Source organism: Caldanaerobacter sp. (assembly GCF_049701115.1).
GTDB lineage: Bacteria > Bacillota > Thermoanaerobacteria > Thermoanaerobacterales > Thermoanaerobacteraceae > Thermoanaerobacter.
The window spans coordinates 1-54,727 of record NZ_JBNATX010000010.1 but is presented as its reverse complement, the minus strand read 5'-3'; the positions used below and the strand labels follow the sequence as shown (position 1 = coordinate 54,727).

Here is a 54,727-nt window from a genome sequence, read left to right as displayed (position 1 = left end):
AGCATTAACACAAAATGCCACTTAAATAAGAAGCACTTTGTCAACAAACTGAAGCCTGACAAAAGTCAGGCCTCTTACAGTTTGTTCATTTTTTTCGCCTCTTCGGCTACACCCAGAACTTTTTCAAAATTACTTCCTATAGAAGCTTCTACTGCAGCCGCTACTGCCCCTTCTACCAGGGGAGCGTCTGCAATTTTTACTTTACTTTCATATTCTTCTCCTAAAAGCTCCAGGGCCGTTTGAGCACTCATGATTGCACTTCCAATGTCAACTAATACTACTACTCCTTCTCCTTTGTCTACCTTCTTTATTTCTTCTGCTATTTCCGTAGCGTCAGTACCTAACCTCCCATCTGGCGTTCCTCCCGCCAGTCCTATGGGAACTTCTCCTCTGGTCATTTGATTTACAAGCTCGAAAATCCCCTCTACAATTTTTCTTGAGTGGGACACTAAAACTATTCCAACCATCTTATTCCTCCATTATTACAGTAAATTAATCACTTCTGAAAAAGCATTTATCATAAGGTAAGAGGAGGTAGCCCCAGGATCTATATGTCCTATGCTTCTCTCACCTAAGTAGCTAGCTCTGCCCTTCCTGGCAGATATATTCTTTGTGTATTCCATTCCCTCTTTAGCCGCATTAGCCGCTCTCTTTAAAGCTTCGGGAAGGGCTATGTTATTTTCTAAGCTTTCTTTAAGAGCCTTGTAAGCAGGTTCAATAGCATCTATCATTGTTTTATCTCCCGCTTGAGCTTTACCTCTATCCTTTATTCCCTGAAGAGCCGCATCAAAAATTTTTACTATATCCTCTTCTGTAAGCTCAGTTTTGCCCTGTACTACCTGTCCTGCTCTCATAAAGGCAGTTCCATAAAGGGGTCCTGAAGCCCCTCCTACAGTAGAAACAAGGGTCATCCCCACAGTTTTCAATATCGTCCCTATATCAGAATTTTCTGGAATTGTATCTAGTTTTTGTTTCACTGCTTCAAAGCCTCTATCCATGTTTATTCCATGGTCAGCATCTCCTATAGCGGAATCCAGTTCTGTGAGATACTCCCTGTTCTCTCTTATTACTTCCACTATCCTATTTATGACTTTAAGCACATCTTCCTTTGTGACAACCATTTATATTCACTACCCCCTGAAATTATAATTGTTTAAACGCTGGAGTATCAGCTTTTGCGTCCAACAAAGCTTTCAACTCATCGTCCAGTTTCAATAAGGTTATAGAAAAACCGCTCATCTCAAGAGAAGTCATGAATTCCCCAACATAGGTCTTATAAACTTTTATGTTCTTTTCTTTGAGAATCTCTGAAACCTTCCTGTTAGCTATATAAAGCTCCATCAGCGGAGTTCCACCCATTCCGTTTATCATCACAGCTACTTCGTCACCTGGTTTATAGGGAAGGTCATTTATTATTTTGTCCATTAAATGCTCAACTACTTCATCGACAGGTTTTATTTTTTCCCTGTGAGTACCGGGCTCTCCATGAATCCCTATTCCGATCTCTATTTCATCTTCTTGAAGAGTAAAGCTTGGCTTACCTGCTGCAGGAACAGTACAAGGTGTCAATGCCATTCCCATTGAACGCACATTTGCTATAACTTTTTCAGCCACTCTTTTTACTTCCTGAAGACTAGCACCCTCCTGTGCCTTTGCTCCGGCAATCTTATGGACAAAAACAGTTCCTGCTATGCCTCTTCTGCCCTGTGTCCAGGTACTGTTTTCTACGGCTACATCGTCATTTACTATAACCTCATCTACTTCTATGCCCTCCATTTGCGCCATGTCCCTAGCCATTTCAAAATTCATTACGTCTCCCGTATAATTCTTTATGATGAGAAGAACTCCCTTGCCACCATTTACTGCTTTAATCGCTTCATAAATTTGGTCTGGAGTAGGAGAAGTGAATACTTCACCAGGACAAGCAGCATCTAACATGCCATAACCAACATAACCAGCGTGGGCGGGTTCATGACCACTTCCACCACCGCTCACAAGCCCTACTTTTCCTTCTACTGGCGCATCTTTTCTTACAATTACATTTATGTTTTCCAGTTTTTTAAGATAGTTAGGATGCGCCTCCAAAAGCCCCTCAATCATTTCTTTTACAACGGCTTCCGGATTATTAATCAGTTTTTTCATAAAAAGAACCTCCTTACAATTAATTACTTTACAATTACCTCATTTTAATTAATATGCAAAAACTGTGCCAGCATGTCCTTTGCATTTTCCTCAAAAACAAAAAAGTCCCAAAGACCTTATTGGGAAAAAGTATCAACCAAAAAACGCCGTTGGGATTATCTATCAACTAGGCCAAATTTCCTCGCTTTAGAAGCAACTGTTTTATGGGTAAGTCCTAAAACTTTCGCCGCCTTATTAAAACTTTTGTACCTCTCTAGAGCTGCTTTTATTATCTTGTATTCATATTCTTCCATTGTAAGCAATTCACTATGTTCGTCTAAATAAATTACATTATTTTCTGACGTAATAGTCTCCTCATTTCGTATATACTGGGGGAGATCTTCGTAGTCTATATATTCGCCTTCACTTAAAGTGATACATCTTTCTATTATATTCTCCAATTCTCTTACATTTCCAGGCCAATCATAGTGGATAAGAGCCTGCATGGCTTTTTTTGTTATGCCTTTTATTTGCTTGTTTAATTTTTTGCTTAACTTTTCTATAAAGTGCTCAACAAGGAGGGGAATATCTCCTCGCCGCTCTCTGAGGGGCGGTAACATTATCGGGATAACATTCAAGCGGTAATATAAATCTTCTCTAAAAGTGCCTTCTTTTATAGCTTTTTCTAAGTCCTTATTTGTAGCGGCAATTATCCTCACATCTACTTTTATAGTCCTTATTCCTCCGACTCTCTCAAACTCCTTCTCCTGTATGACTCTCAAAAGTTTTACTTGAATTTCTGGCGGTATTTCTCCTATCTCATCTAAAAACACCGTACCCCCGTCTGCCAGCTCGAATTTCCCTATTTTTTGGGTTACAGCTCCCGTAAAAGCTCCCCTCTCATGGCCAAAAAGCTCACTTTCCAGTAATGCAACAGGTATAGCAGCACAGTTAACTCTTATAAAAGGCTTATCTCTTCTTTTGCTAGCATAGTGAATTGCCTGAGCTACCAATTCCTTTCCTGTACCACTTTCTCCCCGTATCAAGACAGTAGAATCTGTATCTGCAGCTTTTGATGCAATGGTTAGCGCATCTTTCAACTTGCCACTATTGCCTATTATTATGTCAAATGCTTTATCCAACTTTCTATTTCTCTTTAATTCATTCTCTAAATACTCTATCTGGGGAAATTCATAAAAAACTATCACTGCCCCTTCTATTCTGCTGCCCGTGTATATTGGAGTAATATTAGTGAACACAACATTATTGCCAACTTTAACCTTTCTATTCATTTCCTCTTTTCCCATTTTTAGCACACTTTCAATTCTTACGTCCGGTATAATCTCTTGAACTTTTTTCCCTATAGCTTCATCCATACTTATCCCAGTAATATTTTCTGCTAATTTATTAAATATGGTTATATTACCATCTTCATCCGTCACTATAAGTCCAGAACCGATAGAGTTAAAGATTTTTTCATAAGCAATAGAGGTATTTTTTAAAAGTTCATAGGTAGCTTTTTCCTCTTTCTCTTTCCCTAATTCCGAATTAAAAAACTCCATAAACTCGTAAAAGGCCCTATCAGCCCTTTCTCCTTCTATTATGACCTCTATTTCCTCACCGCGAGAAGCAAAAAAAGTTACCATAGAAAGCATGCTCCCAGCTGGGACCATTCGATTTTCATTCACCTTTCTAAAAAATATGCTGACACCGTGTTTTTTGCTTATATGGCTCACCTCTTGAACTATGTGGGCAGCAATCTGAGAATGTATACTGACAGGCAGTCTTAACCTTTCCCTCTTTTCCACCATTCTATCACCACACATCAACTCACTTCTTTTTTATAAAGATTCCTTGTGGCAATAACGTCAACCCCCGTCCCCAGAATGTTTTTGACTATCACATCACCAATTTTAACAGGAGCTTTTACTTCTATTTTCGCTAGTTCGACCATTATTTCATGAATCTTTTCCTTCGGAACCGGTTCTTTTGTCCTTACAGAAAGAAGGGGTAAGTGCCCATCTTTTGCTCTAACACTGGTTGTCACTATTCTTTTGGGCATCGTAACTTCATTCTTTGCATATTCAAGTCCTTTAGGACAAGAATAACCTTTTATATTTTTTATCTCCCCCCCCTCCATTTCAACTGTTATCCTACAACCCAAAGGACAAACTATGCAGGTAAGCTCTCTTACTTCCATTTTATCCCTCCTCCACTAAAAAGACAATACCCTCTTTTTCATCTGCGTTTTTTAATATATCTTTGTTTATATTGACTTCTATCATCTCTCCGGGAGTAAGTCTTAACTTCCTCTGTTTTAAAAGATATTTATCACCTGACTTTACTGCAAGTACAGCATTGCTATAAACAGTCGTAGGCCTCATCCTGAATTTTATTCTTTTTTCCACATTATCCACATTTATTCTCTGAGGGACAACATAACGAATACCGTTTCCTGCTTTAACAAAGACATTGCTTTTTTTGAATTCCCCTTCTTTTATGAATCTTATAGCAGAATTAGCTGCTAATCTGGCTTCTGCCGTAACATTATCGACTAGGTCATGAACCTGAAGGACATTTCCACAAGCAAAAATTCCTGGCACACTGGTCTCCAGCATCTCATTCACAACTGGTCCTCCTGTTACTGGGTCAAGTTCTATCCCCGCCTGCTTTGACAGTTCATTTTCTGGTATCAATCCTACAGAAAGTATTAAAGTGTCGCAGCTTATATACTGGGCGGTTTCCATTATAGGTTCTCTATTTTCATCTACCTTTGCAATGGTTACTCCTTCCACCCTATCTTTCCCATGTATCTCTACAACAGTATGGCTAAGGAGAAGAGGTATATCAAAATCCTCAAGGCATTGTACTATATTTCTTGTGAGACCGCTTGAATAAGGCATTATTTCTACCACTGCCTTGACCTTTGCACCTTCTAAAGTAAGCCTCCTTGCCATGATAAGACCTACATCTCCCGAACCTAAAATCACTATTTCTTTTCCTGGCATGTAACCTTCCATATTTACATACCTTTGGGCTGTTCCAGCCGTCATTATGCCGGCAGGTCTGGTACCTGGAATCATTATTGCACCCCTGGGCCTTTCTCTGCAACCCATTGCTAAAATTATTGCCTTCGCTTTTATCTGAAATACGCCTTTTTGCGGATTAACAGCTTTTACTATCTTGTCAGGAGTAATTTCTAAAACCATTGTCTCCAGCATGACTTCTATCCCATATTCCTCTACTTTGTCTATAAACCTTTGTGCATATTCAGGACCGGTCAATTCTTCTTTGAATTCTTGAAGTCCAAAACCGTTGTGTATACATTGGGGTAAAATGCCTCCCAAATATTTATCCCTTTCTAATATAACTACACTTCTTGCTCCTTTTTCATATGCTTCTACAGCAGCTCCCAGACCAGCAGGTCCTCCTCCAACTATGACTATATCATAGTTAAGCATTCCCATACACCTCTTTCTTCAAAAGCTGTGACGCCTTTTCTAAGAGAAATTTTTTGGTCTCACCGGCAAGAATATAGGAATTTCTGCCATGTTTTGTAACCTCAAGAGGAGAGATATTTAGTTCTCTTGCCAGTATTTCTACTACTCTAGGACCACAGAAGCTCCCCTGACACCTGCCCATACCAGCTCTTACACGCCTTTTTACCCCGTCTACCGACCGAGCTCCTACTGGTCTTCTTATCGCATCTATGACTTCTCCTTCCGTAACTGTTTCACACCTGCATACAATTCTTCCATAAGCCGGATTTTCTTTTATAAGCTTGTTTCTCTCCTCGTCAGAGAGTTCTGCAAATCGGATCATAGGCTTTCTTTTAGGGTTAAAATCTTCTTTTTCTATAAGGTCAAGACCTGCATCTTTTAGTATATCCCTTACCATCTCAGCAATTGCAGGTGCTGCTGTAAAACCAGGAGATTCAATGCCAGCCACATTTATAAATCCTTTTACATCCGATTCTCCTATTATAAAATCCTTTTCCTCGGTGTCGGGAGTTGCTCTCAAACCTGTAAACTGAGTTATTGTCTTTCTAACATCGAACTTATCCACACTTCTTTTGGCAACAGTAATAGCCTTATTAAGACCTTCTCTGGTGGTAGCCTTAAATTCCTTATCCTGTATGTCCTCTGATGTAGGTCCTATTAACAGGTTACCATCAATAGTAGGAGATACTAGAATCCCTTTGCCCATTTTTGTAGGAACCTGGAATATAACTGTCCTGGCAAGATACCCTTGATCCTTATCCAGTATAAGGTATTCTCCCTTTCTAGGATGTACAGAAAAAGGTTTTGCCCCTACCATGTTGTTTATCACATCAGAATAAACTCCTGCAGCATTGATAACATACCTCGCATAGAATTCTTTAAGCGGTGTTTTTACAATGAACACATCCTCTTTTTTCTTAATATCAATTACTTCGGAGTCAAAAGAAAACTCCACTCCGTTTTGGGCAGCATTTTCCGCAAGGGCAATTGTAAACAGATAAGGCGAAATAATACCTGCTTTTTTCGCATAAAGAGCAGCTATCACAGTATCGTTTATATAAGGCTCTATTTCTTTCACCATGTCCTTTGTAATTATAGAAAGTTCTTTGACTCCATTTTTTATACCCCTATCAAACAACTTATAAAGCTCTTTAATTTCTTCTTCTGAAAAAGCCACCACTAAAGAACCTGTCCTTTTCATGGGAACATCCAAGTCTTTGCACAATTCTTCAAACATTTCATTCCCTCGTACATTGAGCTTTGCTTTTAAAGTACCTGGAACAGGGTCATATCCAGCGTGAAGTATTGCGCTGTTAGCCTTTGATGCGCCTTCTGAAGCGGCATCTTCACCCTTTTCTACTACAATCACCTTTAATTTGTATTTAGATAATTCCCTTGCAATAGAACATCCTACTACACCAGCTCCTATTATCAAAACATCGTACATCATTTATAAAACCTCCTTATGAAGATAAAAAACCATATATAACCGAGGCCCCTCGGCTATATATGGTTCTCCCAATCTCCACCATACCTATTATTCATTTTGTCCCGATTTATTATAATATATTCTACAAAAATTCTCAAATTCCTGCTACTTTTTATCAATTTTTTTATTCTTCAGCCCACTTCATAGCTCTTTCAACCGCTTTTTTCCAGCCTTTGTACAGCTTTTCTCTCTTTTCTTCCTCCATCTTAGGCTCAAAGCGCCTATCTATATTCCAGTTTTTCTCTATTTCTTCTTTGCTATTCCAGAAACCTACTGCAAGTCCTGCAAGATAAGCAGCTCCTAAAGCAGTCGTCTCTATCACCTGAGGTCTGTCTACCGGAACACCTAAGATATCTGCCTGGAACTGCATTAAGAAGTTATTTGCGCTGGCTCCTCCATCGACCTTTAAAGCTTGAAGTTTTATACCAGAGTCTTCTTGCATTGCTTCAAGGACATCTCTTGTTTGATAAGCAATAGATTCTAACGTAGCTCTTATTATATGCTCTCTTTTTGCTCCTCTGGTAAGTCCAACTATCACACCTCTAGCATACATATCCCAATAAGGAGCTCCAAGACCTACAAAGGCAGGAACAACATATACCCCGTTTGTATCTTCGACTTTAAGGGCGTATTCTTCGCTTTGAGGAGCACTATCAATGATCCTCAGTTCATCTCTCAACCACTGAATTGCTGCACCTGTTATGAAAATACTGCCTTCCAGAGCATATTCAACTTTTCCATCAATGCCCCACGCAATCGTGGTTAAAAGTCCTGTCTTGGAAGGAACAGCTTTCTCTCCGGTATTCATCAGCATAAAGCAGCCGGTACCATAGGTGTTCTTTGCCATTCCTGGTTTAAAGCATACTTGTCCAAACAAAGCAGCTTGCTGGTCCCCAGCGTCTCCTGCAATAGGTATCTCAACTCCAAAGAGGGACTTGTCAGTGTAACCGTAAACATGACTTGAAGGCTTCACTTCTGGAAGCATATTCTCCGGGATATTCAGTTCTTCTAATATTTCTTTGTCCCATTTAAGGTCGTGTATGTTAAAAAGCATAGTTCGCGATGCATTTGAATAATCGGTGACATGCACCTTACCCTTTGTCAGATTCCATATAAGCCAGGTATCTATGTTTCCAAAGAGAAGTTCCCCTTTTTCTGCCTTTTCACGTGCTCCTTCAACATTATCTAAAATCCACTTAACTTTGGTACCAGAAAAATACGCGTCTACTACAAGCCCTGTTTTTTCTCTTATCTTCGTGTCAAACCCTTTATTCTTGAGGTCATCGCAAATGGGGGCAGTTCTTCTGCATTGCCACACTATAGCATTGTAAATAGGTTTTCCCGTATTTTTGTCCCATACTACAGTCGTCTCTCTTTGATTTGTTATGCCTATTGCTACAATGTCCTCTGGTTTGATTCCGGCTTTTTCTATCACTCCCTTTGCAACCTCTATCTGAGACTCCCATATTTCCATAGGGTCATGTTCAACCCAGCCAGGTTTCGGATAAATCTGTCTAAATTCCTTGTTTAAAGAAGCCACCATTTTACCGCTGTGATCAAAAATTATGGCGCGGGAACTTGTAGTTCCCTGATCTAAAGCCATTACATACTTAGCCATCTTTCTTCCTCCTCACTCTGCTTTTTTATTATAACACCATATCGGCGAGAAATATCTCGCCGATATAATTTACTTTAATGAATACTCATTACAAGCTGGTAAATCCATGCTCCAATTATTCCTCCAACTATCGGGCCAAATATTGGTACTACTAAACCATATCCCCAATCCGAATCTCTCTTCCCAGGAATAGGCAAAATAGCATGAGCAAGCCTTGGTCCAAAGTCTCTGGCTGGATTAATAGCATATCCTGTAGGACCTCCTAAGCTTAAACCTATTGCCCAAATGAGAAGTCCAATGAGAAGTGGACCTATACCACTTCCTAATTGATTGTTTGCATTTGTGATGCCCAATATTCCTATCAAAAGCATTGCTGTTCCAAAAGCCTCTGTCATGAAGTTTTTGGGAAGATCTCTTATTGCCGGAATAGTTGAGAATGTAGCCAGTTTTAGTGTTGGATCTTCAGTTTCAGCATAATGGTCCATATACATCAGATAAACTATTATAGCTCCTACAAAAGCTCCCAAAACTTGCGATATAATGTAACCTGGCACTAAACTCCACGGAAAAGACCCTATAGCCGCCAAAGCCAACGTAACAGCTGGATTTATATGGGCCCCACTTATCCATCCAACTACATAGACTGCTACCATAACTGCAAATCCCCATCCTGCAGTTATTACAATCCAGCCACTGTTTTGACCTTTAGACTTATTTAAAACAACGTTTGCAACAACACCATCACCTAACCAGATAAGTATCATGGTACCAAAGAACTCCGCTAAGTATTTTGCGAAATCACTCATAAAATATCCCCTCCATAATTCCAAAATTTAACTTTTAAATAAAAATTTTTTGTTTCTCATATATCCCCCCTTTCACTCTATAAACCAGAGGCTCTTTTCGCTAGTTGAAACAGCAATCGCCCCTGCTTTTATCGCATTTATAACCTCCTCCTTTGTCCTCACAAGGCCTCCCGCAATAATAGGCATAAAAACCTCTTGTGTCACTTCTTTTATTATATTTGGCATTATCCCAGGAAGAATCTCAACAGCATCAGGTCTTATCTGCTTAGCAGAAAAAAGACCTGTCTTTAAAGCTTGAGAATCTAGAATGAAAAGCCTCTGTATAGAAAAGAGCCCAAAATCTTTAGCATGGTCCAAAATATTATTACGGGTAGAGATTATACCATCAGGCTTTATCTTCTCGGCTATGTATTCCACAGCTTTTGTATCTTTCCCCAGGCCTTCTATGAGGTCAAAGTGGACAAAAACAACCTTGTTACTCTTTTTAATAGAATCCACTAACTCGCATATATTCATTATGTCTCCTGTGAGCAAAAATATAACCTGCGCATTTGATGAAATGGCCTCTTTTACATCCTTTATCTCCCGAACAGCTGCAATTATTGGAAAATCTGCTATTGCATCTATAATTTTTTTCTTCATCCTATATACCTCCGCTCGTGTATTTTACATTGCAAAAAACGTGCCAAAAAGAAATCAAGAAAAAACATTATAAAAAAAGAGAACCCTTGATAAAAAATACCAAGAGTTCTCTTTGTTATGATAATTAATATCAAGTTGTTATTTGATTAACAATCCTTTTCTTCACATCTTTTACTATCATAAAAAACCCTACAGCAGATAGCCCCAAATATACATAGTAAGTAAAAAATCTCCAGATACCTATAAAAATTCCTATATAAGAAGCTGGCAATACATTTGAAAAAATAGCGGCAAAGCCTAGTTCCACAGTGCCAGATCCGCTAGGAATGAAACTATAAGCAAGTATATCGTAAAAAATGATCTGACGCCCTACAATTGCAATAAAACTAAAAGGGACCTTCATAGCCATAAGCAAAAGAGGAGCAATGCTATAAAAGAGCATCCAATACAAAAAAGCATATAAAAACTGCCATGCAAATACCCTATATCCCTTTAAAGAAGAAAACAGCAGTCGAAAATTCTTGTTATAGAGAAGAACCTCTTTTTTAGCCCTCTCAAAATGTTCTTTTCCTACATATCTTCTCAAAAGAGAAATTCTCTCCAATTTTTCAATAACACCAATAAGAAAATGCGGTTTTAAGATAATATAAAAAAGTAAAATTAAAAGCCCTATTAAAAATAATGTTACAAAAATAGCTAATCTTGTTAAGACATCCCCTAATTCTAAATACTCTCCAAAAAAAATTATAAGAAAAGGAGGGATAGTAATGAAAAATATTCCTGAAAATAAAAGTTTTGCTGTAAACACTATTAAAGCCTTATTAGCCGATATTCCCTTTTTGTCAAGCAGATAGATCATCAAAGGCAGTACTCCTGACCCAAAAGGGGTAACATAGCTTATAAAAAAAGTAGCAAGGTTGAATTTAAAAATATAACTAAAACAAAGATTTTCTCCTACTTCCTTGAGCAAATCTCTAACTCGAAATGTATCTACTATAAGGCTTAGTATTATCACCGCAAAAATAGCTATAATGTAGATAAGTGAAAGGTCAAAAGCCTTTTCTATGTTAGATAAACCTGTAAATTTTAAAATCAGAGCAATTGAGACAAGGCTAATTGCAATTGCCAAACCTAAGAGATATAAATTCTTCTTTTCTAAACTAGCATCCAAAGCAATTCCCCTCTCCTATGGAATATCATCTAAAGTCTTAAATTCATACCCCTCTTCCTTAATGCTTTTGATTATTCTATCAAGAGCTAAAGCGTTATCTTTTGAAACAGCGTGTAAAAGTATGACAGCTCCCGGGTGAAGCCTTTTCATAACAGTATTATAGCTTTCCTCTGGTCCTCCGGGAAGCGGCTGCCAATCAGCCATAGCTAAGCTCCAGAAAACCGTCCTGTACCCCAAAGATTTGGTGATGTAAAGGGTCCTTTCACTGTATTCACCCCTGGGGGGTCTAAAATATTTCATTTTCTGCCCTGTCAAATCCTCAAACATCTTCTCTAACCCAATAATCTCTTCCTTCACTTTTTCATCGGGCAAAGAGGGCAAACTCGGGTGATTTACCGTATGATTTCCAACGATATGTCCTTCTGCCAACATCCTTTTAACAAGGTCTTGTTGACCTTTCACATATGGCCCCGTTACAAAAAAAGCCGCTTTTACTTGATTTTCTTTGAGTACATCTAGTATTTTAGGAGTATAACCCGCTTCATATCCCTCATCAAAGGTCAGATAAACTACTTTTTTAGTAGTATCTCCTACAAAAATTGCATCGTATTTCTTAATAAGTTCCATAGCGCGAGGAGTAATTTCTGGTGTCTGATGGTTAGGAAGTACTCTTAGTCCCCAACCATAAGGTGTATTATCAAGATTATCTGCCGCTTCGCTAACATGGTTCACTACATTAGAGAGTCCATCACTGGGTAGATTCTCCATCATATTTTCTTCAACTTTGGTTTTTTCAATTTGAGAACTATTTTTTTTGATTATACCACAAGAAGCAAGTGAAAAACAGAGGGCAATTCCTATCATCAAAAAAATGATTTTTTTAACCATTTCCCTACCCCTTTTCCTTTTTTCTAATTTACATCTTTATTTTTTTCTTTTATGCCCTCTGTTATTCTGTATTTATATGGAATTGTCCTTATATATCTCGCAAACTGTTCCCCTACAAGGGCAAAAACGACAAAGAGTAAAGGAAGGAGTGACAGATGGTATGTAGTTTCCCTTCTCCATCTCTCTCATTTGGTCTAAAATCCTTAAAAGCTCTTTTTTTAGATACTTTCTATTGTATACTTCAAACATGGTGTTTTTATAAACAATTCTACCTCTTTTCACTTTTCTCTGATATTCCTCTTCCAATATAATAAAATACGCCACAAGCTGCATTACATCTTTAAAATAAGGAGAATCTTCTGCCTCAGCACTTTTAAGCTCTATTGGTATCAGTTCATCTCCTATCTGATAGATATAATCGGGTTTTCCAGTTAAGCCATATTTCTCTGATTTTAAAAGTTTCCCATAAATCACCCCTTTTTCTCTAACTTGTTGGGGTTTGTCCACGTATATCAATTTCCCTCCTCTAAATCCTATACTTCGTCTCATTTTCCGGTAAAAAGGCCTTTTTTCGATTATTGAATAGATTAAAAGGTACACCACAATAAGAAGGAAAATTATGTTCAAAATCATCTCACATACCTCATCACAATTAAAATTGCTAAAATCATAAATATGACTCCCAAAAATACAGCATACTTTTTATACCTCATCCTTACTATATCTTTATAGTATTTTTCATGGTATTCTATACCCTTTTTAAAGTTTACAAATTGATCCTCTTTTTCGGATGGATTTCTCAGGCTATTTATATATTCGAGTCCATATTTTCTTATGTAATACCATTGGTAAGGACAGTATATATATTGATTTATTTCGTTGGCCGATATATACCTCTTCTTCTCTCCCATAAGGCAACCCTTCTTAAAAAATTTTATAAAAAGAAAGGGGATTAACCCCTCGGATCAGCTACAACAAGAACATCTATGAACTTAGTCCCCTTCATTATCCTTCTCACAATAGATCCTCTTATTATCTCGTCTATCCTTCTTCTTACAGATTGCCCTACTACTATCTGGGTTATAGCATTTTCTTCTGCAAACTTTATTATCGCCTTTGCTGGATCATTTGACTTCACCATGTAAAACTTGGCTTCCAATTTATTGCATAGCATCGAAATCTCATCTAATTTTTTCAAATTCTTATGATCTCTTAACTCTTCGTCGTTATATACGTGTAGGACAAAAAGGTCTGCTTTGAGCATCTTCGCAAGCCTATACCCACGCCTTATCAAATATTCCGCATTAAATCTTAAATTCACGCACACCAGTATTTTCTCTTGGGCTCCTTTTAGACCTACAACCTTCTTTTTATTCCTATACTCTAAAAGTCTATCGTCTACCTCATTGGCTACCTCTCTTAATGTAAGTTCTCTCAACGCAGCCAAATTTCCCACTCTAAAGAAATTATTAAGAGCCGTCTCAACCTTATCCGGGCTGTAAATTTTCCCGTTTTTTAGCCTATCAATAAGCGTCTCAGGAGATACATCGACTACCTCAATCTCATCAGCCAGCTCAAGTATTTTATCAGGAATAGTCTCTCTTACTTTGACATTAGTCATTCTGTTTACATAGTCATTTAAACTTTCAAAATGCTGTATATTAACGGCAGTCATGACACTTATGCCGTTGTCTATAAGCTCTAAAACATCCTGATACCTTTTTTCATTTTTGGATCCAGGTGCATTTGTGTGGGCCAACTCATCGACAACAACTACTTGTGGCTTCCTTTTAATGATAGCCTCCAAATCCATTTCCTTAATTATTACACCTTTGTAATTTATTTCCTTTAAAGGAATAATCTCGAGGTCCCCTATCTGCTCCTCCGTATCTTTTCTTCCATAGGTTTCTACAAAACCAATAACCACATCTATACCTCTCTTTTTCATCTCATTCGCATCCTGCAACATGTGGTAGGTCTTTCCTACTCCAGGAGCAGCTCCAAGATAAATCTTAAGCCTTCCTTTGTTTGCCCTTTCGATTTCTCTCATAAAGTAATCTGGGGACCTCTTTACTACCATTTACCCTCACCTTTTGGATTTCTTAATTTCTTCTAATAAGCTTAGATTGAGCTTTAACACATTGACTCTCGGTTCACCAAAAATGCCTAAGAATCTGCCTTCTATGTTTTTATCTACCAACTTTTTAACTATTTCTTCTGGCAAGCCATTAGCTTCAGCCACTCTTTTAACTTGAAGATATGCAGCTTCTGGAGAAATATGTGGATCCAAACCCGAACCGGAAGAAGTAATTATATCTGCAGGGATGTCACTTCTTTTGACTCCTGGATTTTTCTTTAAAAAATCCTCTATATTTTTTTCTACTTCTTCATGAAATTTAGGATTAGATAGGGCGTAATTTGTACCCCCCGAGGAAGTAGCCTCATAATCCACTGCTGAAGGTCTTCCCATAAACCAGCGAGGGTCAGTAAATTTTTGTCCTATAAGCTCCGAACCAACAGGTTTACCATCTATTTTAATTATACTACCTTTTGACTGATAAGGAAATAATAAATTTGCGAGCCCTGTCATTACAAAGGGATAAACTAAACCCAAAATAATCATTAGAATTAGAGTAAATTTTATAGCTTTTTTTACTTCTTCTCCCATATGAAATCCCTCACATTCCAAAAGAAGATATTATAATGTCAATAAGCTTTATGCCAACAAACGGAGCAATTATTCCTCCTACTCCATAGATTAAAAGATTCCTCATAAGAAGGGCAGTCGCACTCATTGGCCTATACTTTACTCCTCTCATGGCTATAGGAATTAATATAGGAATGATGATTGCATTGTATATTAGGGCTGACAGTATAGCATTTGTTGGCGAAGAAAGCTTCATAATATCCAGTACTTTTATAGCCGGTAAAGTCGCAGATATAATAGCAGGAAGAATAGCAAAATATTTAGCCACATCATTTGCAATACTAAAGGTAGTAAGAGCTCCTCTTGTCATGAGAAGCTGTTTCCCTATCCCCACAACTTCTATGATTTTTGTAGGATCAGAATCTAAGTCTACCATATTAGCAGCTTCTTTAGCTGCCATTGTACCGCTATTCATCGCAAGTCCAACATCTGCCTGCGCTAGTGCTGGCGCATCATTTGTACCGTCCCCTGTCATGGCAACAAGTCTTCCCTGCGCCTGCTCTCTCTTTATCACGTTTATCTTATCTTCAGGCTTACTTTCCGCAATAAACTCATCCACACCGGCTTCTTCCGCTATTGTTTTGGCAGTTAATGGATTGTCCCCAGTTATCATGATGGTCTTAATACCCATAGCCCTTAACTGTTTAAACCTTTCTTTCATTCCAGGCTTTATTGTATCCTTTAGATATATTACTCCCAGTACCTCATTATCCTTTATCACCACAAGAGGAGTACCGCCTAATAGGGATATCTTCTCCACTTCTTTATCTAAGTCTTCTGGAATACTTCCTCCTTTTTGTTCTATGTATTCCTTCACTTTATCATAGGACCCTTTTCTCACAATAGTGCCATCTTTTAAGTTAAGGCCGCTCATTCTTGTCTCCGCACTAAATTCAACAACTTCTGCCCCTTCTAAAATATCATCAGGAGCCTTTGCCCCCATTTTTCTAGCTAAATCCACTATTGACCTCCCCTCCGGGGTGAGGTCCTTTAAAGAAGAAATAAGTGCATAATAAGTTACTTCTTCCTTCGAATGACCTCCCACCGGTATAAAATCAGCGGCTAATCTATTTCCAAAAGTTATTGTCCCTGTTTTATCCAAAAGTATTGTATCTATGTCTCCAGCTACTTCCACTGCCTTCCCGGACATAGCGATCACATTAAAGCGTGTCACCCTGTCCATTCCAGCAATACCTATTGCCGATAAAAGCCCTCCGATCGTAGTTGGAATAAGACATACAAGCAACGCTATCATAGTGGCAGCGCTTATTCTGACATGAACAAGTTTGGCCATAGGATAAAGTGTCATAACCACAACTATAAAAATTATTGTCAAGCTAACTAAAACCGTAGTAAGAGCAATTTCATTTGGAGACTTCTGCCTTTTTGCTCCTTCCACCAGTTTAATCATCTTGTCTAGGAAAGATTCCCCTTCATCCACGGTAACCTGAATCTTTATGCGGTCGCTTATAACTTTAGTACCGCCCGTTACAGAACTAAAATCTCCTCCGGCCTCTTTTATCACGGGAGCAGACTCCCCAGTTATCGCTGATTCATCAATTGCAGCAAGCCCCTCAATTATTTCTCCATCTGCGGGAATTATATCTCCAGCCTCGCAAATGACTATATCGCCTTTTTTAAGTTCAGAAGACTTAACTATTTTGATACTGCCATCACTTTGCACAAGTTTTGCCATTGTTTCTTTCTTCGTCTTTTTTAGGGTTTCAGCTTGAGCCTTGCCTCTTCCTTCTGCTAAAGATTCGGCAAAGTTAGCAAAAAGAACTGTAATAAAAAGGATAAGAGTCACCAAAGCATTATATCCCACTTCATTAGGAGTACTGCCAAAATAGGTAGGAAATATAGTGGCCAGAAGGGTAATAAAGGTTCCTACCTCAACAACAAACATAACAGGGTTTTTGTACATATAAAGAGGGTTTAACTTTACAAAGGAATTCTTTATAGCTCCTACCACTATCTCCTTGCTCCAGGTTTTTACTTCCCTCTTTTTTTTCATACTTTATTACCTCCATTAAGTCATGCTTAAAAATTCAGAAATAGGTCCCAGTACTAATGCTGGAAAGAAAGTAAGTGCTCCAACAATCAACACTACAGCTATAAATATAGTCCCAAAAATTGCATTGTCCGTCCTGAAAGTTCCAGGAGACGGCGGTGCAGGAATTTTCTCTGCCATAGAACCTGCAACAGCTAACATGAGAACTATAGATATATATCGCCCAAAGAACATAACTAATCCTGTCATTATGTTCATAAAAACTGTATTGCCAATAAACCCTGCAAATTCCGAACCGTTATTTGCCGCTGAAGAAGAAAATTCATACAAAACTTGTGTGAGCCCATGATATAACGGATTCGTGATAGAAACAACCCCTGCTTTTGTAGCTACAGTTATCGCAGAAGCAAAAAGTATTAGCAGCGGATGAATAAGTATAGCTATAGCTATGAGTTTGATCTCCCTGGTTTCAATTTTCCTTCCAAGATATTCCGGCGTCCTTCCCACCATAAGCCCTGTCAAAAACACTGTAAGCATAGCATACATTATTATATTCTGAAGTCCTGCTCCATCTCCTCCAAAAATGGTGTTTAACATCATGAGAATAAGTGGTACTGCTCCTCCTAAAGGTGTATAAGAATCATGCATGCTGTCAACAGAACCCGTCGTGAAAGCAGTGGTAACGGTAGCAAAAAGCGGCGATTGAGCCACTCCAAAGCGCACTTCTTTTCCCTCATAGTTGCCGTAAGGAGTTCCTCCTATGTTAAGCTTTGAATAAGCAATACCAGGATGACTCTCGGCATAGTAAGCTCCAAATGCCAAAAGGGCGAATACTACAAAAAGCGATATGTAAAGTACCCACGCATGCTTTGTATTCTTTATCATAAGCCCAAAAGTATATATTAAAGAGGCTGGCAATAGCATCATTAAAAGCATTTCTATCATATTGGTAAGCCAAGTGGGATTTTCAAAAGGATGCGCAGAGTTTGCTCCAAAAAATCCTCCTCCATTTGTACCTAGATGTTTAATAGGCTCAAGTACAGCCACAGGTCCTACTATAAAAGTTTGTTTACCTCCCTCTAATGTATCGACGGTAACTTTGCCAAGAAAAGATTGCGGAACTCCCTGCCACACCAATATCAAAGTTACCAGCATAGAGATAGGCAATAAAAGTCTAATTGTTACTCTCACAAAATCCGCATAGAAATTACCTAAATTGGTAGTTCTTTTGCTCAACCCCCTCATTATAGCAGCCGCAGTTACCAAACCTGATGCTGCAGAGGTAAACATCAAAAATACAATAACAATCATCTGACTCAAAAAAGTAATTCCATCTTCTCCGGCATAGTGTTGAAGATTTGTGTTCGTCATAAAACTTATTACTGTATTAAAAGCCAGAGAAGATTCCATGTTATCCACTCCGGTAGGATTTAAAGGCAAAAACTTTTGAAAACGCAAAATAAAATAGGTGATTATCATCATCACCATATTTACAAGCAAAAAAGTTGAAGCATATCTCTTCCAATCCATTTCCTCTTCGGGATCTATACCTGCCAATTTATATACAAAATTTTCTAAAGGCAGAAAAACTTTATCAGCTTTCATAGGTCTGTACTCAAAAATGTTGTAAAGATAGGTCCCTACCGGCTTTGTCAAAAGCACAATGATTAGAATCATGGTAAAAAGTTCTATATTAGCATACATAGAATATGCCTCCCTTAAAATTCCTCAGGATGTATTAAAGCATAAAATAAATAAATGAGCAAAAGGAAAAAGGTCACATAAAGAAGCAACACTTTAATACACCTCTGCTTCATAACTCGTAGATTCTAGCAAATTGCGACACCATTTCACTATTCCTTTAACTGTGTAGTATAAAATGGCAAAACCTGACAGAATTATAAAATCCATTTTCTCCTTCACCTCTTATTATTATCATTTTTAAATCAGAATATTTAAGTTAAAACATAAAAGCCTCCCACCTTATAAGGAGGCGGACTACATGGCAACATGTTTACATATTGCCATGTCTTCCAGTTATTTTGTTAATTTATTTACTAATTATTGTACCATAAATATTATATTATTCAAGCTCATAAACAGCAAAGGGTGTTTTCCATGTTTAATGCCTTTATAAAGCAAAAACAGAGGATGTAAAGCGTTTCAACCTCTCCATCCTCTGTAATTTATCAGTTTACATCACTTTCCATCATTTTTCAACAACACCTTTTTCACCTTTTTTTCATACACCTCAAAAAGTTTCTCAGCTTCTTCAAACGTTCCAGCTTCAACATATACTCTTAAATAGGGTCCTTCACTATCCGGAACTATTAGTACCCACCCTTTTTCTCCTTCAAATCTCAATCCATCTAAAAATTTAACTTTTTCCCCGGATCCTTCACTAAACAATTCTCTTATAACTTTCCCCTTATCTTTCCAGTCACATTTTATCTTTTTCACCATTTTAAACCTTAAGGGAAATTCTTCTTTTATTTCTGAAAGCTTTTTCCCATGTAATCCCAGATATTCCCCCAAGGATAAGATAAAGCTCAATCCATCAAAAGCGAGGCTAAAATATTCATCTTGCCCTTCCTCAAGTTCGTCTATCGCTTTCATAAAATCCTTAGGAGAAATCTTGCCCATTCTCGTCTCAACGGACAGTTCTTCTGCAAATTCTACTAAGAAGCTGGAGCTATTAAAGGGAAATACGACTTTTTTAAATCCCCTTGTCTTTGCAATTAAAAGTCTTAAATAATTAATCTCATCCTCGTCAAACTCTCTCCCTTTCTCATCATAGAGTATAAATTTTTCTCCATTTTTATCTAATTTTACCTGGAAAATATAATCATCCTCAAAAAGAATTTTCCCTCCTGTTAGATTTATCAACATATCCCTAGTCCAATCATCATAAGGTTTTATTTTTAGATTTATATTCCCATTATTTCTACTCAAAAGATACTCCATATACTCTTTATCTAAATCTACTTCTTCAATCTCCTTTAATTCCTCAATTCCTCTAAAAGATACATCATGAATCTTTAGCTTGTTTTCTATTTTCTTTTCCACATTTCTATCTACATCCATTCCCTTTTCATTTAAAAACAAAATCCTTATATTTCCCCTCTCTCTTTCAACGTACACTCCTCCTCTTGCGCTTTTATTTTTTATCCCCCATCTTAAAGCCGGTAGCAACACACCGGTATTTTTTAATACCCTACATCCCGAAAAAACAAGCCCATATGCAATTAAATCAACAACCAGAGAAGAAATAGGGTCTTTATCGCTTCCCACTATCACATCACCTTTTATAATGTCTCCAAATGCACCCCCAATTTCTAATGATTGATACGGACCTATCTCTTCATTAAAACTTCCTCTTATGCCCCTATATCCAAAAGTCAGAACCTTTTTAGTATTGCCCCATACTATATCTTCTGAGACGACAGATTCTTCTTCTATAACTTTAAAAGGCCAAACCTTCACCCCCGGTCTTATAGTAGCAAAATCTTTTATCCTGCTTCCTTCACCCACTACACTGTTCTCTAAAACAGTAACTGAGTCTCCTACCTTTACCTTATTGCACAACACAGCTCCTTCCACTTGAGAGCGGCTGCCTACATATACTTCCTCCCACAATACGGAGTTTTTTACTCTACTTCCTTTCTTAATAACGCTGCCACTCCCAACTACTACATTAGGACCTATTTCGGCTCCATCCTCAATCACTACTCTATCCCCCAGTATAACTGGTGGTACAATCCTTGCCCCTTCATACACAACATCTCTCCCTAATATAAATCCTTTTTCCATAAGCATCCTTTTGTACCCCAAATCCACTTTTCCCTCTAAAATATCCATATGGCTTGAAAGATATTGTTCTGTATTTCCTATATCGCACCAGTATCCCTCAGTGATATAACCGTATATGGGAATTCCTTTCTTTAAAAGGAGTGGGAATAAATCTTTACTAAAGTCGAAGGCTTTCCCTTCAGGTATTAAATCTAAAATTTCTGGTTCAATTATGTAAATACCCGTATTTACTGTATCACTGAATACTTCACCCCAAGAGGGTTTTTCCAAAAATCTGACTATTGCCCCTCCTTTATCCACTATTACTACTCCATATTCTAAAGGTACTTCCACCCTTTTTAAGACAAGAGTGACTTTTGACTCCTTTTTCTTGTGAAATTCATATACTTCCCTTATATTGACATCGGTAATAACGTCTCCACTCATTACCACAAAGGTATCATCTAAAAATTCTTTTGCATTCCTCACGCTTCCCGCAGTCCCTAAAGGCGCCTCTTCTACATAGAATCTTATATCGCTGCCATATTCCTGTAATAAATAGTTTTTTATCTTATGAGGGAGGTAAAACAGCGTAACCCCTAATTCTTTCACTCCATACCTGTGAAGATGTTCTACGATATGCCATATAGCCGGTCTATTTGCCACAGGAACCATAGGTTTGGGAATTTCAAAGGTCAGAGGTCTTAGCCTGCTTCCTTCTCCACCTGCCATTATTATGCCTTTCATTAAACCACCCCAAATCCTTTTATTTTGCCTAATCCTTATTGTCTTTCCTTAGGAAAAAATTATTCATTTTACCTCGAAATCCACATAAAATTGAATTAAACAAGGCAGGTGGAAAGTTTCATGTTATTTTTATCTCTACTCTTTTTCTCTATAGGAATTGGCATTTTTTTGTGGGGAATCTTCACAATCACAAAGGGTTTATCGCTTATATCCAACGAAAAAATGTCCAGCCTCATGAATCGCTTTGCCGGAAACCTCATAAAGTCAATCTTTGTTGGAATAGTTATTACTACAATTCTTCAAAGCAGTAGTATGGTAACAGTAATCACCGTCACAATGGCAAATGCAGGACTTTTAGACATAAAAAGCGCTTCAGGAATAATAATGGGCTCTAATATTGGTTCAACAATTGCAGTGCAACTTTACGCTTTTAATCTTTTCAAATTAGCCCCCTTTATGGTTCTCATAGGAAGTGTATTCTCCTTTCAAAAATGCAGCACAAAATTAAAGATAACAGGAAACGCGACATTGGGTTTCGGCCTTGTATTTTACGGTCTGAAAATAATGGAGCTTTCTTTATCCTCCTTTAAAGATACAGGGATGCAGTTTTTAAACACAAACCTCTCTAACACATTTAGAGGAATATTTGTCGGAATTGTCTTAGCCTTAATTCTACAATCCAGCAATCCAGCCATCGCAGTGCTTCAGGTTTTAGTTTCCTCAAGGCTTATAAGTTTAAACCATGCCCTCCCCATAATATACGGACTCAATATTGGAACCTGTTCTGAAGCATTTATACTGAGCTTTGCCTCTAATAAAGAAGGTAAAAAGATAGCCTATTTTAATATTTTATTGAATATATGGGGTACGCTTCTTTTCCTGCCTTTTACTCAACTCTTTGCTAGGCTTTTAGAAGCTCTCTCACCCTTCAACCTTTCAAGACAAGTTGCCAATGCCCACACTCTTTTTAACCTTTTTTCTGTTATAGCTATCCTCCCCTTTATGAAAATCATCCTTAAGGCATTAGATAAATTTATAAAAAAATAGAGCCTTCAAAAAGGCCTCAGACTGTTGACAAAATAAATAAGTGGCATTTTGTGTGTAAATGCGACTTGTTGTCAAAGCAGTAGCTAAACTTGGCAAACTTAAGGGGAAAAGGCGGGGCGAACAAAGTGAGCGGATTCTTAGCCCTTTGGCGAATTAGCCGGTACCCCGCCTGAACCCGAAAAGTAAGCCTTATTTTAGCCGCTTTGCAACTTACAAGCATTAACACAAAATGCCACTTAAATAAGAAGAACTTTGTAGAGAAACCGTAACCTTTTAAAAGCTTCTATAATATTTTAGTAAAATACGCATTTTATCCCCCAATTTTATACATATTCCATGGTATCTTATCTATAAGCTTGTTCCTGTATATAGAATCTGCCCCCATAAATATATACTTCAAATCTTTAATATCAGGAATATGAAGTACGATCCACATCCTGTTTTTATCCACTATAGGCTCAGAAACAACTACATTTACAATGGAATTGTGAGCTCTTTTATATTCATAAATGTTACCATTTACCACACCCAAATCAATCCTTTTTATATCTCCTGGTTTATCATAAAACAGCCTCATTTCCAGGTGATAGATTACTTTTTTGGAGATTGGCTTAGCGGATTCGATTCCAATGTACAATTTATCATTGTAGTAAAAACCAGCTAATTTTGTAAGAGCAGCACTTTTGTATATCTCTTCATTCAGCATTCCACCTGTGTAGGTTTTAACTAAGATATGAGGCATTGGATTGTCATTTAAATCAGGTATAGAGGAAACAACTGGAATGTTTATTACCGGTTTAGTAGCAAAAAGCTCTGTCTTTCTCACAAATCCCATTAAAAATGGTTCCATTACCTCTGTCTGCGTTCTGTACTGTTTTATAGCTACTATTTTCATATTCACTTCATTAGGCGTGAGTTCAAAAGCTTGCCATTCTGTATTGCTGTCTTTCATGTCAACTGGTGGCAACATTGGCTTGTTTTTCTCCGCCATCCAGGGGACAGGCCACTGTGGATGATGGACCAAAAACATGTGTTCTCTCACATTAAGCCCCATAGCAGTTATTGTATATCTTACAAAGTTACTGACCGCCCAGTGATCAGGATGTATATCGTCTGCTATAGGATAGTATATATCTGTAGGTCTAAAGTCTTTAATTATTTCTGTAAGCTCCTCAACCAGCATTTGTCCTGTATAAGGAGCCCTCGGTTTATAAGCTGTGTCGTAAGGTACATAGGCCACATGAGTACCGCCGCTCACTCTCGGCTTATCGTTGTCCCAATACTGACTCCACAAAAATCTGGTACTCCCATCAGCAAATCCCAAAAAAATCAGATCTTTTTTAGGAAGCCCAAGAGTTCTCATGGCAGCAATACTCTCCTGTTGACGAGCAAGTCCCAATCTGTAAAAATCCCTGGGAGTAGGATTTTTCTTCCCACAAAAAACCATCGCAGCTTTTTTATAACTTTCACCACTGGTCACGACCACTACCTTAACAGGCCTTTTTAACTCAACAGCCCTTTGAATAATACCAGCCATACCTAATGTTTCATCGTCAGGATGAGGCACTATTACAAGCACTCTCTGTCCCGGGTCATCAAAAGTAGGCACATGTGCTTTTTCAGTCAAATTTGCAATAGCCATTTCCCAATTCATTATATAAGAAATTCCTATGAGAAGCGCAGTAAATATGGAAAAATAAATCGTTCTTTTAGTAACCATACCTATGCCTCCATTCTTGTCTTTTATTTTATCATAGATTTATGAAAAATTTATTACAGAAAAATTAATTTTTGCTTAATAAAACTAAATTCTGAAAACAGGCTTTATGTGATAAAATCATATTAAGAACATTCAAAAGAGGTGAAAAAAATGTTTGTAGATTTTCACTGTGATACGCTGTATAGGCTTGTAGATAAGAAAACTGATTTCTTTGAAAGAACAGAAGAAGGACATGTAGATTTTCCACGAATGAAGGAAGGCAAAGTACATCTCCAGGTTTTTGCTGTGTTTGTCGACCCTAAATTTATGAGAAAAAATGCGGCTACGATGGCTTTAAAACTAATTGATAAAATGCATGAAATAGTAGAAAAAAGTGATAAAATTGAACTAGTCTTAAAAGGAGAAGACATTGACAGAATAAAAAAGGATGAAAAAATAGGTGCTTTACTTTCTATAGAAGGCGGAGAAGCTTTAGAAGGAGAAATAGCTTTACTACGAATGTTTTATAAACTGGGAGTAAGAGCCATAACCCTTACTTGGAGCCTAAGAAATGATTTAGGAGATGGCGTTGATGGGGTCCCAGAAGCCGGACTTACATCTTTTGGAAAAGAAGTGGTAAGAGAGATGAACCGGCTTGGTATGATAGTAGATGTATCTCACCTTAATGAAAAAGGCTTCTGGGATGTTATTGAATTAAGCGAAAAACCAATAATAGCTTCCCATTCAAATGCCAAAGCTTTATGCTCTCACAGGAGAAATTTAACGGATGAACAAATAAAAGCAATCTCACAAAAAGGAGGAGTAATTGGTATAAATTTTGCTCCTCAATTTTTAAGAGATGACAAAAGAGCAACAATAGAAGACGTATTAAATCACATAGATTACATAGTGAACTTAGTTGGAGAAGACTACGTTGGATTTGGATCTGACTTTGATGGCATAAGCTCAACACCAGAGGGGTTAGAAGATATATCAAAATTCCCGAAAATCGTAGAAGGACTTATAAAAAGAGGATATACGCAGGAACAAATTGATAAAATAACTCACCAAAACTTCGAAAACCTCATAAAAAAGATTCTGTAAAACGAAAAGAGCCCCGATCACCGGGGCTTTATATTGTTAAAGGGGGAGTCATTGGTTCAACCAAGTATACATTATACATAGTTTTTTTGAAAAAAGCAAGACCTCGTAAAAAATATTTGTGAGGGATAGGGGGTTTTAGGGAGCTTCTTTCAATATAAATTATAACCTCTTTTTGCAAATTTTAAATTAAAATAGTGTTAAAAATTTATTAACTTTGTGTAAAAAATAAATTGTTGTATAATAGAGGTAGAAACACAAAAATGAGGGGGTAAAACAATGGATATTGAAATAATAAAAAAGACAGACCCAGAAATTGCAGAAGTAATATTAAAAGAACTCAATAGACAGAGAAATAAAATAGAGCTCATAGCATCTGAAAACTTTGTGAGCAGGGCCGTAATGGAAGCAATGGGTACTCCTCTTACAAACAAATATGCAGAAGGATACCCCGGAAAGCGCTATTACGGCGGCTGTGAATATGTGGACATGGCAGAAGAACTTGCAAGGGAAAGGCTTAAAAAGCTTTTTGGAGCGGAACACGCAAATGTGCAGCCTCACTCAGGGGCTCAGGCAAATATGGCAGCTTATTTTGCACTTCTAAAACCTGGAGATACTGTACTAGGAATGGATTTAGCTCACGGCGGACATTTAACCCATGGAAGCAAAGTCAATTTTTCTGGGCAAATATATAACTTTGTATCCTATGGCGTAAGAGAAGATACGGGATATATAGACTATGACCAAGTAGAAGATTTGGCAAAAAAACATAAACCAAAGATGATTGTAGCAGGTGCCAGTGCTTATCCCAGGATAATCGATTTTAAAAGATTCAGAGAAATTGCAGACATGGTGGGCGCATATCTCATGGTAGACATGGCACACATCGCCGGGCTTGTAGCAGCAGGTTTACATCCAAATCCCGTTCCTTATGCTGATGTAGTCACAACTACTACCCATAAGACCTTAAGAGGACCTAGAGGAGGAGCTATCCTCTGTAAACAAGAACACGCAAAAGCCATCGATAAAGCTCTTTTCCCTGGCACCCAAGGAGGGCCTTTAATGCATATTATAGCAGCAAAAGCTGTATGTTTTAAAGAAGCTCTTTCAGATGAGTTTAAAGAATATCAAAAAAGGATTGTAGAAAACGCAAAAGCTTTAGCAAATGCATTGATGGAAAGAGGAATAAATTTGGTATCCGGTGGTACTGACAACCACTTAATGCTATTAGATTTGCGAAACACAGGAATAACAGGAAAGGAATTAGAAACTAGATTAGATGAAGTAAACATAACTTGCAATAAAAACGCTATACCTTTTGATCCATTAGGGCCAAATGTAACCTCTGGCGTAAGATTAGGTACACCAGCAGTAACAACAAGGGGTATGAAACCGGAAGATATGGTAGAAATAGCAGATATAATAGCTAATATGATAAAAGATGAAAATTACAAAGAAAAAGCGAAAGAAAGGGTAGCAAAACTACTTGAAAAATACCCTCTTTACCCAGACCTTCCGTAAAACCCATCCCTTTGGATGGGTTTTTTCAGTTTAATATAAGATTAGTGGAAAATCGAGGTGAAAGCATGAATTTTATTTACCTTATTTTGTTTATCACTGGGATAATTGCAATCGCATCTATTATGAATTTTAAAGAGGACATTAAAAACTACCTCTTAAAAATAACTTTGCCTGAAATTACGTATATTGGAAATAGAATCCTTATAGTAGTGCCTCATCCTGACGATGAAACAATTGCAACAGGAGGGATAATACAAAAAGCAGTAAAATCAAATATTCCTATAAAAGTTGTAATAGCAACCAGTGGCGAAAACTATAGAAAATCTGCAATGCTATTTTTCAAAAAAGCTCACCTAAAAAAAGAAGAATATTCAGAGTTTGGGTTTGTAAGGCAGAGTGAAAGCCTAAATGCCTTAAAATCAATGGGTCTATCCGAAGAAGACATTATATTTTTAGGCTTTTCTGATGGTACCTTGCGATATCTTTGGTGTGAAAACTGGGAAAAAGATTTTCCAAAATTAAGTCCTACTACTAAATCTACTTCTGTTTTTTATGAAAGGGCTTATTTGAAAGGAATTCCATACTCGGGAGAAGCTTTTGTAGAAGCGTTAGAAAAAATAATAAAAGATTTAAACCCCACAGATATATACTATCCTATTGCTGAGGACATGCATCCTGACCACTGGGCTTGCCATAACTTTGTAAAATATACAATTCTATCTTTAAAGCTAAATATAAAAGAGCATATGTTTTTAGTCCACCACCCAGAGTGGCTTGTACCATGGGGGTCAAATAAGAATAAACCCTTACTTCCTCCTTCAAATTTAATAGAAAGTAATATAAACTGGCATTACATAAACCTTGAAGAAGATGAGATTATAAAAAAATACCATGCAGTAAAAACCTATAAAACTCAGATAGAAGTCATGGAGCCTTTCCTAACAGCTTTTGTAAGAAAAACCGAACTTTTTGGTGAAAAATCTCCCATATTAATACCAAAGCTATCATACGAACCCAATTTAGAACAATACCTACTGTCTCACTCCATGTTTGGTGTATATTCAGGAGGCGTATTAGAAGAAGAGATGTATAAAAGCGCTGATCTGACAAAGTTTACTATATTTTACTATGCTAATACTTTGTATATAGGCATACAATCGGCTAAACCCATTTCTAAAAAAGTCCTCTATAGATTTCAGATGAGGTTTTTTTATAAAGATGACACGATAAAGAGAGTAGATATAGGTGTAATAAACGACAAACTGTATAATTATAATTTTGCAAAAAACAGCCTTAATGACCTGGCAATAGAAATGAGAACATATAAAAAACAAATCTGGATCCTGATAAAGCTTCCAAAAGATGAAATAAAACACATATTTATGGGGGTTGATTCAATATATAAAAATAGATTCATTGATAAAATCCCCTGGAATGTCTACATATTTTAAATTATTTATTATACCTTTTTCCTAATTCATTGTATATCTCGGTCAATGGTATATTTTTCTCAACCAAAAGCACCATCAAATGATACATTAGGTCAGATACTTCATACACTATCTCATCTTTTGAATCATTTTTCGAAGCGATAACCACTTCTGTGGCTTCCTCTCCAACTTTTTTTAGTATTTTGTCTATGCCTTTTTCAAAGAGATAGTTTGTATAGGATCCTTCTACAGGGTTTATTTTTCTGCCTTTTACCCTTTCATAAAGTTTATTTAGAATCTCTATGCCATCTTCAGTTTCTTCATCGAAACTTCTATAAAAACAGCTTATATTGCCTGTATGACAAGCAGGGCCCTTTGCTTCTACTTGAATTAAAAGAGCATCTTCATCGCAGTCATAAAAAATCTTTTTTACCCTCTGGGTATTCCCTGAGGTTTCCCCCTTGTGCCATATCTTGCCTCTGCTTCTACTGAAAAAATATGTCTCCCCTTTTTCTAATGTAAGCTTCAAACTCTCCTCATTCATATATGCAAGCATTAAAACCTGCTTTGTATAGTAATCCTGCACAATAGCAGGAATAAGACCCTTTTCGTCAAACTTCAAATCTTTTATGTCAATCATCCTCTACATCCTTTCTCCTACAATCTTACCGGTATACCCTCATCCTTTAAATATCTTTTCAATTCTTTTATATCAAGCTCTCCATAGTGAAATACAGAAGCAGCCAAAGCTGCATCAGCTTTTCCTTGTGTAAACACCTCTTTAAAATGCTCGGGTTTCCCTGCTCCTCCTGATGCTATAACCGGAATATTCACAGCTTCACTTATAAGCCTTGTAAGTTCAATATCATATCCATCCTTTGTCCCGTCTTTATCCATACTTGTTAAAAGTATTTCTCCTGCACCCAAATCTTCCACCTTTTTAGCCCACTCAACAGCATCAAGTCCTGTGTCTATTCTCCCTCCATTTATATACACATTGTAGCCTGTGCCATCTGGTCTCTTTTTAGCGTCAATTGCCACAACAACACACTGGCTCCCAAACCTCAAAGCCGCCTTGAGGATAAGTGTCGGCTCCTTTACCGCTTGTGTATTTATAGAAACTTTATCAGCTCCTGCTTTTAAAACTTCTCTTATGTCATCAATATCAGAAATTCCTCCCCCTACAGTCAAAGGAATAAACACCTTTTCTGATGTTCTCTTCACAACATCTATCATAATTTTTCTTTTTTCATAGGAAGCCGTAATATCCAGAAATACAAGCTCATCGGCTCCTAACTCATTGTACCTTTCAGCTATTTCAACAGGGTCTCCTGCATCTTTTAAATTTACAAAATTCACTCCCTTTACTACTCTTCCATCTTTAACATCCAAACAAGCTATTATTCTTTTGGCTAACATCTAGACTTCCCCTCTTTCTAATTCCAGCAATGCAGTTTTTAAGTCTATCATGCCGGTATACAAGGCCTTCCCAATAATAGCACCAGTAACTCCCATATCTTTAAGCCTTTTTAAATCTTCAATTGAAGATATGCCTCCTGAAGCTATTATTTCTACTCCTACCTTTAGCATATCCTTTAAAGCTTCAAAATTTGGCCCGCGCAGTGTGCCATCCTTTGAAATATCAGTAAAAATTATTGTCTTTATTCCTATCTCCTTCATCTTCTCAGCCAACTCAGTATCCTTTATTTTAGTCCTTTCAAGCCATCCACTTACCGCAACTTCTCTATTTTTTGAATCAATCCCTACTATAGTTTTTTCTCCATAGTTGGAAATAGAATAAAAAAGTAGCCCCGTATCATATATTGCAGCAGAACCTAAAATAATAAATGACACTCCAATAGAAAAAAGATAGTCTACAGTCTCTTTACTCCTTATTCCTCCCCCTACTTCTATGTCCACATTACAGCAATTCACAATCTTTTCAATAGTTTTCACATTTACTAAATGTCCCTGCCTTGCCCCATTCAGATCCACTACATGGATTCTCTTTGCACCACACTCTTGCCACATCTTAGCCATATCTGCAGGATTGTCATAATATACTTCTTTTGAATCAAAATTCCCTTTTGTGAGTCTTACACATTTCCCATCCATTATGTCAATCGCAGGTATTACAAGCATTTTATCATCTCTCCAAAATTTTTTAAAATTTTAAGCCCTGTCTCTCCGCTTTTTTCTGGATGAAACTGACAGGAAAAAACATTGTCTTTAATAATGACAGCTGGAATTTCTATCCCATATTCAGTAACTGCGTATTCAAAATCTTTTTCATTGCCATTTACATAATAAGAATGGACAAAATAAACATAATCTCCACTTTTTATTTCTTTAAGAAATGGTGTGTCTTTTTTTATGGTCAAACTATTCCACCCTACATGGGGAATTTTATTTCCTTTGGGAATTTCTATAACATCGCCTTTAAATATTTTAAGCCCCTCTGTCTTTCCTCCCTCAAAACTTTTCTCAAATAAAAGCTGCATTCCCAAGCATATTCCCAAAAAAGGCTTCCCCTTTTCAATGTGTATTTTTATCTCTTCTGCCATACCTGTTTTAATTAAAACCTCAATGGCATCTGGAAAGGCTCCAACTCCGGGAAGTATCAAGGCCTCAAAATTTTTTATTTCTTTTGCATCACTTGTAATCTTCGCATCGTATCCCACGTATTTTAAAGCTTTTTCAACGCTTCTCAAATTTCCCATTTCATAATCTATAATGCCTATCAAAATTCCACCCCTTTATGTTTACAAAATCCCTTTAGTAGAAGGTATTCCATCTATTCTCTCATCCAATTTAAGTGCCTCATCCACCGCTTTACCCAAAGCTTTAAAAGATGCTTCTATAATGTGATGAGTGTTTACACCATGTAAAAGTTCTACGTGGAGTGTTATACCAAAATTATAAGCAAAAGCCCTAAAAAACTCCTCCACAGTCTCTGTTTCAAAATTCCCAACTCTTTCAGCTTTCAAAGGCAAATCATAATAAAGATAAGGTCTTCCACTTATATCAAGAGAAACTCTAACCAAAGCTTCATCCATAGGCACATAAAAAGTACTAAATCTCTTTATTGACTTTTTATCCCCTGAAGCTTTTAAAAAGGCAGTACCTAAGACTATTCCTACATCCTCTACAGTGTGATGAGTGTCTACTTCCAGATCTCCTTTTGCTATTACTTTTAAATCAAACAGGCCATGCTTTGCAAAAAGAGAAAGCATGTGGTCAAAAAAGCCTATTCCCGTCTTTATATCATATGAGCCTTTGCCATCTATATTAAGTTCGACATATATGTCAGTCTCTGCCGTTTTTCTTTTAACTTCCGCTTTCCTCATGACAATATCTCCCTTAAAGTATCTATTAAATAATCATTGGCATCAGCAGAACTCACAGTTATCCTTAAAGTCCCTTCTAATCCCTTCACATTAGAAAAATTTCTCACCAAAATTCCCCTTTCAACAAGTCTTTTGTGCACATCATTGGCATTTTCAAATTTACAAAGAACAAAATTTGCATGAGAAGGATACACTTTTATCCCATTAATTTTATTTAACTCCTTTACCAGCTTTTCTCTTTCGTTTATAATGTAATTTACCCTCTCCTTTAAAACACCACTTTTTAAAACTTCTAATGCTATTCTCTGTGATAAAGAGTTGAGATTATAAGGAGATTTTACAAGATTTAAATATTTCACTATTTCTCCATTTGAGAGAGCATACCCCACTCTTAATCCTGCAATCCCAAAAGCTTTTGACAAAGTCCTCAGTATAATCAGATTTTCAAATCTATTTATATATGGCACAAGAGTTTTTCCATAAAATTCAAAATAAGCTTCATCAACTATTACAATTCCTTTTGCCTTTTCAATTATTCTGATTATATCCTCTTCATCTATTACGCTTCCAGTAGGATTGTTTGGATTGCACAAAAACACCAATTTAGGCTTATATCTCTCAACCGCTTCTGCAAATCTTTCAACATTATAAGTATAGTCCTCATTTAAATTCACAGCTATTTCATTTGCTCCTGCAATTTTACTGTATATGCTGTACATTGCAAAAGATGGATGAGGGTACAAAACTGTATCCCCTTTATCTACAAAGGCAAGCATTATAAGGTGTATTATTTCATCAGAACCATTTCCTACAAAAATATTCTTAGGAGTGACACTGCAATATCTTGCTAACTCTTCTCTTAATTTTTCTGCCGTAGGGTCTGGATACATATTTACATGAACAGACTTTACAATATCCACTATATTATTTATTACCTCTTCAGGAAGCTCAAAAGGAGTCTCGTTTGCATCCATCTTATATTTATAAGGCAAATTCTCCACTTCATAATTTTTAAATCCTTTAATCTCTTGCCTCAGCAAATTCTCAATCATTGTAAAACCTCACTTTTACACAATTTGCATGTGCTGTGAGCCCTTCAGCTTCGGCCAAGGTTATGACATCATCTTTTACACTGCTAAAAGCTTCCTTAGAGTAATAAAGTACATTCATCTTTTTGACAAAATCCCTAACTGAAAGGGGAGAGAAAAATCTCGCTGTGCCACTTGTAGGAAGAACATGATTTGGACCTGCAAGGTAATCTCCCAAAGGTTCTGGAGAAAATTCTCCTAAAAATACTGCTCCTGCATTTTTAATTTCGCCTAAAATTTCAAAAGGATTTTCAATGAGAAGCTCTAAATGCTCTGGAGCTATTTCATTTGCAATACCAATTGCTTCTTTTAAATTCTCTACAACAATTATCGCGCCAAAATTTTTTAAAGACTCTGCAATTATTTCTTTTCTCTCAAGATATTCCATTTGTCTTTCAATTTCTTTTTTTACTTTTTCCGCTAACTCTTTTGAGGTTGTCACTAATATTGAAGAAGCCATTACATCGTGTTCTGCCTGTGAAAGAAGGTCTGCTGCTACATATTTTGGACTTGCTGACTCATCTGCAATTACCAAAATTTCACTGGGTCCTGCCACCATATCTATGTCTACATAGCCATATAGGGCTCTTTTTGCCATTGCTACGTAAATATTTCCTGGACCAACTATTTTGTCCACCTTAGGTATTGATTCTGTGCCAAAAGCAAGTGCTGCAACAGCCTGTGCTCCACCAATTTTATATATTTCTTTTATTCCAATTTTATCTGCCGCCACAAGCACATAAGGGCTTATCCCCTTTTTTCCAGCAGGAGATACCATTACTATTCTTTCAACGCCTGCTACTTTTGCAGGAATACCATTCATCAAAACTGAAGAAGGATATGAGGCAGTTCCTCCAGGAACATAAATGCCTACAGAGGAAAGAGGCCTTAATACTTGCCCGTAAACTATTCCTTCTTTAAAATCCATCCACGTCTTTTCCTTTTGCTTCTCATGAAACTCCGTAACATTTTTTATGGCCTTATCTAACGCTTTTAAAAAATCCTCTTTCACTTCCTCATAAGCTTTTTTTATTTCTTCCTCTTTCACCTTCACTGTCTCGCTACTTAAATTTATTCCATCATACATATAGGTGTATTCAAATAACGCCTTATCCTTCCTTTCTCTCACATTTTCTATTATGTCTTCAACCCTTTTTGCAATCTCTTTATTCTCCAATTTACTTCTATTCTGTATTTTATAAAAAATTTCTGTATCGACTTCCTTAGTAAAATCAAATATTTCTATCATCTCTATCCCCCATTTATAACTTCTCTTAGCTTTAAAATTATATCCTTTATTCTCTCGCTTTTTGTCTTCATGCTTGCCTTGTTAACTATAAGTCTCGCTGTTGAAGGAAAAATCTCCTCTATAACAACAAGGCCATTCTCTCTTAAAGTCCTTCCAGTCTCCACAATATCAACAATCACTTCTGATAATCCTACAATTGGAGCAAGCTCCACAGAGCCATTTAATTTGATTATCTCAACATTTTCACCTTTTTTCTTAAAAAATTCCTCTGCAACGTTTGGAAATTTAGTAGCAACTCTTTTATTTGTGAGAAAGCTGTCTTTAACATCAGGAGGACCAGCTACTACCATTCTGCAAAATCCAAATTTTAAATCTAAAACTTCGTATAAATCCTTTTTTTGCTCCAACAAAATATCCTTTCCACAAACCCCTAAATCTGCTGCACCGTGCTCCACATAAGTTGGAACATCCATAGGTTTTACAAGCATAAACTTTATAGCATTTTTATTATCTTCTAAAATTAACTTCCTCGATATATCTTTTAACACATCATTAGAAATACCTGCTTTTTTAAATAAAACTACTGCATCCTCTGTCATCCTGCCCTTTGGCAAAGCTATTGAAACAATATCCATGTCATTCCCCCACATCTACGACTTCATCAAAACTTTTTAAATCAATATTTTCACACCTCTTAAAAGTGTACATCTCTACGACATTGCCTTCTTTTCTGAGTACATTAGCCTTTTCATAAGCTTTCCTTCTCTCTTCTTCTTTATACCTTACTAGCACTCTGCGTGGTTTTACCCATTCTCCCTTGCTTTGTCTTTCCAAAGCAAGCATAACTCTTTCTACACTTATTGCAAAACCTGTAGCAGGCAAGTCGTTACCGTAAATCTTAAGAAGCTTGTCATACCTTCCTCCAGTGCATATAGCATAGCCAAGCCCTTTTACAAAACCTCTAAATATAATTCCTGTGTAATAATTTAGATTTTGCACCATCCCCAAATCAAAACTTATATATCCCTTCATACCAAAGTCCTCAAGTATCTTATACACTCTATCGAGATACTCAAGCACTCCCTCCGTCTCTTTAAAATTTTCTTTCTTTAACTTTTCTAAAATCTCCTCCCCACCGAATAAAAGAGGAAGTTCCCTTAGAAGTTTAGCCTCTTCTCTTTTTATTTCTTTTTGTTTTATGAAATCTTCTATAGCAGATTGGTTTTTTTGCTCTAAAAGTTCTCTCAATAGATTTACATCTTCATTTCCTAGATTCAAATTTCTTACAATACTTCTAAATACTTCGGCATGTCCTATATCAATTTTAAAATCCTTTAAGCCTGTACTTTTTAATGCCTCTATAGAAAGAGCTATAACCTCCGCATCTGATTCTTCGTGATTTGTACCTATAAGCTCTACTCCTGCCTGTGTAAATTCTCTCATTTTACCTACCTGTGTGTCCTCATACCTATACACATTAGCTATATAACATAACTTAAGTGGGTATCTGCCTTCCAGCTTTGTAGAAACAATTCTGGCTATTTGAGCAGTTACATCAGGCCTTAAAGCTAAAATACTCCCCTTTTTATCAAAAAACCTGTACATGCTGTTTTCATCAAATAAATGAGAAAAATTTTCGCTGTACTCAAAAGTGGGAGGCATTATCTCTTTATAGCCAAAACTTTTGAAAACTTCTCTAAATTTGTCCTCTATATTTCTCTTGAATTCATATTCTTCTGGAAGGAAGTCCTGCACTCCATCCGGCAAATATATCATTTAAATCCCTCACATCGCTATGTCTTTGTAACGTGATAAAGTAATGAAATGTATCTCTTTCATTGTATATTAATTTCATATGTATGTCAAGATAGAACTGTATCCAAAAACTTACTAATAAAAACATATAAAAAGAGGCATTTTGCACTAAAAGAGCAAAATGCCTCTTTGATTAGCCCATCACCACAACAACTTCATGGAGTCTAGCCTCAGTTTCGAGAGGTACAAATCTATCCACCAGTTTTCCATCCAGGTAGACCTCTTTTACACCTTTATTGACTCTATTTGGGTTCAAAACTTTTATTATATACCTGCCTTGTCCATACTCATATTCTATCACAAACCCTTCCCAGGTTCGAGGAACGCAGGGGTCTACTGTGAATTTATCTCCATATTTTTTTAACCCCAGAATATGTTCGACTGCCACCCTGTACATCCAACCTGCTGCTCCTGTATACCAAGTCCACCCTCCTCTTCCTGCATGAGGCTCAACAGCATATACATCTGCAGCCACCACATAGGGTTCTACTTTGTATTTCATACATTCTATAGGGGTCCTGGTGTGGTTTATTGGGTTTATCATGTTGTAAAGCTTCCATGCTGTATCTCCATCTCCTAACTCTGTAAAGGCTAGTATTACCCAAGCAGCTGCATGAGTATACTGCCCGCCGTTTTCCCTAACTCCTGGCACATAACCTTTTATATACCCCGGATTTAAATCGGAAGAGTCAAAAGGCGGAGTGAGAAGTTTTATTATCCCCTCCTCCTCATTTACCAGATAATTCAAAACGGCTTTCATGGCTTCTTTTCCTCTTTCTATCTCCCCACCTTTGGATATCAAAGCCCATGACTGTGAAATAGAATCTATTTTACACTCCACATTGTCAACGGATCCAAGGGGTGTTCCATCATCAAAGTAAGCTCTTCTATACCAACTGCCATCCCAAGCATTTTCCTCTATTGACTTTAAAAGCCTTTCTGCTTCCTTAATGTATTTTTCTTTTCTTTCTATATCTCCCACTTGTTCAGAGATAGAAGTAAACTTCTTTAGGACAGTGTATAAAAACCATCCCAGCCATACACTCTCCCCCTTCCCTCTATGCCCCACCTTGTTCATTCCATCGTTCCAATCCCCTGTTCCCATTAGAGGAAGGCCGTGTTCCCCAAATTTCAAAGCATAATCTATGGCTTTGACACAATGCTCATACACCGTTCCTTTATGAGAAGAAATAGAGGGAACGGAATATCTCTCCTCTTCCTCTTCCTTGAGAGGAAAGTCTTCTAAATACCCCACTTTTTCTTCTAATATAGCCCAATCTTCTGTCTTTTCTATATAGTCAGCTACTACATAAGGAAGCCATAAAAGGTCGTCTGAAAATTTTGTCCTTATTCCCTTGTTTAAAACAGGATGCCACCAATGCTGTACATCTCCTTCTATAAATTGATGCTCACAAGCATTTATTATTTGGTTCCTTGTAAACTCTGGATTCAAAAGCACCATATTCATGGCATCCTGTAATTGGTCCCTAAATCCATATGCACCCCCTGACTGGTAAAATGCGGAACGTGCCCACAATCTACAAGCTATCGTCTGATAGGGTAACCATCCATTTACAAGTAAATCAAGAGATTTATCGGGAGTATCTACCGTGAGTTTACCCAAAATTTTCCCCCAAAATCCTTTTACCTTTTCTAGTTCTTTTTTACAGTTTTCTACTTTTGAATACTTCAAAGCTAAATCTTTTGCCTCTTTCTTCTCTTTAGCATGCCCTAACAGGATTGATATCTCTTTCTCTTCACCAGGTGCTATTTCAACAGAAAACTCAATTGCACTGCAAGGATCAACCGCCAATCCTTCTGAATTAGAAAGAGTTTCATAGGAAAGAGCTTGAGGGCTACTTAAGTCAAAACCTACTCCTATAAACTCCCCTCTTTCGCTCTCATAAGAGTTTATCCCCTCTGATGTGGCTAGAAATGCTATTCTATTAACAAAATCTTCATTGTACACATTTCTTATATACAAAATCCTTTCTTCCTTATCAAATTCAGAAGCAATATACTGCGACGTAGCCTCATCCGTTACCCCTAGAACTGGTCTAATGTAATAAACTAACTGGATTTTTCTGCTACTTCTAGATGTGTTTTTTAATTTGATCAAATTTATTTTTACAGAATCTTCCTTGGGAACAAACATTGTGAGCTCGCTTTTTAATTCGCAACTTGCGCTTTCAAAAGTAGAATATCCAAAACCATGTCTTATATAATAAACACCCGAATTCCCTGCTGGATGAGGAGTAATTGTCCATTTATCTCCTGTAATTTCGTCTATTAGATATATAACTTCTCCATGAGGGTCTAAAACAGGATCATTGTACCAGGGAGTAAGCTTGTATTCCCTGCTATTTTCTGCCCATGTATAACCCGCCCCCACCTCAGAAACCTGAAAACCAAAATTGGGGTTCGAAATTATGTTTATCCACGGCGCTGGTGTACTTTTCCCTTCCCATTTTATTATATATTCTTTTCCATCAGGAGTAAAACCTCCAAAACCATTGTAATACTGAAGTTCTATTCCTTCCAACCCATCATCCCTACAGCTTGAAACTTTTGCTTGGAAGCTTCTAGGCTTTAATGCTTTTTTGTGAACTTTAACCATTATCTGGTCATAAATAGATTCATTTTTACCGTCAAATTTGAGAGCTGCTACAGCGTTTAAAAGGTAGAAATCATCTTCTTTTAAGTTATTTTCTTGAAGCAAATATACTCCTCCATATTTTCCAAATACATCGTAAGCAAAGGTGGTATTTATAACCTCTTTTATTTTATCGTTTAAAGGTTGCAAGTATCCGCTTTTGTCCTTGTTTAATATCACAAGGTCAATGTGTATGCCCTTCATCCTCCAGTATTCATAAGCTTTCAAAAACCATTTTACCAACTCTATCTCTTCCATCTTTTCCACTTCTAAGAGCACAATTGGCAAATCTCCCGAAATCCCATGAGCCCACAATCCCGATTGCCCTTTTGTATTTTTCAGTATCATTTCTTCCCTCATTTTTCTTTGAGGGCTTGCAAAAATGAGGTAGGGAAGCATTCTCTGAAATAATCCCAATTCTCTTGGCTTCAAGTTTATATACTCTAGCTCTACCCTGCTTCTAGTCCATGACATTTCAAAAGCTCTTTCTATAGCATTTTCTTCTTTATACTTTGAAACGATTTTTTCTGCTTCTTCTTTTGTCTCTGTGATAGCCGAAATATATGCTATTTTTGCAACGCCCCCCGGCATTATTCTTATTCTCTTTCTCAGACTTACAATTGGGTCTAAAACAGCTCCTTCCGTGTTAGAAAGAGGCTGATCTGGCTCAAGAGCCAAAGGTTTTCTCACGCTTCTCCCTCTACCTATAAACTTAAGCCTATCCGTCTCAAACTGGGTGTCTCCCATCGCCTCCCCACTTAAAACCACGACTTTGTGCAAAGCCCACAATCTGGACTTTTCTGGATCTCTTGGCCTTCTGCACACTATAATTGCATCCTCATCCTTCAAAAACTCTGTCTTCACAAATAGCTTGTTAAAAGCAGGGTGTGCTACATCTGAAGGCAAATCCATCAAACTTATCTCAGAAAAACTGGTAATCTCAAGTATCTGGGGGTATTTGCTGTGGTTTTTCAAAGTAATCCTTCTTATCTCTACATCATCTTCAGGCGATACAGTAATCTCCAAATAACTATCTATGCCGCCTACTCTCTTAAAGTACTCAGCTTTGTCGGCAGAGAAAACCACCCTGTAATGCTGTCCTTTTTGATAAAAAGGCGCAAAAGTGGCTGACCACACCTCGTTTGAATCCACGTTGCGTATAAAGATAAATGTGCCGTAATCTTGAGCAATGTCTTTTCTCCACCTGTTTAGGAAAATACCTTTAACATTCTTGCTGTATCCTGTACCTTTTTCTGTAAGCATCACAAAATATTTGCCGCTAGAAACAATGTGTACCTCTGGAATCCAGCTTCTCGATTCTCCCAGAACTCTCACAAAGTCTGAATCTTCTTTTCGTATTTTTTGAATTTTCCTTGGCTCTTCTCTTTCTTCTCTAGTCACATCCATATAGATAGGAGTTTTTTCTTGCAACAAAATTTGTGTGGCTTTCACTCTCGGATCTCTGTGAAATCTTTTCTGCATTATATTTTCATGTATAAAATTATCTATCGCCACAAAAATCATGCCCTGATGATGCGCCATAAAACTTTTGACAATGGCATTCTTTTTGCCAAAAGGCACCCTCTCCGGAGTGTAATCAATTGCCTCATACAATCCGTACTCTCCTTCTGCTCCTTCCTTTTTTAAAAATTCTATATTTTTCACAACCCCTTCTGGGTCAATAGAAATTGCGAGAATAGACCCATAAGGAGCTACCACTTTGTCGTGGGAAAGTCCCCTTTTCAATCCTAAAATTGGAACCCCAAAAGCCTTGTATTGATAGTTAAGGCTCATATCAAAAGCATAAAATCCCGACTCAGAAATACCCCATGGAATACCCAATTTAACTCCATACTCTTTCTGCACTTTTGCTGCAAAAGAATAAGTCTCATCCAATAAAGTATTTTCATAATTTTTCATTATCAAAAGGGGCATAAAATATTCAAACATCGTCCCTGACCATGAAACCAGTCCTTTAGACCTATTCGCCCTTGTAAGCATCCTTCCTAATTTAAACCAGTGTTTCTTGTCAACTTCTCTTTTGGCAATGGCAATAAAGCTTGCCTGTCTTGCTTCAGAAGCAAGCAAGTCATAATAGGACTTAGTAAGCTTTTCTTCCTCTACATTGTATCCGATAGAGAAAAGTTGCCTCTTTTCATCGTACAAATGCTTAAACTCTGTCTTTTCAATTATATCTTCAATTTCCTGTTTTAATTTCAATATCCTCTCTTTTAGCTCCTCAATTTTTTCAACAGCTCTCTGTATCTGTTTTATCTTAAATTCAGGCAGTCCTTCCTTCTTTGCTCTAAAAGTTTCCTCCAGATATTTCTCATACACTTTTTTCAGCTCTTCAAAAGAATTGCATTCATTAAAAATTTCTCCATAACCTCCCTCAGTATCTTCAAATTCCAGCCACGGCATAAATTCTCTAATCTCATTTTTAAATTTTTTTACAATATCTCTTAGTCTTTCCTCCTCTACCTCTTCTAAATCATCTAGAATTTTTTTCCATGCGAGAGGGTCTATATCCCCTTTTTTGAGAAACTCTTCAAAGAGACTCTCATCAATTCTTTCAATCTTCAGCATTCTGACAGTATCTTTTAAACCTCTTAAAAACTCCAAGTCAATAACAGGTTTATCTAAAAACTCTTCCAAAGCCTCTTTAATGGTAATCAAATATCCAACCAAATTACCGCTGTCCACCGTAGACACATAATAAGGTCTTAAGGGTTTAAGTGTGCGCGTATCGTACCAGTTAAAAAGGTGTCCATTCCATTTTTCCATCTTTTTTATGGTATTTATAGTGTTTTCAATACGATCTACCATTTCACTGGTGGTTATGTACCCCAAATCCCTTGCACCAACAGTTGAAACAAGGTAAAGACCAATATTGGTAGGAGATGTCCTTTCTGCTATGCCATTTGGGGGGTCTTCCTGAAAATTATCAGGCGGCAGGTAATTTTGAGCTTCTGTAACTGTATCTTCAAAAAATTTCCATGTCTTTCGCGCAATCAATCTCACCTCTTCTATATCCTCATCCAAAATAAATTTCATTTTGAGAAGGGCAGGTTGACTTATGTAAAAAGCCACATAAGGTGAAAAAGCCCAGAGGAAAAATACTCCCACCGCAAAAATCAGAGCCCCAGGTTTAAAGTAAGCTGTTAAAAGGATTAATACCGCTCCTTTTAGCAATACCACCCACATTCTCTTTACAAAGCTTATAAAATCATTTTTCAGCCTCTTTTCCATATCTGCAGCTGTTACCCATTCCAAAAGATTTCTCTTAGTTATGTACATCCTGCTAATAGTTCTTATGATGGCATCTGCCATAATATAGGCATTATATGGCAAAAAGATAAAATTAAGCAGTGCTTGGTAAAAAGCTGCCTCAACTCCCGTTATAACTGCTCTATGCCTTTTTTCTAAATACTGCCTTAAGTGACCTCTAAAAATCAAATCAAACAAAATGAGTATCACAGGAAAAAACACAGTTAAAGCAGCAACCGCTACCCAGAATAGAGCACTTGCTGGCAAAACCGAAAATCCAAGAAAAACCATTACGATCAGAGAAATTGAAATTAAACTCCTCCTCAGATTATCCATAATTTTCCATTTAGTTATCAAAGAAAGAGGGTTTCTTATCAGTTCTCCTCTCCTGTTTCTTATTTTCGACCTCAAATAAGGCAAAAGTTGCCAGTCGCCTCTTACCCATCTGTGCAGCCTCATCATGTAAGAATTGTACTTTGCAGGAAATTCATCTATCAATTCAATATCTGTCACCAAACCAGTCCTCACAAAAGACCCTTCTAGAAGGTCATGGCTTAATATGGAATTATCCGGTATAGTGTCCTTCAAAAGATCTCTAAATACGTCGACATCAAATATGCCTTTGCCCGTGTAAATTCCTTCACCGAATAAATCCTGGTATATGTCAGAAGTCGCTGTGGTGTATGGGTCTATACCTCCTTCTCCACCGTATATTTTAGAAAATAAAGAAGCGTTAGCGCTTTCTATATCAATGCCAATTCTGGGCTGAAGTAGACCATACCCCTCTACTACAACTCCCTCGTCTCTGTCAATTATGGCTCTGTTTAGAGGATGCAGCATTGCTCCCACTAACTTTTTAGCCGTATCTATAGGCAAATTTGTATCAGCGTCCAGCGTTATTACATATTTGATTCCAAGTTTAGACACATCATCGCTTACTACGTAAAATGTGGTATCCTTCTCTCCTCTTAAAAGGTCAACAAATTCCATTAAAGCTCCTCTTTTTCTCTCCCATCCCATCCAGCTCTTCTGCATTTCGTTGTAAACTCTTTTTCTGTGGAAATAGTAAAATATTTTCTCTTCACCTTCAGCATACTTTTTGTTTAGTTTTTCAATTTCTTCTAAAGCTGTCTTAACTATTTTTTCGTCCTCTGGCATCATTTCAAGAGGAGCATCTTTAAAGTCTCCCAAAAGGCCAAAATAGAGATTTTTTCCCCTGTTTGCATGGTAATATACTTCCAAGTTCTCAACAAGCTCTCTTGCTTTTTTCTCGTCCGGCAGAAGAGAAGATATCACAACAAATGTCTTTGCATTATCTGGTATGCCACCTTTTAATTCAATCTTTGGCAGCATTACCGGCTTGAAAATGTGCATCAAGATCCAGTTAGTCAGCTGAATTGAAATTTCACTTAAAGGAATAGCCAAAACCAAAGAAGATGCAAACAACTTCCAATAGTTATTTGTAAAATTATGTAAATAATTCAGACTGAACACTTCTTCCAATATCAAGAAAAATACAATCAACCCAAAGTAGAGAATAGCCGGTCTTTTTTGTTTTATTTTGTAAAAATCAAGGAATCTCTTCTTCTTATTGTTAAGCTTGCTTTCTAATATGCTTCTACCTTTCCCTATTAGATAAAATCCCACATGATTTATGTAGCCCAAGTGCCCCTCCTGCTCCGTCACTTCTCTCGCACATTCTACTGCTTTCTTGGCTACATAGGTTTCCGAAACATTATAATACCTTGCCAGTCTTTCTATTTCATGCCTATAATAGTCTTTAGATTCAAAGTCCATCTTAGGGTAAGTACTATCAGGGTCCTGTTTTAAAACTTGCTCCACAGGACTTAAAATCTCAAAAATTTCAGCCCAGTTTAAGGAAGATAGCGTCTTTAAACTCACAATGGCATTGCCTATTGAAACCTGTCTTTTAGCTTGAAAATAATGGGCTTTCTCTGCAATGTCACTTATACTGGAATCGTACTCCATAAGAACTTTTTCCAGCATTTTTAAAATATCTGAAGAATTATTACCTTCTCTTTTTATTCTACTTACTAAATGTTCCACAAATTGAAAGGGAAATCTATCTCCTACTTTTATGTTTTCTTTTATTAGCTTTTTCACATTTTCATAAGACATTTCTTTTTCCATCAACATTGACAATATCTTTTCTGCCTTTCCCTTTTGATATCTTGCCTCAACAATTTCCTCACAAACTTTCCTTATCTTTTCTATCAAAGCAATACGTATCATCAAACTTAAAGCCCACAACTCCGAAGTGGTAAGAAAAGCCTTTCTTTGATATGCTTTTATAAAATTGATGATTGTCTTTTCATCAATCTTCCCATCTGTATGCAAAGTAAGCTCAAAAGCTAAAGCATACACTCTTGGGTATCCTTTAAAAGCCCCATTTTTTAACACTGGAAGTCCAGCATAATATTTCCTGCTAAGGCTTTTCTTTATTTCTTTTACTTGTTCTTCAATTATATAGAAATTATCTAAAAGCCATTCTTCCTCTTGAGAAATATATGTATCCTTTTCTTTCAATAGATTGTTCAAATCTTTGTACACACTTTTTATGTACTCATAATTTTTATTCATTCTGGGAATTAAAAGAAAAGAGGGCTTCACTTTATTCGCTATAATATGATTTTGGGCTAGTTCCTCTGCATGTTTTTCCATTTCTTCTGTGCTTAAAATTATATCATCGAAATCTCTCACAACATTTATATTCTCCACCTTTTTATCTCTCAAAAACACTAAAACCGAGAGTAAAATCCCAGCCAATACTGCATACCACAAGGTCAGTCAACTCCTCCCGCATTGCAGTTTTTTTGCTAAAAATATTATTCCCCCAAAATTAACTTTTTAAAGCAAAAAAATAAAAGCCCTTAAAAGGACTTCTATTCTTCCCAAACCTCTATCTCTCTCAACCACTTGGGAAAATAATTCTTCACTATTCCTTTTGCCACCCTTCCCCATCCAGCTACAAAATTCTCCATTGTAAAAAGCATCCATCCGTCCTCTTCTTCAAGTTTAAAGGTCTCTCCTTTTAAATATTTTTCTCTCCAAGGTCCCTTAAGTTCTAACACCCTTTTCACTTGTTCCGGTTTTAAGCCCATTGCAAGCCAGTGAGAAGGTTCAAATCGGTTCTTTTTAAGCTCTCCCATAAGCCAACCTTTTCTGTAAACTTTGATTTCATCAAGCTCTGGTAATCCCGTAGGCACGTGATACACAAAGTCATTGTATATCTGAAGATTCAACATTTTCAAATCTATATCAAGATACTTATCTGCGAAATAGTAGAAAAGCTCTAGATCTTTTTTCTGTTTTTTCTTTTCAATCTTCGGTTTAAAATTATAGTCTGAAGCTTTTCCCTTTTTTTTGAGCTTCGCAATAAAATGCCCTTCTCCCTTTACCTTGTGGGGCCACAGCCTCATACATCTTTCTAGTTCTTTTGGCCCTTTTACCCATTCTGGACGTCCTCTGTCAAAAAATCGGCTCAACTCGCTTTCCATTATTTCAAATTCAGGATATTCTTCTAAAAACTTCTTTATTACCCCCTCATTTTCCTCTGGCGAAAAAGTGCAGGTAGAATAGACCAAAATGCCTCCAGGTTTGAGCAAAGGCGCAACATTTCGTAAAATATTTCTTTGGGTCACAGAACAACTAATGACATTATTCAAAGACCATATTTTCCTCGCAGTAGGATCCTTTCTAAACATGCCTTCACCAGAGCATGGAGCATCAACCACTATCCTATCAAAATACTCTTTAAAAGGCTTTATTAACTTTTCCGGCTTTTCGTTTAAAAGGACTATATTCTTTATCCCCATCCGCGCTACATTTTCTTCTAAAATTTTTATTCTCCTTCTATCTATCTCGTTTGCCACAATAAGGCCCTCATCACCAATTTTTGAAGCAATATGAGTAGTTTTGCCTCCCGGTGCAGCGCTCACATCCAAAATTTTCTCACCAGGCTTGGGATCTAATACCTCCACTACAGCCATTGCAGTAGGCTCCTGTATGTAATAAAGTCCTAACACATGGTACAGGTGATTCCCTGCTTTTTCTTCTTTTTCATAGTAAAACCCTGTTGGACACCACGGAATGGGTTCTATCTCAAAAGGCGCAACTTTTTTAAAACTTTCCACATCAATTTTCAAAGTATTTACTCTCAATCCCTTTTGAGGCTTTTTCTCATATTCCTTCAAAAAGGCTTCGTACTCTTCCTTTAAAAGCTCCTTCATCCTCTTTAAAAACTCTTCTTTGACCGGTACTTTCATCTCTTATTACCCCTATTTCTAAAACTTTATAGTTTCACCATTATTTTCAGCAGATAAAATTATTTTATCCAGCACAACTTGAGCTTTATAAGCCTCTTCAAATGTAGGTGTCTCCTCAAATACAATTTCACTTTCTACAATGTTTGTAAAAAAGTTTATAAGGCTTGCCATGTGCATATCTACCATCCAACCCAGTGAGTATTTCTCGGAGGGATAAATTGAATTCACATATTTGCTAAATTCACTTTTATTATCATAATCCCCTGTTATCTCTCTATTCTCTTGCTTTCTGTACAAAATAGCATATCTCGGGTGCTTCGTAGATATTTTTACCGATCCTTTAGTACCATAAATTTCAAATTTCGTCTCTTCCTCAATATCAGGAGATATTCTAGAAACTTCTATGGTTCCCCAGCCTCCTCCCTCCAGTTCTACCTCTACACTTGTCCAGTCATCCACATCTACGCAATCGTAAATTTCTGAACCTTTCTTCACAGGTCTTTCTTTAAAATAAGTTTTAGAAATCGCCCTCAAAGATTTTATCTCCCCTAGCATGAACCTTACTGCATCTACAAGGTGTATCCCCATATCCAGTATAGCTCCACCACCAGAAGTGGACTTTTTCAATTTCCACGAAATAGGCCTTTTAGGGTCCATATATCCAGAGTGAAGCATCAAAGCCTTAAAATTTAAAATTTCTCCTATTTCCCCATTTTTAATCATATCCCTTGCCTGTGTTATAGCAGGCATAAACCTGTACATCAAAGCTGTCTGATGTATTAGTCCTTTCTTTTTTGCACTCTCCATTATATCATAGGCTTCTTTACTGTCTATCCCTATAGGCTTTTCAAGATACAAAGGTATACCTCTTTCTATGGTCTTCATGGCTTGCTCATAATGAAGGTAATTGGGAGTACATATATCAACAGCATCTGAATTTTCTAAAACTTCCTCTAAGCTCTTTGCCCCTTTTTCAAAAAAATGAGGTATGTCATTGAGGTTGTTTTTATAAACTCTGCCCAGTTTAACCTCAAAAGGAAGATTTTTAAATATAAGTGGCATCGAAAAGCAGGCAATAGCGTGAATTGAGCCAATAAACCCAAGTCCAGCAAATCCGAGTTTTATCATTTTTTTACTCACACAATCACTCCTTATTTTCTATAAAATCTACAAAATAATTATAACACTAAAATATTTAAAAGGTAGCTTCTAACGCTACCTTTAGACTTATAGAGTTTCTCAGTCTACCTTTCCTATATACAGGCTGCCTCTTTTTTATCTTCTTCACTTTTTTCTATAAACTCAGAAATTATCGGCCCAATCTTGTCTATATCCACCAGAAAAGCGTCATGCCCCTGAATAGAAGAAATCTCTTCAAAGTTTCCTCTGCCCCCTACTGCATTTAGCTTCTTAATAAATTCAATCATATATTTTGAGGGAAAAATCATATCCGTATCTATCCCAATCATCAATACCTCTGCCTTAATCCTTTTTAAAGCAGCTTTCAAGCTCCCGTAGGGTTTTGTTATGTCATGATCATTCATAGCCCACAGGATGTAAAGATATGAGTTAGCATCAAAGCGGTTTATAAAGGAAAGGCCGTGGTAATCCAGATAATTCTCTACCTCAAAATTTATTCCATTTTTTGCTCTTCCAAATCTCACGTCAAAAAGTTCACCGCTTTTATAAGTAATCATCCCCAGCATTCTAGCAGTGCTCAAACCTTTATGAGGTTTTTCAGGTTTATCGTAATAATCTCCTCCGTAAAAATGCGGGTCATTCAAAACAGATTGTATGCCAACGTAATTATAGGCTATGTTAAGAGGCGTTAACTTATAATCCGCAGCAATTACAACAGCTTTTTTAACAATATCTGGATATGTCACTGCCCACTCCAGCGCCTGCATTCCCCCCATAGACCCCCCTATCACAACCTTTACTTCATCTATCCCCAGATAGTCTAAGAGCAATTTCTGCACTCTTACCATATCCCTTATATTAATTTTAGGAAACTTAAGCCCATACGGTTTTCCTGTAGAAGGATCTATAGACGAGGGTCCTGTTGTGCCATAGCAGCTTCCGAGAAAATTAGAACATATTACAAAGTATCTTTCTGTATCTATATATTTCCCCGGGCCAATCAAACCGTCCCACCAGCCAGGATTGTTCTTCCCCGGATGCACTCCAGCTGCATGGGCACTCCCACTTAAAGCGTGTTCTACAAGTATTACATTGCCCTTTTTTTCATTCAATTGCCCGTAAGTTTCATACACAATTGTAAGCTCTTTAAAGCCATAACCGCTTTCCGTAGTAAAAACAGGATCCCCTTTTAAAGTAACTTTTTTCTCTTCTACTATCATTCTCATTCCCCCCTTACTTTTGAGAACTGTAAAGCGCAAAATCCAGGTCTTCAAGAATATCCTCTATATCTTCAAGGCCAATAGAAAGCCTAATCATATCCTCAGTGACGCCTGAAGCCAATTGTTCTTCTTTTGAAAGCTGCTGATGGGTGGTGCTAGCGGGATGTATGACCAAAGACCTTACATCTCCTATATTTGCAAGATGGGTGAATAGCTTCAAATTCTCTATAAACTTAACCCCTGCCTCAAAACCTCCTTTTATTCCAAAAGTCAAAACTCCACCCTGCCCTTTTGGAAGATATTTTTGAGCAAGCTCATAATAAGGGCTTGACTTAAGACCAGGATAGTTTACCCATCTCACAAGAGGATGAGAAGCTAGAAATTCTGCCACGCGAAGTGCATTATAACTATGCCTTTCCATCCTGAGTGCAAGTGTCTCAAGCCCTTGAACGAACAAAAAAGCGTTAAAAGGCGAAAGAGCTGCCCCCAAGTCTCTTAAAAGCTGCACTCTCGCTTTGACTATATAAGCCTTCTCTCCAAACTCTTCTACATATCTTATCCCATGGTAAGAAGGGTCTGGCTCTGTAAGCTCTGGAAACTTGCCATTCGCCCAATTAAATTTTCCAGAATCCACAATTACACCTCCAATAGAAGTACCGTGCCCTCCTATAAACTTTGTAGTTGAGTGAATTACTATGTCTGCGCCAAATTCTATAGGCCTTGAAAGATATGGAGTTGCAAAAGTATTATCTACAATAAGGGGTATACTTGCCTCGTGAGCTATTAATGCAATTTTTTCTATATCCGCCACATCAATTTTGGGATTACCAATCGTCTCTACGTATAAAGCTTTGGTCTTCTCCGTTATTTTTTCTCTAAAATTTTCGGAGTCACTTGGATCTGCAAACTTCACATTTATACCAAATTTCTTAAGGGTAGAGGCAAAAAGGTTATAAGTCCCGCCGTAGAGATTCGTAGAAGCTACAATCTCATCTCCAGCCCCTACAATATTTGTAATAGCTATAGTTATAGCAGCCTGCCCTGAAGCTACTGCCAGCGCTCCTACTCCCCCTTCTAATGCAGCCATTTTCCTTTCAAAAGCGTCTACAGTAGGATTCATCATCCTTGTGTAAATATACCCGTCTTCCTTTAGAGAAAATAAGTCTGCTGCATGCTGCGTGCTCTTAAAGGCAAAAGAGGTAGTTTGGTATATTGGCAGCGCTACTGCACCGGTAGTAGGGTCAGGTTCCCATCCCTCATGAATTGCTATAGTAGAAAAACCATATCTTTTTCTCATGCTTTTTCTCCTTTCATACAAATTTTTACATTATTTCCGCCAGGTTTTCAAACTCGCTTTTCTCTTCGAAATTTTCCTCAGCTAAAACTTTAAAAACAGCATCTATTAAAGCTACTTTTTCTAATTGTTCTTTTAGCCCTTCCACTGTTCCATTTATCTTCACTATAGCGGTAAAACTATTCCCACCAAATGATGAGTTTTCAATAGATACCCAATTCCCCCTGATAAGTTTTAAAACTTCTTTTAAGCCATATACATTATCTTTTTTGAGCTTCAGCCTTATATAAAAGGTATCAGTAAAGCTTTCTTCCCTAAAGTTAACTCCTATGACTTCAGATTTACTGCCCAGTTTATAATTGATGAGTATATCTATCAGATCAGCAACTATTGCATCTCCAGTAGGAAGTTCCCCTGCTCCCCTTCCTATAAAGACATATTCCCCAAAGCCATTTCCTTTAAGTATTATCGCATTATTGACTCCTTTTACCTTTGAAAGCAAACTATTTTCCGGAATCAAAGTAGGCTCTACTCCCGCCGAAATATAGTTTCTAAATTTCTTCGCCCATGCAAAAAGTTTAAACTCATACCCCCATTCTTTTGCCCTTTCTACGTCTTCCTCTTTGATTTCCTCTATGCCCTTTCGAGGTATAATTTCTACCGGAACCCTCACACCAAACACTTTTTTTATAAGTATGCCAAGCTTAAATGTAGCATCCAAACCTTTTACATCATAATCCGGATTAGCTTCAGCATAACCTAATCTCTGTGCTTCATTAAGAGCTTCTTTATAGCTTTTCCCTTCTCCCATCTTTGTGAAAATGTAATTAGTAGTCCCGTTTACAATGCCACCGATAAAATCTATCTCATCTGTAATTTTTAGCCTGTCTATCTGATGAAGTATAGGAATGGCTCCACCTACACTGGCTTCATACTTTAAATACACTCCTTTTTCTGCTGCAATGCTCCCAAGCTCTTCACCATACTTTGCGATAAGCTCTTTATTCGCCGTAATTACATGTTTGCCAGAGAAAAGAGCCTTTTTCACATATTCATAAGCAGGAGAAATCCCTCCTATTGCCTCTATCACTACCTTTATTTCTTCATCCTCTAAAATATCTCGAGGGTCATTGGTCAAAAACTCTGTTGCATTTACTTTTCTCTTCTTGTGTAAATCCTTCACAAGCACTTTCTTTATCTCTGGATAAAATCCCGTACTCTCCTTGATATATCCTCCTCTAGAGTTAATTATTTTAAATACTCCTGTTCCAACAGTTCCAAGTCCCATTAACCCAATCTTTACCCTCATTTTGCACCTCCAGAAAATTTTTTAGGCCCTCTTCAATGAGAAGAGGGCCTTTCGTAATCTCAAATTACACAAAGCCGCTCCTCTCATCTCTCAGGTTGGATTATCCAACCTGCAGGAATTGGCACCAAGCACCTATGTGCCGGTTGCCGGGTTTCATCGGGCCAGTCCCTCCACCACTCTTGATAAGAGGATTGAGTCATTTTATTAAATTTTATGCGTTGTAATCTATATTATCACTTTGAAACTTTAAAGTCAAGAAAAAAATTCTTCCTTGTTTTTATTCCTAATTTTTGCTATAATAAATAAAAATGAAAAGGGGGAACTCTCATGGAAAAATGGCAGTGTACCGTATGTGGATACATATATGACCCAGAAGAAGGGGACCCATCACAAGGAATTCCGCCAGGCACGCCTTTTGAAGAGCTACCAGAAGATTGGGTCTGCCCTGACTGTGGCGTAGGAAAAGATATGTTTGAAAAGATGTAGGGAGCAGAGCTCCCTTTATTTTATTGATTTTTTCTAAAAATGCTATTATAATTGTAGGCAGTTACTCTACTAAAACTTTCTGGAGGGTGTTTACCTTTAACATGAATAGTGGGTATAGAAGACTTACTCCTGAGGAAGCTTTGGAAATCGTAAAAAAAGAACAAAGGGGAAAACTAAAAATATTCTTGGGTTATGCTCCCGGGGTTGGAAAAACCTATGCAATGCTAAATGAGGGTAACAGACGACTTAAAAGGGGCCAAGACGTAGTAATAGGCTACGTTGAAACCCATGGCAGAAAAGATACAGAAGCACAGATAGGAAACCTTGAAATAATACCCAGAAAAAAGATTGAATATCAAGGTATGATATTAGAAGAAATGGATGTAGATGCCATAATAGCCAGAAAGCCAGAAGTAGTCTTAGTTGATGAACTCGCTCACACTAATGCTCCGGGTTCAAAAAATAAAAAGAGGTATGAAGACGTACAAGAAATCTTAGAACACGGGATAAATGTGTTAACTACCCTAAATATACAACATATAGAGAGTTTAAATGATATAATTCAACAAATAACAGGTGTCGCAGTAAGAGAAACAGTACCTGACAGCATAATAGATAATGCAGACGAAATAGTTGCGGTAGACTTGACTCCAGAGGCTCTTATAAACAGACTTAAAAGAGGGGATGTCTACCCCTTAAGCAAACTGGACGAATGTCTTTCTAACTTTTTCAGAAAAGGAAATTTAAGTGCTTTAAGAGAATTAATGTTAAGACTCACCGCTGAAGAAGTAGATTTAGAATTAGAAGAGTATATGAAAGAGCACGGAATAGAGGATACATGGGAAACAAATGAGAAAATAATGGTATGCATAACGCCAAATCCTCTATCTAAAAAACTCATACGAAGAGGTGCAAGAAGGGCGAGAAGATTTAAATGCGACTGGGTTGTCGTGTACGTGGACTGCACTCATTTTTTGGCCCCAAAGTTGACAGAACAAGATAAAGAAGTATTAGAAAGTCATTTCATGCTCGCAAAACAATTAGGTGCAGAAGTATATACATTAAAGGGTAAAAGTGTCTCTGATGAACTTTTGAAATTCGCCAAAAAAATGCATATAACCCAAATAATAATTGGTCATTCTCAAAGATCCTGGTTACAGAACCTCTTTAGAGGGTCAACTGTAGTAAAGCTAATTAAAAAAGCAAAAAACATTGAAATACATGTTATTCCTTATACCAAATAAAAACAAGGGGTAATGAAAATGCAAAGCAAATTTGGGCTTTCTCTTTTTATTTTTCTGTTTACTCTTTCTACAACTATGACGATGGTTTTATTTTTCCATAAACCACCTTACATTCCTCTTTTTATAAGTTATTTGTTTGCTTTTTTTGTACTTTTAAAACACTTTTCTTTTAAAGAACTGGCAAACATGTCAATAAAAGGTGTAAAAAGGGGAATAAATGTTATGATAATACTTCTTCTAATAGGCGCACTGGTCGCTCTCTGGAAACAGAATGGAACACTCCCTGCTCTCATATACTACTCTTCTAAATTCCTCAAACCTCGTGGATTTCTTTTGACCTCTTTTACAATAACTTCATTGATATCCATGATCCTGGGAACCGCCGTAGGCACAGCCAGTACTATTGGAATAGTGATAACTGGTCTTGGTCATGCCTTTGGATATCCCCTGCCCGTAGTAGCGGGAACAGTCATATCTGGTTCTTTTATAGGAGATAGAACGTCCCCTTTAGCCGGAAACGTGGCTCTTCTCTCTGATATGAGCGAAATACAGCAGACAAACGTGTTAAAATCTTTATTTAGGACTGCAATTCCTGTATTTATAATTACAGCCTTTTTGTATCACTTACTTGACCTCCACCTAAAATTATCTACTCAGCAAAATATTAACAATCTCTCTGCAATAATAATAAATAGCTACCATTTAAATCCAATTTTATTTCTATCTCCCCTCATCATAATCTTACTCGCTTTTTTCAGGGTACCTACAAAAATAAATTTAAGTATTGCTGTTTTGATTTCCTTTTTAACTTCAATAATTTTAGGCTATTCTCCTCTTGATTCAGCAAAAGTAATATTTACAGGAAATACCTTCACTGCTACCGAATTCAAATCTATTTTCAACGGTGGCGGTATGTTTTCAATACTTCCTATGATAGGAGTTGTGACATTTGCCACTGCTTTAGCTGGAATATTAGAAGATACGGGAATAATAAAAGCTATTTTTCAAAACATAGACAAAATAAAAAATTTCAAACTCACATATTTAGTTACAATGTTTTTAAGCACTCTTATGGCTATAATAACTTGTAATCAAGCTTTATCTGTAATTCTTCCTTCCCGAATAATGATAAATGTATATCGAAAATTGCAAATTCCAAAAGAAGAAATGGTAAGAGCCATAGCAGACTCGGGAATGATACTGGCAGGTATAATACCCTGGAATTTAGCGGCCATGTTACCTGCCTCGGTCTTGGGAGTGAAAGTAACCGAATATCTCCCCTATGCATACCTAAATCTTTTATTCCCTCTTCTATCAATAGCCTTCATATTTGCAAAAGATATTAAGGAGTTGATAAAATTTTATCAAAAAATTATTGAAAAGAGCAAAAATCTATTGCAAAATTAAATATGTAATTTTAAATACAGGGGGAGTAAAAGGTATGGTAGATATAATAGAATTAGCTGCTCATTTAATGGCTTTATCAGCTCGAACAGCTCCTAAAGCCACAGGAAAAGATTTTATCAAAACAAAAGTTGTAACAGGAGACGATTTGATTCGACTCGCAGAAGACATGATAAAATACGGTGAAGAAACAGGTAAAAGAAATTTTGACAGGGATGGAAATAACGTAGCAAAATCTGAAGCTGTCTTGCTCATATCTTTAAGCAACGCACAAAAGGTAGGTTTAAACTGTGGAGCCTGTGGATACGATTTTTGTGATGACATGCCAGATTTTAAAAAAGGTACAGAATTTGACGGTCCTATATGCGCCTGGAGGTTAATCGACCTTGGAATAGCAATAGGTTCTGCGGTAAAAACTGCAAGCATTTTAAATGTGGACAACAGAGTCATGTACAGAATTGGAGTGAGCGCCAAAAGGCTTAAAATGATTGAAGGTGAAATTGTTGTAGGAATACCCCTTTCTGCTACAGGCAAAAACATATATTTCGACAGATAAAAATTCCCCTCTCAAAAAGGGGAATTTCAGACTGTTGACAAAGTCTAAAAAGTGGCATTTTGTGTGTAAATGCGACTTGTTG

At 37.1% G+C, this 54,727-nt stretch carries 46 protein-coding genes and 1 riboswitch; of the genes, 8 read left to right on the top strand and 38 right to left on the bottom strand.

Features of this window, described 5'->3' with window-relative positions; translation table 11 throughout:
* Positions 1-74: 74 nt before the first annotated feature.
* From dhaM to ACPLVE_RS04880, 21 genes are all read right to left on the bottom strand, one after another.
* Positions 75-467, bottom strand: a complete 393-nt coding sequence (dhaM, locus tag ACPLVE_RS04980) for a dihydroxyacetone kinase phosphoryl donor subunit DhaM (RefSeq protein ID WP_424610364.1) — start codon at positions 465-467, stop codon at positions 75-77.
* A gap of 15 nt (positions 468-482) precedes the next feature.
* Positions 483-1,121, bottom strand: coding sequence for a dihydroxyacetone kinase subunit DhaL (gene dhaL, locus ACPLVE_RS04975; protein WP_424610362.1), 639 nt, complete (start codon positions 1,119-1,121; stop codon positions 483-485).
* 22 nt (positions 1,122-1,143) lie between these two features.
* Positions 1,144-2,142, bottom strand: a complete 999-nt coding sequence (dhaK, locus tag ACPLVE_RS04970) for a dihydroxyacetone kinase subunit DhaK (protein ID WP_424610361.1) — start codon at positions 2,140-2,142, stop codon at positions 1,144-1,146.
* 155 nt (positions 2,143-2,297) lie between these two features.
* The gene (locus tag ACPLVE_RS04965) at positions 2,298-3,932 is read right to left on the bottom strand and encodes a sigma-54 interaction domain-containing protein (protein ID WP_424610370.1); all 1,635 of its coding nucleotides are present in this window, start codon (positions 3,930-3,932) and stop codon (positions 2,298-2,300) included.
* 14 nt (positions 3,933-3,946) lie between these two features.
* Positions 3,947-4,321 carry a DUF1667 domain-containing protein gene (locus tag ACPLVE_RS04960; RefSeq protein ID WP_424610359.1) on the bottom strand — a complete coding sequence of 125 codons (375 nt, stop codon included), beginning with the start codon at positions 4,319-4,321 and terminating at the stop codon, positions 3,947-3,949.
* A gap of 1 nt (position 4,322) precedes the next feature.
* The gene (locus ACPLVE_RS04955) at positions 4,323-5,582 is read right to left on the bottom strand and encodes an NAD(P)/FAD-dependent oxidoreductase (protein ID WP_424610357.1); all 1,260 of its coding nucleotides are present in this window, start codon (positions 5,580-5,582) and stop codon (positions 4,323-4,325) included.
* The gene (locus ACPLVE_RS04950) at positions 5,575-7,068 is read right to left on the bottom strand and encodes an NAD(P)/FAD-dependent oxidoreductase (protein ID WP_424610368.1); all 1,494 of its coding nucleotides are present in this window, start codon (positions 7,066-7,068) and stop codon (positions 5,575-5,577) included. Before ACPLVE_RS04950 ends, ACPLVE_RS04955 begins: the two co-directional genes overlap by 8 nt.
* Before the next feature lie 166 nt (positions 7,069-7,234).
* Complete coding sequence (gene glpK / locus ACPLVE_RS04945; protein WP_424610355.1) at positions 7,235-8,728, bottom strand: glycerol kinase GlpK; 1,494 nt, start codon at positions 8,726-8,728, stop codon at positions 7,235-7,237.
* Between the two features lie 74 nt (positions 8,729-8,802).
* Positions 8,803-9,534, bottom strand: a complete 732-nt coding sequence (locus tag ACPLVE_RS04940; protein WP_424610353.1) for an MIP/aquaporin family protein — start codon at positions 9,532-9,534, stop codon at positions 8,803-8,805.
* A 72-nt stretch (positions 9,535-9,606) separates the two neighbouring features.
* The gene (locus tag ACPLVE_RS04935) at positions 9,607-10,176 is read right to left on the bottom strand and encodes a glycerol-3-phosphate responsive antiterminator (protein ID WP_424610351.1); all 570 of its coding nucleotides are present in this window, start codon (positions 10,174-10,176) and stop codon (positions 9,607-9,609) included.
* Positions 10,177-10,306: 130 nt separating this feature from the next.
* A complete protein-coding gene (locus ACPLVE_RS04930) occupies positions 10,307-11,347 on the bottom strand; it encodes a lysylphosphatidylglycerol synthase transmembrane domain-containing protein (protein WP_424610349.1) in 1,041 nt (346 codons plus the stop codon).
* A 15-nt stretch (positions 11,348-11,362) separates the two neighbouring features.
* A complete protein-coding gene (gene pdaA / locus ACPLVE_RS04925) occupies positions 11,363-12,235 on the bottom strand; it encodes a delta-lactam-biosynthetic de-N-acetylase (protein WP_424610347.1) in 873 nt (290 codons plus the stop codon).
* Between the two features lie 72 nt (positions 12,236-12,307).
* Positions 12,308-12,868, bottom strand: a complete 561-nt coding sequence (gene cas4, locus ACPLVE_RS04920; protein WP_424610345.1) for a CRISPR-associated protein Cas4 — start codon at positions 12,866-12,868, stop codon at positions 12,308-12,310.
* Positions 12,865-13,146: a hypothetical protein gene (locus ACPLVE_RS04915; protein ID WP_424610343.1), complete on the bottom strand. Its 282-nt coding sequence runs from the start codon at positions 13,144-13,146 to the stop codon at positions 12,865-12,867. Before ACPLVE_RS04915 ends, cas4 begins: the two co-directional genes overlap by 4 nt.
* 41 nt (positions 13,147-13,187) lie before the next feature.
* Entirely contained in the window at positions 13,188-14,315 is a 1,128-nt protein-coding gene (gene kdpDN, locus ACPLVE_RS04910; protein ID WP_424610341.1) for a KdpD-like non-kinase potassium sensor, read from the bottom strand.
* Positions 14,316-14,321: 6 nt separating this feature from the next.
* A complete protein-coding gene (gene kdpC, locus ACPLVE_RS04905; protein WP_424610339.1) occupies positions 14,322-14,903 on the bottom strand; it encodes a potassium-transporting ATPase subunit KdpC in 582 nt (193 codons plus the stop codon).
* Positions 14,904-14,913: 10 nt separating this feature from the next.
* Positions 14,914-16,956, bottom strand: a complete 2,043-nt coding sequence (kdpB, locus tag ACPLVE_RS04900; protein WP_424610338.1) for a potassium-transporting ATPase subunit KdpB — start codon at positions 16,954-16,956, stop codon at positions 14,914-14,916.
* A 15-nt stretch (positions 16,957-16,971) separates the two neighbouring features.
* Entirely contained in the window at positions 16,972-18,657 is a 1,686-nt protein-coding gene (gene kdpA, locus ACPLVE_RS04895; protein ID WP_424610336.1) for a potassium-transporting ATPase subunit KdpA, read from the bottom strand.
* Positions 18,658-18,671: 14 nt separating this feature from the next.
* Positions 18,672-18,770, bottom strand: a complete 99-nt coding sequence (locus tag ACPLVE_RS04890; RefSeq protein WP_424610335.1) for a potassium-transporting ATPase subunit F — start codon at positions 18,768-18,770, stop codon at positions 18,672-18,674.
* A gap of 382 nt (positions 18,771-19,152) precedes the next feature.
* A complete protein-coding gene (locus ACPLVE_RS04885) occupies positions 19,153-21,489 on the bottom strand; it encodes a sugar phosphate nucleotidyltransferase (protein WP_424610333.1) in 2,337 nt (778 codons plus the stop codon).
* 95 nt (positions 21,490-21,584) lie between these two features.
* Positions 21,585-21,725, bottom strand: a complete 141-nt coding sequence (locus tag ACPLVE_RS04880) for a hypothetical protein (protein ID WP_424610372.1) — start codon at positions 21,723-21,725, stop codon at positions 21,585-21,587.
* Here ACPLVE_RS04880 and ACPLVE_RS04875 point away from each other — a divergent pair.
* Positions 21,658-22,536, top strand: a complete 879-nt coding sequence (locus tag ACPLVE_RS04875; RefSeq protein ID WP_424610366.1) for a Na/Pi cotransporter family protein — start codon at positions 21,658-21,660, stop codon at positions 22,534-22,536. The genes ACPLVE_RS04880 and ACPLVE_RS04875 overlap by 68 nt on opposite strands.
* Positions 22,537-22,846: 310 nt before the next feature.
* Here ACPLVE_RS04875 and ACPLVE_RS04870 read toward each other — a convergent pair whose 3' ends face one another.
* Entirely contained in the window at positions 22,847-24,256 is a 1,410-nt protein-coding gene (locus ACPLVE_RS04870; protein ID WP_424610331.1) for a PIG-L deacetylase family protein, read from the bottom strand.
* A 150-nt stretch (positions 24,257-24,406) separates the two neighbouring features.
* Between ACPLVE_RS04870 and ACPLVE_RS04865 the strand changes: the two genes are divergently transcribed.
* The 3 genes from ACPLVE_RS04865 to ACPLVE_RS04855 all read left to right on the top strand — a co-directional run bounded on the left by ACPLVE_RS04865 (position 24,407) and on the right by ACPLVE_RS04855 (position 28,308).
* Entirely contained in the window at positions 24,407-25,339 is a 933-nt protein-coding gene (locus tag ACPLVE_RS04865; RefSeq protein WP_424610329.1) for a dipeptidase, read from the top strand.
* Positions 25,340-25,615: 276 nt separating this feature from the next.
* Positions 25,616-26,857, top strand: a complete 1,242-nt coding sequence (gene glyA, locus ACPLVE_RS04860) for a serine hydroxymethyltransferase (RefSeq protein ID WP_424610328.1) — start codon at positions 25,616-25,618, stop codon at positions 26,855-26,857.
* A gap of 65 nt (positions 26,858-26,922) precedes the next feature.
* Positions 26,923-28,308 (top strand): PIG-L deacetylase family protein, encoded by a 1,386-nt coding sequence (locus ACPLVE_RS04855; RefSeq protein WP_424610326.1) that lies wholly within the window; start codon positions 26,923-26,925, stop codon positions 28,306-28,308.
* Between the two features lies 1 nt (position 28,309).
* Here the strand turns inward: ACPLVE_RS04855 and hisIE are convergent, their stop codons facing one another.
* From hisIE to ACPLVE_RS04775, 16 genes are all read right to left on the bottom strand, one after another.
* Positions 28,310-28,927 (bottom strand): bifunctional phosphoribosyl-AMP cyclohydrolase/phosphoribosyl-ATP diphosphatase HisIE, encoded by a 618-nt coding sequence (gene hisIE / locus ACPLVE_RS04850; protein WP_424610324.1) that lies wholly within the window; start codon positions 28,925-28,927, stop codon positions 28,310-28,312.
* 17 nt (positions 28,928-28,944) lie between these two features.
* On the bottom strand, positions 28,945-29,706 hold the full coding sequence (gene hisF / locus ACPLVE_RS04845; protein ID WP_424610323.1) for an imidazole glycerol phosphate synthase subunit HisF: 762 nt from the start codon (positions 29,704-29,706) through the stop codon (positions 28,945-28,947).
* Complete coding sequence (gene hisA / locus ACPLVE_RS04840; RefSeq protein ID WP_424610321.1) at positions 29,707-30,429, bottom strand: 1-(5-phosphoribosyl)-5-[(5-phosphoribosylamino)methylideneamino]imidazole-4-carboxamide isomerase; 723 nt, start codon at positions 30,427-30,429, stop codon at positions 29,707-29,709.
* Positions 30,420-31,031, bottom strand: a complete 612-nt coding sequence (gene hisH / locus ACPLVE_RS04835) for an imidazole glycerol phosphate synthase subunit HisH (RefSeq protein ID WP_424610320.1) — start codon at positions 31,029-31,031, stop codon at positions 30,420-30,422. The genes hisA and hisH overlap by 10 nt, the downstream gene beginning before the upstream one ends.
* 18 nt (positions 31,032-31,049) lie before the next feature.
* The gene (gene hisB, locus ACPLVE_RS04830; RefSeq protein WP_424610318.1) at positions 31,050-31,634 is read right to left on the bottom strand and encodes an imidazoleglycerol-phosphate dehydratase HisB; all 585 of its coding nucleotides are present in this window, start codon (positions 31,632-31,634) and stop codon (positions 31,050-31,052) included.
* Positions 31,631-32,686 carry a histidinol-phosphate transaminase gene (gene hisC / locus ACPLVE_RS04825; protein ID WP_424610317.1) on the bottom strand — a complete coding sequence of 352 codons (1,056 nt, stop codon included), beginning with the start codon at positions 32,684-32,686 and terminating at the stop codon, positions 31,631-31,633. Before hisC ends, hisB begins: the two co-directional genes overlap by 4 nt.
* Positions 32,679-33,971, bottom strand: coding sequence for a histidinol dehydrogenase (gene hisD, locus ACPLVE_RS04820; protein WP_424610315.1), 1,293 nt, complete (start codon positions 33,969-33,971; stop codon positions 32,679-32,681). The genes hisC and hisD overlap by 8 nt, the downstream gene beginning before the upstream one ends.
* Positions 33,972-33,973: 2 nt before the next feature.
* Positions 33,974-34,606: an ATP phosphoribosyltransferase gene (hisG, locus tag ACPLVE_RS04815; protein WP_424610313.1), complete on the bottom strand. Its 633-nt coding sequence runs from the start codon at positions 34,604-34,606 to the stop codon at positions 33,974-33,976.
* A gap of 1 nt (position 34,607) precedes the next feature.
* Positions 34,608-35,747, bottom strand: coding sequence for an ATP phosphoribosyltransferase regulatory subunit (gene hisZ / locus ACPLVE_RS04810; protein ID WP_424610311.1), 1,140 nt, complete (start codon positions 35,745-35,747; stop codon positions 34,608-34,610).
* On the bottom strand, positions 35,698-35,826 hold the full coding sequence (locus tag ACPLVE_RS04805; RefSeq protein ID WP_424610309.1) for a hypothetical protein: 129 nt from the start codon (positions 35,824-35,826) through the stop codon (positions 35,698-35,700). The genes hisZ and ACPLVE_RS04805 overlap by 50 nt, the downstream gene beginning before the upstream one ends.
* Before the next feature lie 93 nt (positions 35,827-35,919).
* Positions 35,920-44,508: a GH36-type glycosyl hydrolase domain-containing protein gene (locus ACPLVE_RS04800; RefSeq protein WP_424610307.1), complete on the bottom strand. Its 8,589-nt coding sequence runs from the start codon at positions 44,506-44,508 to the stop codon at positions 35,920-35,922.
* 101 nt (positions 44,509-44,609) lie between these two features.
* Positions 44,610-45,992, bottom strand: coding sequence for an RsmB/NOP family class I SAM-dependent RNA methyltransferase (locus ACPLVE_RS04795; protein WP_424610305.1), 1,383 nt, complete (start codon positions 45,990-45,992; stop codon positions 44,610-44,612).
* 18 nt (positions 45,993-46,010) lie between these two features.
* The gene (locus ACPLVE_RS04790; RefSeq protein ID WP_424610304.1) at positions 46,011-47,132 is read right to left on the bottom strand and encodes a Gfo/Idh/MocA family protein; all 1,122 of its coding nucleotides are present in this window, start codon (positions 47,130-47,132) and stop codon (positions 46,011-46,013) included.
* A 113-nt stretch (positions 47,133-47,245) separates the two neighbouring features.
* On the bottom strand, positions 47,246-48,352 hold the full coding sequence (gene metX / locus ACPLVE_RS04785; RefSeq protein ID WP_424610302.1) for a homoserine O-acetyltransferase MetX: 1,107 nt from the start codon (positions 48,350-48,352) through the stop codon (positions 47,246-47,248).
* Between the two features lie 13 nt (positions 48,353-48,365).
* Positions 48,366-49,649, bottom strand: coding sequence for a homocysteine synthase (locus ACPLVE_RS04780; protein ID WP_424610300.1), 1,284 nt, complete (start codon positions 49,647-49,649; stop codon positions 48,366-48,368).
* Between the two features lie 25 nt (positions 49,650-49,674).
* Positions 49,675-50,955 carry a homoserine dehydrogenase gene (locus ACPLVE_RS04775; RefSeq protein ID WP_424610298.1) on the bottom strand — a complete coding sequence of 427 codons (1,281 nt, stop codon included), beginning with the start codon at positions 50,953-50,955 and terminating at the stop codon, positions 49,675-49,677.
* Between the two features lie 80 nt (positions 50,956-51,035).
* A riboswitch (SAM riboswitch) is annotated at positions 51,036-51,144 on the bottom strand.
* 138 nt (positions 51,145-51,282) lie between these two features.
* Between ACPLVE_RS04775 and rd the strand changes: the two genes are divergently transcribed.
* The 4 genes from rd to ACPLVE_RS04755 all read left to right on the top strand — a co-directional run bounded on the left by rd (position 51,283) and on the right by ACPLVE_RS04755 (position 54,645).
* Complete coding sequence (rd, locus tag ACPLVE_RS04770; protein ID WP_424610296.1) at positions 51,283-51,441, top strand: rubredoxin; 159 nt, start codon at positions 51,283-51,285, stop codon at positions 51,439-51,441.
* Positions 51,442-51,542: 101 nt separating this feature from the next.
* Complete coding sequence (locus ACPLVE_RS04765; RefSeq protein ID WP_424610294.1) at positions 51,543-52,685, top strand: universal stress protein; 1,143 nt, start codon at positions 51,543-51,545, stop codon at positions 52,683-52,685.
* 18 nt (positions 52,686-52,703) lie between these two features.
* On the top strand, positions 52,704-54,092 hold the full coding sequence (locus ACPLVE_RS04760; RefSeq protein ID WP_424610292.1) for a Na+/H+ antiporter NhaC family protein: 1,389 nt from the start codon (positions 52,704-52,706) through the stop codon (positions 54,090-54,092).
* Between the two features lie 34 nt (positions 54,093-54,126).
* Entirely contained in the window at positions 54,127-54,645 is a 519-nt protein-coding gene (locus ACPLVE_RS04755; protein WP_424610290.1) for a ferredoxin domain-containing protein, read from the top strand.
* Positions 54,646-54,727: the final 82 nt, after the last annotated feature.

Excerpts from the sequence above, each read along its gene's own strand:
- kdpB (WP_424610338.1), bottom strand. The coding sequence starts at position 16,956 with ATGAAAAAAAAGAGGGAAGTAAAAACCTGGAGCAAGGAGATAGTGGTA.
- ACPLVE_RS04960 (WP_424610359.1), bottom strand. The coding sequence starts at position 4,321 with ATGGAAGTAAGAGAGCTTACCTGCATAGTTTGTCCTTTGGGTTGTAGG.
- hisG (WP_424610313.1), bottom strand. The coding sequence starts at position 34,606 with ATGGATATTGTTTCAATAGCTTTGCCAAAGGGCAGGATGACAGAGGAT.
- ACPLVE_RS04880 (WP_424610372.1), bottom strand. The coding sequence starts at position 21,725 with ATGAGGCTGGACATTTTTTCGTTGGATATAAGCGATAAACCCTTTGTG.
- glpK (WP_424610355.1), bottom strand. The coding sequence starts at position 8,728 with ATGGCTAAGTATGTAATGGCTTTAGATCAGGGAACTACAAGTTCCCGC.
- ACPLVE_RS04940 (WP_424610353.1), bottom strand. The coding sequence starts at position 9,534 with ATGAGTGATTTCGCAAAATACTTAGCGGAGTTCTTTGGTACCATGATA.
- ACPLVE_RS04760 (WP_424610292.1), top strand. The coding sequence starts at position 52,704 with ATGCAAAGCAAATTTGGGCTTTCTCTTTTTATTTTTCTGTTTACTCTT.
- ACPLVE_RS04955 (WP_424610357.1), bottom strand. The coding sequence starts at position 5,582 with ATGCTTAACTATGATATAGTCATAGTTGGAGGAGGACCTGCTGGTCTG.
- dhaM (WP_424610364.1), bottom strand. The coding sequence starts at position 467 with ATGGTTGGAATAGTTTTAGTGTCCCACTCAAGAAAAATTGTAGAGGGG.
- hisD (WP_424610315.1), bottom strand. The coding sequence starts at position 33,971 with ATGATAGAAATATTTGATTTTACTAAGGAAGTCGATACAGAAATTTTT.
- pdaA (WP_424610347.1), bottom strand. The coding sequence starts at position 12,235 with ATGGTTAAAAAAATCATTTTTTTGATGATAGGAATTGCCCTCTGTTTT.
- hisB (WP_424610318.1), bottom strand. The coding sequence starts at position 31,634 with ATGAGGAAAGCGGAAGTTAAAAGAAAAACGGCAGAGACTGACATATAT.
- glyA (WP_424610328.1), top strand. The coding sequence starts at position 25,616 with ATGGATATTGAAATAATAAAAAAGACAGACCCAGAAATTGCAGAAGTA.
- ACPLVE_RS04870 (WP_424610331.1), bottom strand. The coding sequence starts at position 24,256 with ATGGTTACTAAAAGAACGATTTATTTTTCCATATTTACTGCGCTTCTC.
- hisF (WP_424610323.1), bottom strand. The coding sequence starts at position 29,706 with ATGTTAGCCAAAAGAATAATAGCTTGTTTGGATGTTAAAGATGGAAGA.
- dhaL (WP_424610362.1), bottom strand. The coding sequence starts at position 1,121 with ATGGTTGTCACAAAGGAAGATGTGCTTAAAGTCATAAATAGGATAGTG.
- ACPLVE_RS04965 (WP_424610370.1), bottom strand. The coding sequence starts at position 3,932 with ATGGTGGAAAAGAGGGAAAGGTTAAGACTGCCTGTCAGTATACATTCT.
- ACPLVE_RS04795 (WP_424610305.1), bottom strand. The coding sequence starts at position 45,992 with ATGAAAGTACCGGTCAAAGAAGAGTTTTTAAAGAGGATGAAGGAGCTT.
- ACPLVE_RS04950 (WP_424610368.1), bottom strand. The coding sequence starts at position 7,068 with ATGTACGATGTTTTGATAATAGGAGCTGGTGTAGTAGGATGTTCTATT.
- dhaK (WP_424610361.1), bottom strand. The coding sequence starts at position 2,142 with ATGAAAAAACTGATTAATAATCCGGAAGCCGTTGTAAAAGAAATGATT.
- metX (WP_424610302.1), bottom strand. The coding sequence starts at position 48,352 with ATGATAGTAGAAGAGAAAAAAGTTACTTTAAAAGGGGATCCTGTTTTT.
- ACPLVE_RS04865 (WP_424610329.1), top strand. The coding sequence starts at position 24,407 with ATGTTTGTAGATTTTCACTGTGATACGCTGTATAGGCTTGTAGATAAG.
- ACPLVE_RS04885 (WP_424610333.1), bottom strand. The coding sequence starts at position 21,489 with ATGAAAGGCATAATAATGGCAGGTGGAGAAGGAAGCAGGCTAAGACCT.
- hisC (WP_424610317.1), bottom strand. The coding sequence starts at position 32,686 with ATGATTGAGAATTTGCTGAGGCAAGAGATTAAAGGATTTAAAAATTAT.
- kdpDN (WP_424610341.1), bottom strand. The coding sequence starts at position 14,315 with ATGGTAGTAAAGAGGTCCCCAGATTACTTTATGAGAGAAATCGAAAGG.
- ACPLVE_RS04765 (WP_424610294.1), top strand. The coding sequence starts at position 51,543 with ATGAATAGTGGGTATAGAAGACTTACTCCTGAGGAAGCTTTGGAAATC.
- ACPLVE_RS04935 (WP_424610351.1), bottom strand. The coding sequence starts at position 10,176 with ATGAAGAAAAAAATTATAGATGCAATAGCAGATTTTCCAATAATTGCA.
- kdpC (WP_424610339.1), bottom strand. The coding sequence starts at position 14,903 with ATGGGAGAAGAAGTAAAAAAAGCTATAAAATTTACTCTAATTCTAATG.
- rd (WP_424610296.1), top strand. The coding sequence starts at position 51,283 with ATGGAAAAATGGCAGTGTACCGTATGTGGATACATATATGACCCAGAA.
- hisA (WP_424610321.1), bottom strand. The coding sequence starts at position 30,429 with ATGCTTGTAATACCTGCGATTGACATAATGGATGGGAAATGTGTAAGA.
- ACPLVE_RS04755 (WP_424610290.1), top strand. The coding sequence starts at position 54,127 with ATGGTAGATATAATAGAATTAGCTGCTCATTTAATGGCTTTATCAGCT.
- cas4 (WP_424610345.1), bottom strand. The coding sequence starts at position 12,868 with ATGATTTTGAACATAATTTTCCTTCTTATTGTGGTGTACCTTTTAATC.
- ACPLVE_RS04915 (WP_424610343.1), bottom strand. The coding sequence starts at position 13,146 with ATGGGAGAGAAGAAGAGGTATATATCGGCCAACGAAATAAATCAATAT.
- ACPLVE_RS04780 (WP_424610300.1), bottom strand. The coding sequence starts at position 49,649 with ATGAGAAAAAGATATGGTTTTTCTACTATAGCAATTCATGAGGGATGG.
- ACPLVE_RS04890 (WP_424610335.1), bottom strand. The coding sequence starts at position 18,770 with ATGAAGCAGAGGTGTATTAAAGTGTTGCTTCTTTATGTGACCTTTTTC.
- ACPLVE_RS04855 (WP_424610326.1), top strand. The coding sequence starts at position 26,923 with ATGAATTTTATTTACCTTATTTTGTTTATCACTGGGATAATTGCAATC.
- ACPLVE_RS04805 (WP_424610309.1), bottom strand. The coding sequence starts at position 35,826 with ATGAAATTAATATACAATGAAAGAGATACATTTCATTACTTTATCACG.
- kdpA (WP_424610336.1), bottom strand. The coding sequence starts at position 18,657 with ATGTATGCTAATATAGAACTTTTTACCATGATTCTAATCATTGTGCTT.
- ACPLVE_RS04775 (WP_424610298.1), bottom strand. The coding sequence starts at position 50,955 with ATGAGGGTAAAGATTGGGTTAATGGGACTTGGAACTGTTGGAACAGGA.
- hisZ (WP_424610311.1), bottom strand. The coding sequence starts at position 35,747 with ATGATATATTTGCCGGATGGAGTGCAGGACTTCCTTCCAGAAGAATAT.
- hisIE (WP_424610324.1), bottom strand. The coding sequence starts at position 28,927 with ATGATTGACATAAAAGATTTGAAGTTTGACGAAAAGGGTCTTATTCCT.